The sequence below is a fragment of the Phycicoccus sp. DTK01 genome, from assembly GCF_017312765.1.
Taxonomy (GTDB): Bacteria; Actinomycetota; Actinomycetes; order Actinomycetales; family Dermatophilaceae; genus Phycicoccus; species Phycicoccus jejuensis.
Genome location: NZ_BOPU01000005.1, coordinates 1 through 54,811 on the forward strand (window position 1 = coordinate 1; position 54,811 = coordinate 54,811).

Below are 54,811 nucleotides of genomic sequence, written 5' to 3' on the forward strand. Positions count from 1 at the left end.
ATCATCCAGCCACCAGCGCTCGAGTGTCAGCGATGTCCTGTCACATCACCTGTCAGGCATGTCCTGGCACACCACACTGCGGCGAGACCGGCGTTCTTCACACACGTTCGTGGGATGACCGGGGCGTGGATCAGGGGTCGCCGAGGCCGGCGTCCCGGGCCACGAGCGCGGCCTGGACCCGGTTCGTCACGTGCAGGGCCTCGAGGATCCGGCTGACGTGCGCCTTGACCGTCGCCTCGCGCATCCCGAGCTCGTCGGCGACCTCGGCGTTCGTCGCGCCGCGGCCGACGAGGGCGAGGACCTGCGTCTCGCGGGGCGTGAGGCGCCGGACGCGGGCCTGCGCCTCGAGAGCCTGCGGGCCGCCACCGGTGTGGAAGCGGTCGATGACGGTGCGGGCGGCCGAGGGGTGGAGGATCGCCGACCCGGCCGCCACGACGTGCACGGCCCGGAGGATCTCGCGCGGCTCGGTGTCCTTGAGGAGGAACCCGTCGGCGCCGGCGGCCAGCGCCCGGTAGACGTACTCGTCGACGTCGAACGTCGTGAGGACGACGACGCGCGGGGGGTGCGGCAGCGCGCGCAGCCGGGCGGTCGCCGCGATGCCGTTCATCACCGGCATCCGCACGTCGACGAGGGCGACGTCGACGCGCCGGGTACTCGCCGCGTCGAGGGCCTGCTGCCCGTCGGCGGCCTGGGCGACGACCTCGAGGTCGGGGTCGGTCTCGAGGAGGTCGACGAGGCCCATCCGGACGAGGGCGTCGTCGTCGACGACCATGACGCGGATCACCGGGTCGGCTCCCCCGCCGGCGCGGCGCTGCGATGCACCGGGGTGGGGAGGGTGACGCCGAGGACCCACTCCCTGTCGTGCGCGCCGACCTCGAGCGTGCCCCCGACGGCGTGCACGCGCTCGCGCAGGCCCACGATGCCGTAGCCGGGATCGGTTGCCCCAGAGCCCGACCCGGCGCTCAGCGGGCTGCGGACGGTCGCGCTGGTCAGCGGCGGCCCGTAGGTCACCTCCACCACGCCGGCCGCCCCGTCGGCGTGCTTGCGGACGTTGGTCAGCCCCTCGCGGACGACGCGGTGGACGGCGAGCCGGTGCGCGGCGGGGACGAGCGCCGCCTCTCCCGTGACGACGAGCCGGACCTCCTGCCCGGCCGCGCGGGCGGCGCCGACGAGCTCGTCGAGGTCGCCGGTGGTCGGCGGCTGGATGTCGGTCGGGTCGGGCTCCCGCAGGACCGTGAGCACGGAGCGGAGGTCGTCGAGCGCCTCCGTCGACGCGGTGCGCAGCAGGGCGGCCCGCTCGGCGACCTTGGGCGGCAACGAGTCCGAGGTCGCCTCCAGCACACCGGTGTGCAGCGCGATGAGGCTGAGCCGGTGTGCGAGCACGTCGTGCATCTCGGCGGCGATGCGGGCGCGCTCGGAGGCCCGGGCCTGCTCCTCGCGCAGGCTGCGCTCGACGTCGCGCTGGGCGACCTGCTCCTCGAGGGCGGTGATGAGCCGGCGCCGGCTGCCCGACCACAGCCCGACGACGACACCGAGCACGAGGAAGAGCGGGGAGCCGAACTGCTGCGGGACCCAGAGTGTCGCCGGGCCGCCGACGAGCGCGCTCAGCGTCAACGCGGCCACGCCGAGGGCGACGGCCCAGGCCACGCGGCGGCGTGAGGCGAGGTCGACGACGGCGATGACGAGCAGGAAGAGGAACGGCCACCCGAACCATCCCGCCGCCGCAGCGGCCACGACCGGTGGGGCCCACCACGGGACGCCGGGCACGAGCAGCGCGGCGGTGGTCGCGACGGCGGCCGCCGACCCGGCGGTGGCGAAGCTCCCGCCGGAGACGGCCGCGGTGTTGATCAGGGCCGTCCACCCGGCGACGAGGACGAGCCCGCCGCGCACGAGCGCGGTGGGGAGGCGTCGACGCGGTGGCTGCACCCGACGAGCGTAGGCGCGCCCCGGCGGGCTCGGGACCCGACGTTCGTCGGGGGTGCGCGTCGCCGAAGGATGGGTCCGCGCCGCCGACGGCCTTCCTAGCGTCGGGACATGACCTCTTCCTCCCCCACCCGGGTCCCGGTGACGCACCGGGGCGCCGCACCGGCCGAGCTGCGCCTCTTCCTCCGTGAGGGGCTGCGCGACCCCGCCGCGGTGGGGGCCGTCGCCCCGAGCAGCCCGGCGCTCGTCCGCGCCCTCGTCGCTGCGGCGGTGGCGTCGACGCGCCCCGTGCGGGTGCTCGAGGTCGGGGCCGGCACGGGGCGCGCGACGCGGGCGCTGGCGGACGGGCTGGCGCCCGGGAGCCGGCTCGACGTCGTCGAGTCCAACCCGCGCTTCGCGGAGCACCTCCGACGCCTGGCGTCCGGCCGCTCGTCCGACGTCGACGTGCGGGTGGTCTGCGGCCGCGTGGAGGACCTGCGTCCGGCCGAGCCGTACGACCACATCGTCTCGGCGCTGCCGTTCACCAACTTCGACCCCGCGGACGTCGAGCGCATCCTCGGGCTCTACACCAGGTGGCTGCGGCCGACGGGCACGCTGTCCTACTTCGCCTACCGGGGCACCGCGACGCTCCGCCGCGCCACCGCGTCGCCGGCGGAGGCACGACGCCACCGGGCGGTCCAGCGGGTGCTCGAGGCGCACCACCGCACCCGCCGCACCTCGTCGACCACGGTGTGGCGCAACCTTCCTCCGGCGGTCGTCCGGCGCGTCGAGGAGCCGGCCGTCATGCCGTCCCCCGTCGCGTGGCCCGGGAGCACGTCGTGATGGATCGGCTGCTCGAGGTCGTCCGTGACCTGCCGCCGACCGCGGTGCACCTCGTCGTCGTCCTCGTCGTGGCCGGTGAGTCGGCGCTGCTCGTCGGGACCGTCCTGCCCACGCTCTCGCTCGTCCTCGCCGCGGGGGCGCTCGCGGCGGCGGGGGTGCTGCACGTGGGGATCCTCGTGCCGAGCCTCGTGCTGGCCGTCGTGGTCGGCGATCAGGTCGGCCTCGCGACCGGTCGCGTCCTCGGGCCGCGGCTGCGCGCCTCTCGCCTCGGCCGACGAGCCGGACCCGCGGTCTGGGACCGGGCCGAGGCGGTGCTCGCCCGGCACGGGGCGCTCGCCGTCCTCGTCGCCCGCTTCGTGCCGGTGGCCCGGACGCTCGTGCCGCACCTGGCCGGCGCGGCCGGGGTGCCTCGGGCGCGGGTGGCCGCGGCCAGCGCGGTCGCCGGGTCGCTCTGGGCCGGTGCGGAGGTCACGGCCGGCTACCTGGCCGGCCGGGCGGCGGGCGGATGGCGACCCACCCTCCCCGGGTGGGCGGTCGCGCTGGTCGTCCTCGTCGTGCTCGCGACGGCCGCCGGTCTCGTGGCGCTGCGCCGCCGGGGCGGTGAGGGCGACGGGTCAGGTGGTCGGGCCCGGCGCGGCCGGGGCGCGCAGGCCGCCGACGACCCACGCGACGAGCATGTCGACCGCCGCCGGGGCGAGTGGCCCCGCGGCCGGCGCGAGGCCCCCGGTGGCGACCGCACCCACGGCGCCGAGCACCGCCGCGTGGCGCAGCGCCAGCTCGTCCCGACCGAGGTGGGGTAGCGCCGCCGCGAGCCGGTCGACGAGGTGGGTGTCGACGAGCTCCCGGACCGAGTCGAGGTTCTCGAGCAGCCCGGGTGAGCGCTCGACCATCCCCCGCTGGACGATCCCCCAGAGCCGCGCCTCGCGCGACTCCTGCGCCGCCGGGTCGAGGGCGGGGGCGAGCCAGACGCGGACGAGGTCCTCGAGCGGGGCCTGCGCGGGCAGCGCGGCGAGGCGCCCCCGCTGGACCTCCGAGACCTCGCGCAGCGCGTCGCCGTAGACCTGCGCGACGAGCGCGTCCTTGCTGCCGAAGTGGTACCCGACGGCGGCGACGTTGGCGCCGGCCCGGTCGGTGATGTCGCGCAGCGTCGTCGCCGCCTGCCCCTGCTCGAGCAGGAGGTCCTCGGTGGCGGCCCGGAGCCGGGCGGCGGTCGACGAGCTCACGGGATCCATCATGCCAGCGCTTGCGCTCGTTTCAAACATCTGCTTCAATCAAATGCTTGAAAGCGCTGGTGCAGCCGAGGAGGAGCCATGACGACGGTGCTGGGACGGATCGGACGAGGGGCCGCACGCCACCCGTGGCGGGTGCTCGTGGGCCTCGTGCTCGCGCTCATGGTCGTCGGCGGGGTCGCCGGCGGCCTCGGGGCCGGGTTCACCGACGAGGTGCGCCTCGGCGACACCGACTCGCAGCAGGCGTCCGACCTGCTGACCGACCGGTTCCCCGCCGCGGCGGGCGACACCGCGACCCTCGTCTTCCACGTCGACGGGCGGCTCGACCCGGCACCGGGCGGCCCGGTCGGGAGCGTCGTCACCGCGGTGGCCGAGCAGCCCGACGTCGAGTCCGTGACCCCGGTGCAGGTGTCGGCGGACGGACGCACCGGGTACACGACCGTCCTCTACGACGCGAAGGCGGCCGACCTGACCGTGGGCCACCTCGAGCGCCTGGAGTCGGCCGTGGCCCCGCTGGCCGACGAGGGGGTCGAGGCGAGCATGCGCGGCCCGGTCGTCGACCGCTGGCGCGAGCGACCGGTGCCGCTCGGCGAGGTGATCGGCCTCGTCGCCGCCGTCGTCCTCGTGACCCTGCTCTTCCGCTCCCTCGTCGCCACCCTCGTGACGGTCGGCTCGGCGCTGCTCGGCCTCGCCCTCGGCAACACGGTGCTCGCGGCCCTCTCGGGGGTCGTCGACATCCCGACGGTCGCCCCGACCATCGCGATCATGCTCGGCCTCGGCGCCGGGGTGGACTACGCCCTCTTCCTCGTGGCGCGCTTCCGGGCCCGGCTCCGGGCGGGTGACGACGTCGTCACCGCCGCGGCGCGGGCGAACAGCACCACCGGCACGGCCGTCGTCACCGCCGGCGCCATCGTCGTGGTCTCGATCTGCGGCCTGGCGGTCACCGGCATCACGATGATCGGCCGGATGGGGCTGGCGGCCGCCGTCGTCGTCGCGGTCGCCGCCCTGACCACCGTCACGGTGGTCCCCGCCGCCCTGCGGCTCGCGGGTCGGCGGGTCCTGCCCCGGGCGGAGCGCGCGCTCGCCCCCGTCGCCGGCGCGGCCGGGCCGGCCGACGCCACCGTCGCGGAGGAGTCCGAGGGGCGCCGCGCCCGCGCCCTCGCGGGGTGGGTGGCGGCCAGGCCCTGGCCCGTCGCCCTCGTCTCGACCGCGCTCCTCCTCGCCCTCGGGGCACCGGCCCTCGGGCTGCAGCTCGGCCAGCCGGACGACTCCAACCGGCCGGCCGGTGACACGATGCGCGTCGCCTACGACCGCCTCGCCGTGGGCTTCGGGCCCGGCTTCAACGGACCGCTGCTCGTCGCCCTCGACCTGCGGGACGCCGCCGACCCGGCCGCCGCGACCCGGGCCGTCGGCGAACGGCTCGCCGCCACCCCGGGGGTCGCCGCGGTCGCCCCCGCGCAGACGGACCCCTCCGGTGACACGGCCGTCGTCACCGTCGTCCCCACGACCGCGCCGCAGGACGAGGCGACGAGCGAGCTCGTCGGCACGCTGCGACACGACGTCCTCCCCGCCGCGCTGGAGGGCACCGGCGCGGTCGCGCACGTCGGCGGGCAGACGGCGACGTTCGACGACCTCGCGACCAAGGTGTCCGACAGCCTCGTCCTGCTCGTCGTCGTGGTCGTCGCGCTCTCGCTCGTGCTGCTGACGCTCGCGTTCCGCTCGCTCGTCCTGCCGCTCGTCAGCGCCGTGCTCAACCTGCTCTCGATCGGCGCGGCCTACGGCGTCGTGACGCTCGCCTTCCAGACCTCCGTCGGCGCGAGCCTCCTCGGGGTCGCCGAGCAGCCGGTCGTCTCGTTCGTCCCCATGCTGATGTTCGCCATCCTCTTCGGGCTGAGCATGGACTACAACGTCTTCCTGCTCTCCGCGGTGCGCGAGGAGCGCGCGGCCGGCACCCCGGCGCGACGGGCGGTGCCCCTCGGCGTCGGGCGCACGGCGAGCCTCATCACGACGGCCGGCGCCATCATGACCCTCGTCTTCCTCGGGTTCACGTTCACGAGCGAGACCGAGGTCCGGATGATCGGCCTCGGGCTCGCGACAGCCGTGCTCGTCGACGTCACCGTCGTCCGGCTCCTCCTCGCTCCGGCCGTCCTCGAGCTGCTCGGTGAGCGGGCCTGGTGGCTGCCCCGGGTGCTCGAGCGGCGGCTGGCCCGGGTCCCGGTGCCGACGCACTGACCCCGGGCGTCAGAGCTCGGTGCGCAGGACGGCGTCGACGGCCGCCGTCACGAGGGCGCGGCGCACCGCGGGGTCGGCGCCCGAGAAGCCGGACAGCCCGACGACGTCACCGGTCACGACGAGCCCGACGGCCAGCGAGCTGAGGAGCACGGCCCGCGCGGCCGGGTGGCTGACCCCGAGGTCCCCGAGCAGCGTGTGGAAGTGGGCCTCGTAGAACTCCCGGATGCGGGCGGCGGCGGCCGGGTCGCTCGAGGCCGCCCGCACCACCCCGGTCAGGGTCGCCCGCACCTCGGGGTCCCCGGCGAGCAGGGTGCGCGCGAGCACGTCCGCCCACTCCTGCGGCGGGACGCGGCGCAGGGCGAGCGAGGCATCGGCGACCGGGCCCGGCAGCTCCATGACGTGGGCGAACAGCTCGGCCTTCGTGCCGAAGTAGTGGCCGACGAGGGCGGGGTGGACCTCGGCGCGGGCGGCGATCGCGCGGATGGTCGCCCGGTCGAACCCGTGGTCGCGGAACTCGCCGCGGGCGGCGTCGACGATGGCGGCCCGACGGTCCGGGCCGCCCGCGGGCGGGCGCCCGGCGCTGCGCGTCTCCGATCCCATGGACAGCGAGCCTACCGAGCGCTACCTTTATTAGACGCTCGTCTAAATAGGAGGACCCATGAGCAGCCCGGTTCGCACCCGCGCGGTGCTCCTCGTCGTCTCGCTCGCGCTGATGACCGTCGTCTCGGCGGTCAGCGGCCTCAACACGGCGCTGCCCGAGATCGCGGTCGCGACCGGCGCCGACCAGACCGAGCTGACGTGGATCCTCGACAGCTACACGGTCGTCTTCGCCGGGCTGCTCCTCCTCGCGGGCGCGGTCGGCGACCGGTACGGCCGCCGGCTCCTGCTCGCCGCGGGCCTGGCCGTGTTCGCCGTGACGAGCGCGGCCGGGCTCTTCGTCGACACCCCGACGGCGCTCATCGTCATCCGGGCGCTCAGCGGGATCGGGGCGGCGGCCATCATGCCGTCGACGCTCTCGGTCATCACGACGTCCTTCCCGCCCGCGGAGCGCGGCAAGGCGGTCGGCGTGTGGGTCGGGGTCGCCGGGGGCGGCGCCGTGCTCGGCCTGCTGGCCACCGCCGTCCTGCTCGAGTTCTTCGACTGGAGCTCGTTCTTCGCGCTCAACCTCGTGCTCGCCCTCGTCGCGCTGGCCGGCGTCCTGCGCTGGGTGCCGGAGTCGCGTGAGCCCGCCCAGCGGCTCGACTGGACCGGCGGCCTGCTGAGCCTCGTCGGCGTCGGCGCGCTGGTGCTCGGGATCATCGAGGGCGCGGCCCGCGGATGGGACGACCCGGTCAGCGTGGGCGGCTTCGTCGTCGCCGGGGTGGCCCTCGTCGCCTTCGTCCTGCGCGAGCTGCGCACCGACCAGCCCCTGCTCGACCCGCGCGTCTTCCGGGACCGCGGGCTGACGGCGGGGTCGCTCTCCATCACCGTCCAGTTCTTCGCCCAGTTCGGGTTCATCTACGTCGGCATCCAGTACCTGCAGTACGTCGCCGGGTTCTCGCCACTCGAGGCCGCCCTGCGCCTGCTGCCGATGGCCGTCGTCGTCATCCCGGCCTCGCGCCTGGCCGGCAGCCTGAGCCGGCGCCACTCGCAGAAGCTCCTCGGCACCATCGGCCTCGTCCTCCTCGCCACCGGGCTGCTCCTCCTCGCGCGACAGGACGCGGAGTTCGACGTGTGGCGGTTCTGGGGCGCCCTGTGCGTCTACGGGCTGGGGATGGCCTTCGCCGCCACGCCCGCCACGACGGCGATCACCTCGGCGATGCCGGACGACAAGCAGGGCGTCGCCTCGGCCGTCAACGACGTCTCGCGCGAGGTCGGCAGCGCCATCGGCATCGCGGTGCTGGGGGCCGCCCTCACGACGGTCTACCGGGACGAGGTCGCGGCGACGACCGGCGCGCTGCCCGCGCAGCTGTCGCGCGCCGTCGAGAGCGGGCTCGCGTTCACCCGGATGTCGCCGCCCCCGGGGGCGGAGGCCGTGTGGCCGCGGCTGGTGTCGGCGGCCGAGGAGGCGTTCGTCGCCGGGATGTCGCAGGCGCTGACGGTGGCCGCCGTCGTCGTGGCCGTGACGGCGCTGGTCGTGGCGGTCATGGCGCCGCGACACCGGGAGGCCGGCTCGGCCGGGCGCGCCCTGCCGGAGAGTCGGCCGGCGCCGGCGCCCCACGAACGCGTGTGAGATCGCCGGTGATGACCGGCGCGTTCACACGCGTTCGCGGGAGAGGGTGGGCTCGGGCCGGCGTCAGTGGCCGGCGGTCAGCTTGCCGCTGAGGCGCTCGTGGCGGGCGGCGCTCACGGCGTCCAGGCCGCGGAAGGTGACGCTCTTGCCGCGGGCGGCGTACTTGGTCTCCACGGCGTCGAGGGTCGCGACGGTCGAGGCGTCCCAGACGTGCGCGCGGCTGAGGTCGACGACGACGTGCTGCGGGTCGCCGGCGTAGTCGAACTGGCCGACGAGGTCGTTGCTCGAGGCGAAGAACAGCTCGCCCTCGACGGCGTAGACGCGGGTGTCGGGGTCGGGGTGCTCGACGTCGACGACCCGCACGAGGTGGGCGACCCGGCGGGCGAACAGCGCCATCGCCACGAGCACCCCGACGACGACGCCGATCGCGAGGTTGTGCGTCGCGACGACGACCGCGACGGTGACGACCATGACCGCGGTCTCGCTGCGCGGCATCCGCCGCAGGGTCGAGGGCTTGATGCTGTGCCAGTCCAGCGTGCCGACGGAGACCATGACCATGACGGCGACGAGCGCGGCCATCGGGATGATGCCGACGAGGTCGCCGAGCCCGACGACGAGGACGAGGAGGAAGGCGCCGGCGAGGAAGGTCGAGATGCGCGTGCGGGCGCCCGACGCCTTGACGTTGATCATCGTCTGGCCGATCATCGCGCAGCCGCCCATGCCCCCGAAGAAACCGGTGACGACGTTGGCGACGCCCTGGCCCCACGACTCGCGGGTCTTGTCCGAGCGGGTGTCGGTGACGTCGTCGACGAGCGTCGCGGTCATCAGCGACTCCATGAGGCCGACGAGCGCCATGCCCAGCGCGTACGGCCCGACGATGCGCAGCGTCTCGAGCGTGAGCGGCACGTCCGGCAGGACGAACGAGGGCAGGCTGTCGGGCAGCCGGCCCTCGTCGCCGACGGTGGGGACCGCGACCGCGAACCCGACCGTGACCGCCGTGAGGCCGACGATGGCGACGAGCGGCGCAGGGACGACCGTGGTCAGCCGCGGCAGCACGACCATGACGACGAGCCCGGCCGCCACGAGCGGGTAGACCGCCCACGGCACCCCGAGCAGGTGCGGCACCTGCGACATGAAGATGAGGATGGCCAGCGCGTTGACGAAGCCGACCATCACCGAGCGCGGGACGAAGCGCATGAGGCGGGCGACGCCGAGCAGCCCGAGGACGACCTGGATCACGCCGCCGAGGACGACGGTCGCGAGCAGGTACTCCATCCCGTGCTCGCGCACGACCGGGGCGATGACCAGCGCGACCGCGCCGGTGGCCGCCGAGATCATCGCCGGGCGGCCGCCGAGGAAGGCGATGGAGACGGCCATCGTGAACGAGGCGAAGAGGCCGACCCGGGGGTCGACGCCGGCGATGATCGAGAAGGCGATGGCCTCGGGGATGAGGGCGAGGGCGACGACGAGGCCGGCGAGCACCTCGGTGCGCAGGCGGCGGGGCGAGCGCAGGGCGGCGCGGACGGAGGTCACGTCGTCGGCCTCGGGGCGCGGTGGGGCGATGGCGGTGTCGGACACGGTGAGTGGGCTCCGGGGGTCGGCCCGCGGGTCGGCGGGCGGGGCTCCCGGGCGTCGTCGACCGGGGTGGTCTGGTGTGGGGCGGTCCCGCTGGGCGGGTGGGGTCAGGCGAGGGGCTGCTGCAGCTCGCGCGCGAAGCGCTCCGCGCTGTCGACGCGGCGGCGCAGGTCGGCGAGCTTCTCGTCGGCGAGGGCGTGGTAGGCCGCCAGCTGCTCGACGACGCCGGCCCGGGTGCGCTCGGACAGGCGGGGCGAGGCGAGGCGCTCGCGCAGCGCGATGATGTCGGCCATCTCCTCGAGGGAGAAGCCGAGCGGCTTCATCTGCATGATGAGCAGGAGGCGGCGCACGGCCGGCTCGCCATAGAGGCGGAAGCCGCCGGGGCTGCGGCGCGACTCGGGCAGCAGCCCGACCTCCTCGTAGTGCCGGATCGTCTTCAGGCTGAGCCCGGTCCGCTCTGCGACGTCGCCGATCTGGAGGTCGGTGGCGGTCTCGGGGGCAGGCATGCGCGGTCTTCCGGTGGGTGGTCAGGACGCGGCAACCCTACCCTCACGTGAGGGTAGGGATGAAATTGCGTTGGCGCCCCTCACCTGCCGCGAACGCGTGTTGACTCGCCGGGGGGCACCGGCGAGTCAACACGCGTTCGCGAGGGGGAGGCGGGCGGGGCGGCACGCGCGAGGACCCGCCGGGATGGTTCCCCGGCGGGTCCTCGGTGCTGGTGTGTCGCGGCGTCAGTGGGTGCGGCGGCGGTTCGCGACCTTGCGCTTGGCGAGCGGCACGCCCACCTTGGCGAGCGCCTGCCAGGCGACCCAGCCGAGGGCGGTGTACGCGGACTTCTTGGTGCTGGCCATGAGGGCCTCCTCGTGGTCGGGCAGGACCGGATCGGTCCCTGTTCACCCCCTGAGTCGCGCGGGCGCGGCCGAACCGCACGGCACGAAGGGTGTGAGGCAGGTCACTCCGGGTCGACGAACGCCTCCATCGGGCCGGCCGGGTCGAGGGCGGTGACGATGCGCCGGGAGGCCTCGCCGAGCGTGGTCAGCTGCCGCGCGGTCAGGGGGTCGAGGACGAGCCGACGGACCTCCTCGACGTGCAGGGGCGCCGCGCGGCGGACGACCTCGAGCCCGGCGTCGGTCAGCACCCCGTAGGTCGAGCGGCCGTCGTCGGGGTCCGTCTCGCGGCGCGCCCAGCCGCGATCCTCGAAGCGGCGGACGGTGTTCGACAGCCGCGACAGCGAGCTGCCGGTGAAGCGCGCGACGTCCTTGAGGTGCAGCCGCCGCCCGGGCGCCATCGACAGCCCCGACAGGACGAGGTACTCGAAGTAGCCGAGGCCCGCGACGGCCTGCATCCGGCTCTCGAGGGCGCTCGGCAGGCGCATCGTCATCTGCGAGACGAGGATCCAGGCGCGCTGCTCGTCGGCGTCCAGCCACCGGGGTGCGTCGTCGGGCATTTGGGTCACGTTACTTCACGCCTCAAGTGATTGACGTCCGCGGCGGGAATGCCGGATGCTGGTCATGAGTTCACGCATGAACTGAAACTACCCCACTGGAGGTCCCCGTGAACATCGTGCTCTGGGTCGTCGCCGTCGTGCTCGCCCTCGCGTTCCTCGCCGCCGGCGCCATGAAGCTCTCCCGCCCGAAGGCGGCGCTCGCCGAGTCGGGCCTCGGCTGGGTCGAAGACTTCTCGGCCGGCGCCGTCAAGGGCATCGGCGTCGTCGAGGTGCTCGGCGCCCTCGGCCTCGTCCTGCCCGCCGTCACCGGCATCGCGCCGGTCCTCGTGCCGCTGGCGGCGACGGGGCTCGCGCTGACGATGGTCGGCGCGGCCGTCGTCCACGCCCGTCGCGGCGAGACACAGATGATCGCCGTCAACGTCGTGCTGCTGCTCCTCGCGGCGTTCGTCGCCTGGGGCCGGTTCGGCTCGTACGCGTTCTGAGCCCGGCGCCGGCTCGCCCGGGGTGGTCGCTCAGGCGGCCACGGGGGCGGGCGGCGCGGGCTCCATCGCCGGGTCGCCCGCCGCGGCGAGGGCCCGGTGGCGGTCGTACGCCCATCCGGGGCCGCGCAGCAGGAACGACCACCGGTCACGCCAGGTCTGCGACGCCGCGACGTCGCGGGCGATGTCGCGCCACTCGTGGGTCGCGATGACCGCCGGGTCGTAGGTGTCGATGTTCTTCGTCAGCCCGTAGACGACGGGCTCGTCCTCCTCCTCGAACGTGCCGAACAGCTTGTCCCACACGATGAGGATGCTGCCGTGGTTGCGGTCGAGGTAGCGCGAGTTGGACCCGTGGTGGACCCGGTGGTGCGAGGGCGTGTTGAGGACCTTCTCGAGCCACCCGATGGAGCGGACCGCCTCGGTGTGGATCCAGAACTGGTAGATGAGGTTGAGCGCGCGGGCGTTCTCGATGACGCTCGGCCGCACCCCGGCGAGCGCGAGCAGGCCGTAGGGGACGCTCATCGTCACGCCCTCGGCGACGGGCTGCCGCAGCGCTGTCGAGAGGTTGTAGCGCTCGCTGCTGTGGTGCACGACGTGCATCGCCCAGAGCCAGCGGCTCTCGTGGTTGAAGCGGTGGTTCCAGTAGTAGATCGCGTCCCAGCCGAGCAGCGCGACCGTGTTGGCGAGCAGGCCGGTGCCGAGGTCGCGGCCGGTGCGGGCGAAGAGCTTCTCGCCGCTCGTCTGCGCCGACCAGGTCGTCGCCACCGTCAGCGCCGTCGACGCGACCGCGGCCACGGCCATCCCGCCGGTGACGCGGCGCAGGGCGGGGACGGCCTCGGGGTCGGCGTCCGCAGTGGTGGTGCTCCGGCGGACCTGCCGGGCCTCCTCGGGGATGCTGCCCGCCGGCGGCAGGCCGCCCTCGACCCGGTGCCGGCGCACGACGTCGAGGACGGTGGTGGCGGCGCTCGCGGCGACGGCGGTGCCCATCAGCCAGCGGGCGCCGCGGCCCTTCCCCGGCGTCACGGGGTCGAGGAGGCGCTTCGCGACGAACGGGGCGAGGAGGCTGCCGACGCCCATCGTCAGGCTCGCGACCGTGTCGGCGAGCTCGTAGTCGCCGGCGCGCGTCGTCCCGGCCGGGGCGGGGTGGCGCTTCTGCCACCAGTACTCGGCGGCCATCGCACCGACGAAGGCGGGGATGGCGAGGACGGTGAGGTCGGGCCGCTTCACCCGGCCACCGTACCGACCGGTAACCCGGTTGTCAGGAGGAGCGGACGAGGGCTTCACCACGCTCAGGACGCGTCCTCGACCGCCACCCACCGGTCGGCCACGAGGACCTCGCCCGGACGGTCCGGGCCGGCGGTCGCGGTGGTGACGTCGACCGCCTCCCCCGGCGCGAGCAGCACGGGCGGTCCCTCGACCGCGTCCGGTACGCCGTCGGGCAGGGCGGAGACGCCGGGAACGAGCAGGCAGGGTGTGACGGCGGTCAGGTGGGCCCGCACCGACGGAGGGAGCGGCCGACCGGAGCCGGCGTCCGGGCGACCGCTCGTCACGGCGAGCTCCTCGGGCCGGCAGCGGGGCGCGACCTCCGGACGCACGGGGTCCTCCCCGCTCCCGGCTCCGTAGCCCCGGCGCTCCCACGGCGAGAGCGTGACCTCGGCGCCGGGGTCGACGGTCGGAACGCCGGTCCCCGCGGAGGGCGCGAGCCGGACCGGGAGGGGGTCGGGCCCGGCCGGCCCGAGGACCGAGAGCCGCTGGGCGGCGGCCCCGTCGATGCCCTGGACCGGTCGCCACGTGACGAGGGCGGAGGCCGACTCCCGGGGCGCGAGGACGACCTCGCCACGCGACGGGGTGGTGCGCAGGGGCACGTCCGCGCCGTCGCGGGTGAGCACCAGCCCGGTCGGTGCGGCGAGGCGGCACGCGAGGGGGCCGGTGTTGACCACGAGGAGGGGCACGGCGTCCACGCCCGTGAGGCGCTGCGGCGGGCCGAGGGCGAGGTCGAGGTCGTCGTCGGCGCAGGGGTCGGCCTCGCCCCGGGACGTGGGTCGCAGCGACGCGCCCGGACTCCCTCGCCGTGGTGGCGAACCGGTGACGAGCTGCCCCGCGTCCGGAGGGTCGAGGTCCAGGTGCGGCGCCGGGTCGTCGCCGACGGGCTGCACGGGCTCGGGGGTGACGCCGTCGGGGCACCCGACCGGTTCCGCGGCGAAGGCCGTGCGGGAACGGTCGACGGACAGGCGGGCGCAGACGACGTGCCACACGCCGCCGTCGTCGACGAACGGCCCGCCTCCCGCGGTGCGGTGCCACACGACGACCGGGACCGCCCCGTCGGCGGCCCGTCCGCCCTCGCGCTCGCCGTAGGTCGCGTACTCGACCTGTCCCACGCCGCTGTCCGTGCGCTCCGGGTCGACGACGGTGGGCCGCGCCTCCCGGACGAGCGCCTCGACCTGCGCGCTGCTGCGGACCTCGAGCCCGGCGAGCGCACGGTCGAGCCCGTGCGTCAGGGTGTCGAGCGCGAGCCCGTCGATCGTGTGCGACACCGCTGCCGAGCACCCGGAGGTCGTCAGCAACGCGGCGACGACACCCGCGACCCACACCCCTCGCCCCCCGGTCATGACCTCATCGTGCAGGACCTCCGCGACGAGGGTGTGACGCGAGCCGGCGGACGGTGCGGAGATCTCGTGGAGACCGCGCCGTCCCCTCGGCACGGACGGCCGGTCGGGCAGACGGCCTCGGGCAAGGTGCCCGTCGGCGTCGCTCAGCGCGTGGTCCGCTCCTCGCTGACCCCCGGACCCGGCCGAGGACGTCGGGGCCGCAGGGCGGCGTGCAGGGCGACCCCCAGCAGGGCGAGGACGACGGCCAGCGCGGCCGCTCCCAAGGGCGGGGAGACCACGGTCGCGGCGGCCAGGGGGATGGACGCGACGGAGCCCACCCCGACGGTGACGAAGACGGCGCGGTGCAGCAGCCACCAGGCTCCGCGCTCGCGGTCGACGAGCCGCCGGCCCGCGTCCACGAGTCCACCGAGGACGAGGGCCGCCCCGGTCATCGCGAGCAGGGTCGGCGGACCCAGGGCGGCCCAGGCCTCCTGCTGGTGCTGCCCGAGGTCCTCCCGGGTGCAGGTGCCCGCCGCGAGGCAGGAGGGCTCGGCGAGGAAGAAGCCCCAGTAGACGTCGGCCCGCCACCCCACGGAGAGCATCGACACCAGGCCGCCGACGAGCACCAGCCACCCGACGACGGCCGTGTCGCGCGGCGGTGCCCCCACCTCGTCCTCCCCCGGAACCATGCCCCCATCCTCACCGCCGGGTCGGTGCGTCCGTGGGTGCACCGGGCGCAGGACGGGTGGAGATCGTGTGGAGAACGACGCCACGGTCACCGACTCCCCCGTGGGGGCCGCCGACCCAACACACTGGGGGGATGACGCACCACGACGAGACCCCGACCCGGCGCGAGAAGACCGGCCGCGCCCTGCGCGCGCTGGGCAAGGTGGCCCTCGGCGCCGCTCTGGTCGGGGCCGGCACCGCGCACCTCACGAGCAAGCGTGAGGAGTTCCAGGCCCAGGTGCCCGAGTGGATGCCCTTCGACCCGGACGACGTCGTCGTGTGGTCGGGCTACGCCGAGATCGCCCTCGGGGCGGCGACGCTCCTCACGTGGCGCCAGCCGTCGCGGGCGCGGATGGGGCGGGTCGGCGCGCTGTTCTTCCTCGGGGTCTTCCCGGGCAACGTCGCGCAGTGGCTCGAGCGCAAGGACGGCTTCGGCCTCGACACCGACGAGAAGCGCCTGGCCCGGCTCGCCTTCCAGCCGGCGCTCATGGCGTGGGCGCTCTACGCCGGCGACTCCCGCCGCCAGAAGCGCCTCGCCCGGGGCTGAGCCCGCGGCCCTCACGGGCCGACCGGGCGGGGTCGGTGGGCGGAGGCAGACTGGGGGCGTGCGCGCGCGTCCGGTGATCCTCCACCTGGACCTCGACGCGTTCTTCACGGCCGTCGAGCAGCTCCACAAGCCGTCGCTGCGCGGCAAGCCGGTCGTCGTCGGCGGGGTCCGCGGTCGCGGCGTCGTGTCGACCGCGTCGTACGAGGCGCGCGTCTTCGGCATCCGCTCGGCGATGCCGACCGCCGAGGCCCGCCGCCGCTGCCCGAACGCCGCCTTCCTCAGCCCCCGCTTCGAGGCCTACCGCGACGCCTCGCACGCCGTGATGGACCTCGTCCGCGAGCTGACGCCCCTCGTCGAGCAGGTGTCCATCGACGAGGCCTACCTCGACCTCACCCCGCAGCACCCGCAGGCCGACGTCGGGCTGGTCGGCGAGCTGGTCGAGGGGCTGCGCGCCCGGATCCACGCCCGGACCGGGCTCACCGCGTCGGTGGGCGCCGGCACGAGCAAGCTCGTCGCGAAGATCCACTCCGACCTCGCCAAGCCCGACGGCCGGATCGTCGTGCCGCCCGGCGAGGAGGCTGAGCGCCTGGCCCCGATGGCGGTGCGCGCCATCCCCGGGGTCGGCCCGGCGACGGCGGCGCGGCTGACGGCGCACGGCATCGCGACCGTGGGCCGGCTCGCCGCGCTCGACCTCGACGAGGTCGTCGCGCTGCTCGGCAAGGCGCACGGCACGCAGCTGCACGCGTTCGCGCGCGGCGAGGACGACCGCGAGGTCGTCACCGAGCGCGCGGCGAAGTCGGTGTCGGCGGAGTCGACGTTCGAGACCGACGTGACCGACCGGGTCCGGCTGGCCGAGCACGTGCGCCGGCTGACCGACCGCGTCGGCGAGCGGCTGCGCGCCGACGGGCTCTCGGGGCGGACCGTGGTCCTCAAGGCGCGACGCCACGACTTCAGCACGCTGACCCGCTCGACGACCCTCGACCAGCCGACCGACGCCGACGCGGTGGTCCTGCGGCAGGCGCTGCGCCTGCTCGACGGCCTCGACGTCGCGGACGGCCTGCGGCTGCTCGGCGTCGGCGTCTCGGGCCTCTCGCTCTACACGCAGCCGGACCTGCTCGACGGACTCCTCGACGACCGGCCGGGCCCGGTGCGCACGGGCACGGTCGAGGACGACGACGAGTTCGTCCGGCCGGACGCCGGCGGGGGCGCGCTGCCGGTCGAGGAGCCGGCGGGCCCGGGGGACGAGGCGCCGGCCGCGGACCAGCCGGCGCCGCGCTCGCCGTGGCGCCCGGGCCAGGACGTCGAGCACGTCGAGCACGGGCGGGGCTGGGTGCAGGGCAGCGGGGTCGGGCGGGTGACCGTCCGCTTCGAGGGTCCGAACACCGAGGTCGGCCGCATCCGGACCTTCGCCGAGGACGACGCCGACCTCACGCCGGCCGACCCGCCGGTCTGGCAGCCCGAGGACGAGTCCGACGAGGCCGCGGGCTCCTGACCCGCGGCGCGCGCCATGGCGTGAGAGGTGGGGCGATCACCCCACGTCCGGCGCCAGGAACGGCACCACCGCCGGAGCCCGGACTCACGCCACCGGTCGCTCGGCGGCGCGTCAAACGATGACGTCGTCGATGGTCACCTCGACGGGCACGCCCTCCGGCGGCAGCGCGTCCGCGCCGAGCGTGTCGACGACCGCGCGCGCGACCGTCGACCGCACGGCGCTCGCGGCATCGGCGAGGACGGCGCCGTAGGTGGCGGTGACGTGGACGGCCACCGAGGTGCAGCGGTCCTCCTCGAGGCCGACGCGGATCTGGGTGGGCGTCACGCCGACGAGCGCGGACACGGCCTCGCGCAGGACACCGACGAGCACCCACTCGCGCACGACGAGGACGTCGTCGTCCGGGGTGGGCGAGGGGAAGGTGGCGTGCACCGGGCGCGAGCGCCGCGTCGTGGCGCGCACCGTCGAGCGGACCCGCGCCGAGACGTCGATGAACGCCTCGGGGTCCTCGGAGGCCAGCAGGCGCGCGGACCGGGCGAGGAGGGCCTCCTCGTCGGTGCTCAGCGGCCGCTCCGCCGCCGGGTCCGGTCCCGTCATGCCCGCCACTCTTTCATCCCCTCCGCGAGCGCGCGTCGTGCGCGGAACAGCTGACCCCGCACGCTGTCCGCGGTCGTGTGGAGCACCTCGGCCACCTCGGCCTGGCTCAGGCCCTCGACCTCGACGAGGACCCACACCGAGCGCTGCTTCTCGGGGAGGGCGCGCAGCGCGGCCTCGAGGGCCTCGCGCAGCTCGAGGTCGGACGCGGCCTGCACGGGGTCGGCGTCGTCCGGGCGGTCGAGGACCTCGTCGGTGACCGGCACGGCCTTGCGACGCCGGCGCGAGCTCTGCACCTTGTGGACGAGGATGCCGAAGAGCCAGGTCCGCAGGGCCGAGCGGCCGTCGAACCGGTCGAGCGACTGCCACGCCGCGACGAGGGCGTCCTGGACGAGGTCCTCGGCCTCGCCGCGGTCCGGGGTGGCGCGCAGGGCGTAGCGGGTGAGCGCGGGGCCGTGCCGGGCCACGATCGTCTCGAACGCCCGCCGGTCGCCGAGCGCGCCGGCGCGGGCGAGCGCGAGGTCCTCGTCACGGGAGGCGGAGGGTGACGACGAGGTCACCGCACCCTGCAGGGTGGCGCTCACGCGGCTCGGCACCTCCGTCTCGGCCGGCCACGTCGGCCGTCTCACCTGCGACAACGCTGCTCCACGACGACGGCGTTACCCGGCCGGAGAAGATGTGACGCGGGTCACACGCGATCTCGCGTGCGGTTCCGGGCCCCCACCGCGACTGACGGGGTGAACGACAACGGACCACCCACAAGGAGCTGACGTCATGACCGACACCACCGCCACCCCGCAGTCCGGCAGCACCGCCTCCGGGAGCTTCTCCACCAAGGACCTCGGGCAGGACGCGAAGGAGAAGGCCAAGGACGTCGCCACCATGGCCCAGGACAAGACCCAGGGCACCGGCTCGGACCTCGAGACCTCGCACGGCCGCACCGTCATCGCCGACACCGTCGTCCTCAAGATCGCCGGCATCGCCACCCGTGAGGTCTCCGGCGTCGCCGACCTCGGCCGCGGCGCCGCCCGCGCCGTCGGGGCCATCCGCGAGCGCATCTCCGGCGTCGGCGTCGACAACACGCAGGGCGTCACCGCGGAGGTCGGCGAGAAGCAGGCGGCCGTCGACATCGACATCGTCGCCGAGTACGGCGTCGCCATCTCCGACCTCGCCGAGGCCATCCGCAGCAACGTCATCTCGGCGGTCGAGCGGATGACCGGGCTCGAGGTCACCGAGGTCAACATCACCGTCCACGACGTGGCGCTCGACGACGACGCCGACGAGACCAGCGAGCGCGTGCAGTGACCGAGCGCGACGAGCTCGTCGACGGCATCGCCACCGCGGTGCGCGCCGTCCCCGGCGTCGTCGACCTCCACGCCGGCGCGCTGGGCGAGGCCGTGACGCTCCTGCCGGGGCGCCGGGTCGCCGGGCTGCGCATCGCGGACGACCACGTCGAGGTCCACCTCGCCGTCGAGCACGGCTCAGCGGTCCGCACGGTCGCCGACGACGTCCGCAAGGCCGTCTCCGCGGTCCGGCCGGGCCCGGTCACCGTCGTCGTCGAGGACGTCGTCGAGGACGCCCCCGACGACCCGCCCACCGCCCCGGCCCCCGAGAACACCCCCGACCCCCTCCCCGAACGGAGCTCCTGATGAACACTCCCGTCATCGGCCTCATCGCCGGTCTCCTCCTCGCCCTCGCGGCGACCACCGGAGGCTTCGGCGGCTTCCTCCTCGCGATCGTCCTCGGCGGCGCCGGCTTCCTGCTGGGCGCGCAGCGCGACGGCTCGGTCGACCTCGGGGCCCTCGTCCCGAACCGGAACCGTGGCTGACGGGCTCGCCCCGGCCGCCACGCGTGGACGCACCGTCATCGACGACCGGGTCTACGAGCGGACGGCCCGGGCCGCGACCCTCGCCGCACCCGACGTGGTCGAGCACCGCGGCGCCGGCGCGCTCGTCGGGCGCTCCCTCCCCCGCGTGGAGGTCCGCCGCAGCGACGACCACGTCCGCGTCCGGCTGGAGGTCGCGCTCGCGTGGCCCACGCCGCTCGACGCCGCGACCGCGGCGGTGCGCACCACCGTCGCCGAGACCCTCGCCCGCGTGACCGGGTCCACCGTCGACGCGGTCGACGTCACCGTCACCCACCTCGAGCCCCAGGACAGGAGGCACCGATGAGCACCACCGAGACCCTGCCGGTCTCCCGGACGGAGCCGGCCCGGACCTCCCGCGACGCGCAGGTCACCACGCCCGCCGTCGACGCCCCGGCCGGGGCGCCCCCGGCCACCGCGACCGGTGTCGTCATCGCCCTCGTCCTCGTGGCGCTCGGCGTCGTCGCCGTCCGCGACGCGCTCGTCGCCCTCGGGTGGGTGCCCGGCACCTCGTGGCTCGAGCCCACCGCGAGCTGGCTCGCCGACGGTGTCGGCAAGGACGTCTGGGTGCTCGTCGTCGCCGTGCTCGTGGCGCTGCTCGGCCTCTGGCTCGTCCTGCGGGCCTTCGGTCGCCGCCCGCGCACCGCGGTCTCGCTCGGTGACGGCACGAACGCGTGGCTCGAGCCGCGCGACGTCGCCCGGGTCGCCGACATCGCGGCCTCCGACGTCGACGGCGTCGTCACCGTCCGTTCCCGCGCCGCCAAGCGGTCCGTCAAGCTCCGGGTCACCGTCGTCGACACCGCCCGCGACGGCGCGAAGGGCGCCGTCCAGGACGCCGTCCGTGACGCCCTCGAGGGGCTCGACCCCTCGCCGCGCGTGTCCGTCAAGGTCTCGACCCTGGGAGGCAAGCGATGACCCGCTCCGCGATGCGGCTCGACCGCACCCTGACCCTCGTCGTCGGGCTGCTCCTCCTCGCCGGTGGCGTCGCCCTCGGCCTCTGGTGGGCGGGCGTGCTCGGCTCGGCCGACACCCTGGCCGTCCCCGCCGCCGGCTCGTGGGCCGCCGCCTCCTGGTGGACCTGGCTCGTCGCCGTCGTCGGTGTCCTGCTCGTCGTCGCCGGCCTGTCGTGGCTCTCGGCGCACCTCCAGCGCGTCGGCATCCGGGCCATCTCGCTGCCCGGCAGCGGTGAGGACGGGCGCCTGCGCCTGCGCCTCGGCGCCCTCGCCGACGTCGTCGCCGCCGCCGCGGAGTCCCGGCTGGCCACCGAGTCGGCCTCCGGCTCCGTGGGCTCCGGCACCGACGCCGGGGTCGTCGAGGTCACCGTCACGGCCCGCCACGACGCCTCGCTGACCGAGCTGCGCCGCGACCTCGCGGCCGTCGACGCCGAGGTGGCCACCGCCACCGGTGGTGCCGTCCCGGTCCGCTACCGCGTCAAGGTGCACCGGCCGCCGCGCAACGCGGCCACCACCTGACCCCTCCGGGTCACCCGAACCACCCGTCCGACCCATCCACCACCACAGAGAGGAACACCACCATGGGTATCGCTGACAAGGCCAAGAACGCCGCTCAGGACCTCACCGGCAAGGCCAAGGAGGTCATCGGCGACGCGACGAACAACGAGCGTCTCGAGGCCGAGGGCAAGGCCGACCAGGCCGAGGCCAAGGCCAAGAAGGCCGGCGAGAACATCAAGGACACCCTGTCCTGATCCTCGCCGCACCACACGGGAGGGCCCGTCACCGCAGGGGGTGACGGGCCCTCTCCGCGTGCGAGGCCACGTGGTCGGCGACGAGCCCGGGCCACGCCATGATCCCGTAGGGCGTGCGGGCGACGACGAGCCGGCTGTCGTCGACGAGCTCGTGCAGGAGGGCTGCCGTGCTCAGCGGATGCCCCGGGTCGTCGCTCCACGCGAGGACCAGGGTGGGCACGTCGATGCCGGTCAGGGCCTCGGCGGGCGGCAGGTCGGTGGAGGCCGCGCCGCGCAGGACGCTCGGCAGCAGGTGCTCGGGGACGGCCGGCTCGGTGAGCGGTGCGTCGGCGAGGGCGGGCGGTGGCCCCGCCGTGGCCGCCCGGGCGACGAACGCGGCCAGGCCCTCGCGCTCGACGAGCTCGGCGCTCGCGAGGTAGGCGGACGCCTGGGCGCGCCGGGTGGTCCAGGCCGTCGGGGGCACGGCGAGGGTGAGGCTCGCGAAGCGGCCCGGGTCGCGCAGGGCGGCGTGCAGCAGCGTCGCCGCGCCCATCGACGGCCCGAGGCCGTGCACCGTCTCGCCGGGGGCGACGTGGTCCAGGAGCGCGAGGAGGTCCTCGGCGAGGTGGTGCCACGCGTAGGACGCAGGGTGCCGGTCGCCCGTCGAGCGGCCGTGTCCGCGTGCGTCGTAGCGCAGCACCCGGTGGTGGCGCAGGGCGCGGGCGAGGTCGAGGCCCATCCGCTCGTCCCGCTCGCGGCACGAGGTGAGGCCGTGCAGCTGCACGACGAGCGGGCCGTCGTCACCGACGACGTCGTGGTCGAGCGTCGCGCCGTCGAGCTCGAACGTGGGCACAGCGCCTCCAGGGCGGTCCGTCGTCGGGGATGCGCCTAGAGTACGGCGGCATGCGCCTGACCAACGTCGCGCAGATGGCCCTCCCCGACGGGCGCGTCCGCAGCCTCGGCGTGGTCGTGCCGCCCTCGCGCGGACGGGCGCTGCCGGTCTCGTTCGACCAGGGGCGGCACGTCGGCGAGGGTGACCGGCCCGGGTCGTGGATGGCGGTCGCCGTCCGGCTGCCCTCGGCCGTGGACCCGGACGCCCTCGCGGAGGCCTGGTGCGCCGTCGTCCGGCGGCACGGCACGTTGCGGACCGTGTTCTCGCAGAGCCCGTCCGGAGAGGTCGAGCTGCACGAGGTCGACGTCTCGCCGGGGTCGTGGGTCGAGCACCCGCTGGACGGGCGGCCGGCGCGCGAGGTGCTGCGCGAGGTCCTCGACGCGACCTGTCGCTCGTACTCGGTTCCGGCGCACCGCATCTGCCTCGTGGAGCCGCCGGATGGCTCGCGCCCGTCGCTCGTCGTCGCGGCCGAGCACGCCCACGTCGACATGTGGAGCCTCGTCGTGCTGGTCCGCGACCTGCTGGCCTGTCTCGACGACGTGGTCGCCGGTCGCCCCGTGGGCGCGGCGCTGCCCGAGGTGCCGGCCTTCGCCGAGCACACCGCAGCGCTCGCCGCCCGGCCCCCCGCGCCGGGTGAGGTGCGCCGCCGGTGGGCCGACGTGCTCGAGGCCGAGGGCGGGGTGATGCCCCTCTTCCCCCTCCCCCTCGGCGACGTCTCGAGCGCGCGCCCGGAGGTCGTCGAGGTGCGTGACGTGCTCGACGCCGAGGAGGTCGAGCGGCTGACCGTCCGGGCCCGGGCGGACGGGGTGCGGCTGGTCGCGATGGCGACGTCGGCCCTCACCCGCGCCTCGCGCGCCCTCGCCGGCCGCCCGCTGCGGGCGGTCTTCCCCGTCCACAGCCGCTACGAGCCGCGCTGGCACGACGCGTGCGGGTGGTTCATCACCAACGCGGTGCTCGAGTCCTTCGACCCCGAGCCGGCCGCGTGCGCCACGGCGGTGCGCGAGGCGCTCTCGCTCGGGTCCTGGCCGCTCGCCCCCATCCTCGCGCCGTGGGGCGGGATGCCGCAGGCGCCGGGGATGTTCGCCGTCTCGTGGCTCGACACCCGCCGGCTGCCGGTGGAGCTCGACCCGGCCCTGGAGCTGCAGTACGTCTCGGCGCGGATCCGCACCGACGGCGTGATGGTGTGGTTCGTCCTCAACGGGTCGGGCCTGCACCTGCGCTGCCGCTACCCGGACACGCCGGAGGCGCGCGAGCACGTCGGCCGGTGGCTCGACGCCGTCGAGGAGGGGCTGCGCGCCGACGTCGGTGGGCCGGTGGCCTAGGTCGTCGTCCCCGTCGACCCCGTCGGCCGGGGCAGGGTCGTGCCGAGCAGGGTGACGCCCTCGTCGCCGCCGAGCGGCTGCAGCCCCAGGCGGCGGTAGAAGGCGATGGCCCCGGGGTTGCGGGGGTCGACGCCGAGGTGCAGCCCGGCGATCCCGTCGGCGGCGAGCTCGTCGAGCACCGCCTCGAGGAGCCGGCGCCCCCATCCACCGCCCTGGAGCCGGGGCAGCAGGTCGACGTGCAGGTGGGCCGGGTGCGTCGCGAGCAGCGCGGGGTCGGTGCGCGGGCCGGCGTGGATGCGCTCGACGACCGCGGCGTCCGCCGGGGTCGTGCCGCTGCCGCGGGGGTGGCGCGCGCGCAGGGCCGGCCACCACTGGTTCTCGAGCCAGTCCTCGAAGGCGGCGGTGTCGGCGGTCGCGACGCAGTAGCCGGCGACCCCGAGCTCGTCCTCGACGACGAGCGCGAGGCATCCGGGGCCGTGGAGGTAGGGCTGCGCCCACACCTCGCCGAGCACGTCGGGGTCGGCGTGCAGGGCGGTGGCGTCGCGGCCCGCCGCACCGGTGCGCAGGCAGACGCGGCGCAGGTCGGCGGCGTCGGCCGGGGTGGCGCGACGCATCCGCGGGGCGGGGGGCGGGGTCGGCGGCGTCACCCGTCCACGGTAGGTCGCCCGCGCACCGCCCCGCCCCACCGCCCGGGGTCGAGGGCGCACGCGGTAGCCCCGGCGACCACTTGCGGACTCGACTCGGGAGGGAGAGGAGCGCAGGGGGGAGTCGAGGGCGCAGGTGGCAGCCCTGGCGACCACTTGCGCACTCGACCCGGAAGAGGTCGCCCAGCGGACTCTTAGGTAAGCCTCACCTTGGTGTGGTTAGGTGTACCTCACCACGGGAGGTCCGTGGGTCCGAGCGCGAGGAGCAGCGGTGATCATCTGCCAGTGCCGCGTCGTCAGCGACACCGCCGTGCACGCCGCGGTCGAGGCGGGCGCCACGACCCTCGCCGAGGTCTGCCGGACGACCGGCGCGGGCACCGACTGCGGCGGCTGCGTCTTCACGGTCAAGGCCCTCGTCTGCGAGCATGACGTGCTCACGGCCCGCACGATGGACGACCTGCAGCACCTGACCGTCGGCCGGGCCACGACCCCCGACCAGGAGGACCTCCGTGCAGCCAGTTGACCGCCGGGTCGTCGACCTCTTCAACGAGGCGCTGACCTTCGAGCTCACCGTCACCAACACCTACTTCCTCCACGCGCGGATGCTCGACAACTGGGGGTTCACCAAGCTCGGCAAGGTCTTCTACGACCTGTCCATCGACGAGATGAAGGACGCCGACGCCCTCATCAACCGGATCCTCTTCTTCGAGGGGCACCCCAACGTCCAGAAGCTCGGGGCCATCCGGGTCGGCGAGACCGCCGAGGAGATGCTGCGCCTCGCGCACGCCTCCGAGCTCGAGGCCATCGCGCAGTTCAACGCGGCGGCCAAGGAGTGCCACGCCCTCGGCGACCACGGCTCGGCCTCGATCTTCGAGGAGATGGTGCGCGACGAGGAGCGGCACGCCGACTTCTTCGAGTCGCAGCTCGAGGCGATCGAGCGGATCAGCATCCAGCAGTACCTCGCCCAGCACATGGAGGCGGGCACCGGGCCGACGCCCGAGTGACCCCACCCCGTCGCTCGTCCTCCCACTGATTGCGAGCTCCGCCGCTCGACACGCGTCGGACCGGCGTGTCGAGCGGGTCAACTGGCAAGAAGTCGGGGGGTCAGGCGGGGGTGTCCATCCGGTCGGGATGGGTGAGCAGCTCGACGACGATGGACTGCAGACGGCCGGCGTGCGCGCCGTCGACGACCCGGTGGTCGGCCGTCGCGACGAGCACGGCGACCGGCCTGACCTCGACCCGACCCTCGACCGCCACCGGGCGCTGGCGCACCGCCCCGATGGACAGGTAGACCGGCGTGCGGGCGAAGGGGGCCGGCGCGAGGTAGGCCTCGTCGAGCCCGAGCGGTCCGACGTTGGAGACGAAGCCGGTGCCGAGCGGCCGCCCGGGCTGGCCGAACGCGGGCAGACCCAGCCCCCCGACCAGCAGGCTCGCCGTGGCCATGACCGGCCGCATGACGAACCACGGGGCGATGCGCACGAGGCCGTTGGTGCGGCGGTGGTGGCGGTCCTGCCGACCCCGGACCGCGGCCACGGCGTCGTGCACGCGGGTCGCGATCTCGACGGGGGTCAGCCGGTCCGCCTGCTCGACGCGCACCGGAGCGAGGTCGACGCCCTCCTCGATGTCGACGGCGAAGGCGATCGTGCAGTCCTCGATGGGGTGCAGCCGCCCGAGCACGACGCGCGCCCGGGCTTCCGGGACGGCCCGCAGTCCCCGCGCCAGCGCGGCGCCGACGAGGTGGGTCAGGGTGACCCGCGCGCCGGTGCTCGCGCGCAGGCGCGAGAGGTGGGCCAGCGCGGCGCTCACGTCGACCTCGACGCGGGCCTGGATGCGTCCCTCGACCGGCGGGCGCCACGTGGCGACGGCGATCTTGCGGCGGACCGAGCGGTGGCTCATCCGTGGATCCCGGTGAGCGCGAGCCGGACCGCGAGGCCCGGAGCGGCGGCGAGCGCGGCGAAGGGCGCTGCGCGCCGGGGCAGCCGGACGTGCGGCCGTCCGGCCTCGACGGCGTCGAGCAGCGCCTCGGCGGTCACGGAGGGGTCGAGGTCCCGCAGCACGCGCAACCGCCGGGCCCGGGCGAACGCCGCCTCGGCCGGAGCATGTCGACGGGCCCGGTCCATCATCGAGGAGTCGACCGGCCCGAGCTCGGCGACGGTGCTGCCGATGCCCGAGCCGCGCAGCTCCAGCCGCAGGCCGGCGGCCGCCCGGGTGAGACCCGCCTTGGTCGCGCCGTAGGGCCCGAGGCCGGGGAAGGTCGCGACCCCGGCGAGCGAGGAGACCCAGAGGAGGTGGCCGCGGCGGCGGGCGCGCATCCCGGGGAGGGCCAGGCGGGTCAGCTCGAGCGGGGCGCGCAGGTTGAGGGCGATCGCGGCGGCGAGGGACGAGGCGTCGAGGTCGTCGAGGCGGCCGACGAGCTCGACCGCGGCGTTGTGCACGAGGACGTCGGGCGGGCCGTGGGCCGAGTGGGCGGCGGCGAGCAGCTCGGCGGGGCCGCCGGGGGTCGCGAGGTCGACGGGTACGGGGTGGGCGCCGGTGCGCGACGCGAGGTCGCCCAGGGCGTCGCGGCTGCGCGCGGTGACGGTGACGCGGGCGCCGCGCGCGGCGAGGCCGTCGGCCAGGCGGGTACCGATCGTCCCGGTGGCCCCGGTCAGGAGGACGTGGGCCCCGTGGAGTCGCATCTGCCCAGTCTCCGTGACGTGGAGGGGGTCACCGGCGCGGCACCCGCCCGGCGGTGGTCGGTGTGCAACGTGGCGGCGCGGGGCCGCGGCGCGTCAGTCGCGCCGCGCCAGCGTGAGCGCGAAGTCCCCGGCGTCGTCGGTCCACGTCCGCTCGACGCTGAACCCGGCCTCGCCGAGCTCCGCGGCGATGCCCTCGGGCCGGAACTTCGTCGAGATCTCGACACAGATCTCCTCGCCGGTGGCGAGCTCGACGACGAGGTCCGCGCCGGGCACGGTGACGACCTGCGGCTCCTCGGCGCGCAGCCGCATGTCGATGCGCTCCATCCGCGGGTCCCAGAAGGGGACGTAGCTGAAGGCGCCGGGGTCGAAGCCGGCCCCGAGCTCGCGGTTGACGACGAGCAGGCAGTTGCGGATGAACCGCTCGGTGACGCCGGCGGAGTCATCGTAGGCGGCGACGAGGCGGTCGGCGTCCTTGACGAGGTCGGTGCCGAGGAGCAGCCACTCGCCGGTGTCGAGGGAGTCGGCGAGCGCGCCGAGGAAGGCGGCCCGCTCCTCGAGGTAGAAGTTGCCGATCGTGCTGCCGAGGAAGGCGACCATCCGGCGGTCGCCGCGGGGCAGCTGGCCGAGGTGGAGGGTGAAGTCGCCGACGACGGCCTCGACGGCCATCCCGGGGTAGCGGACGCTGAGCATCGACGCCGCCTCGCGCAGCGTGCCGTCGGACACGTCGACCGGCACGAAGCGCGCGAGCGGGCCGTGCGAGCGGTCCTCGGAGCGGAAGGCGTCGAGGAGCGTGCGGGTCTTGTCGCTCGTGCCGCTGCCGAGCTCGACGAGGGTCGAGGCGTCGCACACCTGCGCGATCTCGGCCGCGTGCGCGGTGAGGATGGCCCGCTCCGCCTCGGTCGGGTAGTACTCCGGCAGCCGGGTGATCTCGTCGAAGAGGTCGGCGCCGACCGGGTCGTACAGCCACTTCGGGGGAAGCCGCCGTGGGCGGCCGCCGAGCCCGCGGCGCACGTCGTCGACGAGCGAGCCGGAGGCCCAGTCGGGGTCGAGGAGGACCTGGACCCGGGGCTCGACGACGCCGCTCACGCGTCGGCCCCCGTCGCCGCGTCGGCCGGTCGGGCCTGCGGCGCACCGCCGTCGGCCAGCCGCACCCCGGACAGGGCCCAGCGCGAGCCGTGCGGGAAGAAGTTGCGGTAGGTGAGCCGGGCGTGCGCCGGCGGGGTGAGGGCGCAGCCGCCGCGCAGGACCATCTGGTTCGACATGAACTTCCCGTTGTACTCGCCGATGGCTCCCGCCGGGGGGTGGAAGCCGGGGTAGGGGTGATACGCGGACGAGGTCCACTCCCAGCAGTCGCCGTAGACCTGGCGCAGCCGGTGCTCGCCGCCCCGCTCCGGCGCCGCTGCCGGGTGGTAGTGCCGCAGGTCGGCGAGGTTTCCGCCGGAGTGCGCGGCGTCGGCCTGGCCGTCGACGACGACGGCGTGCTCCCACTCCGCCTCGCTCGGCAGCCGCTTGCCGGCCCACGCCGCGTACGCGTCGGCCTCGTAGAAGCTGACGTGGCTGACCGGCAGGCCGGGGTTGACCGGCCAGGTGCCGTGGAGGGTGTGCTCGAGCCAGACGCCGTCGTGCTCGGTCCAGTACAGGGGCGCCCGCCATCCCTCCGCCCGGACCCGGGCGAGGCCGTCGGAGAGCCACAGCTCGGGGCGCTGGTAGCCGCCGTCGGCCATGAACTCGAGCCACTCACCGTTGGTCACGAGGCGGTCGGCGAGCCGGTAGGGCTCGAGCCACTGCCGGTGGCGGGGCAGCTCGTTGTCGAAGGAGAAGCCGCCGCCCTCGTGGCCGATCTCGACGAGACCGCCCTCGACGTCGACCCAGCCGAGCGCGTCCGGCTCGCTGGGCGCCGGCCTTGTGCCGCCGTAGACGGGCTCGAGCGGGTTGCGCGAGAGGACGTGCTTGATGTCCATGAGCAGCAGCTCCTGGTGCTGCTGCTCGTGGTGGAAGCCGAGCTCGATGGTCGGCGCGAGCTTCTCGAGGGAGCCCTCGTCGAGGCGCTCGACGAGGTCGCGCATGCGCTCGTCGACGTTGCCGCGGTAGACCCCCACGTCCGCGGCGCCCGGGCGGGTGATGAACCCGCGGTCGGCGCGCGAGTACCGCGGGCCGATGCCCTCGTAGTAGCTGTTGAAGAGGAACCAGTAGCGGTCCTGGAAGGGCGCGAAGTCCTGCTCGTGCTCGCTGAGCACGAAGGTCTCGAAGAACCACGTCACGTGGGCGCGGTGCCACTTCGTGGGTGACACGTCCGGCATCGACTGGACCGTCTGGTCCTCGGGCGACAGCGGGGAGGCGAGGGTCTCGGTGTGCGAGCGGACCTCGTGGTAGCGGGTGGTCAGGGTGCTGGCGTCCCACGTCGAGGTGGACATGGCGGCGCTCCTCTCGGTCGGGGCCGGTCGGGCGTGACGTCCATCCTTACCCAGCCCGCCGACGGTGGACACCCCCCGTGCGCACCGGTCATCGGGACGACGGCCGCCGTCCACCCGGATGACAGGTGTCATGCCGGGTCGGTGGCCGGTGGCACTGCCCCGGCCGACGGGCCGACGGCCAGGCTGGGGCGACCCGTGAGAGAGGACCGCCCGATGACGACGACGCGGCAGCGCCCGGCCGCTGCGGTGCTCGCCGGCCGCCCGCACCGCGGCATCCGGCACCTCCTGCACCCGCAGGTGCTCGGCGTGGTCATCGGCGGCGCCGGGGCCAGCGCGTTCGTGCACGTCAACCGCGGTCTCCTGCCCGCGCCCTGGCCGACGGTGGCCCTGCTCGCCTGGACGGCGGCCCTGCTCGTCTGCGCCTGGGCCGTGCTGCTGCGGCCGCGGCGGCTGCGCGACGTCGGACCCCCGAGGCCGGGCGCCGGGGTCGTCTACACCGCGTCGGTCGCGGGGATGCTGGCCGCCTTCGCCGTCGGCCGCCGCGTCCTCGTCGCGGTCGACCGGCCGGAGCTGATGCCCGCCGTCGTCGTCGTGGCCGTCGGTCTGCACTTCGTGCCCTTCGCCCGCGCGTTCGGGGCGCCGGTCTTCGGCACGCTCGGCTGGGTGCTCGCGGCGATCGGGGTCGTCGGGCTGCTGCTCGGCGTCGTCGCGGGGGCCGTCCCCGTGGCCGCTGCGGCGGTGGTCACGGGCGTCGTCATGCTCCTCCTCATGGCGCTCGACGCCGTGCGCCCGGAGCCGGTGGGCCGGCCGACCTGAGCGTCCGGGTGGCGCGTCGGAGGGGGCGCGCCGCCCGGACGGTCACCGGATGCCGGTGCGCGCGAACCCTTCGACGAAGTAGCGCTGGGCGACGAGGAAGAGCGCGACCATCGGGGCGACCGTGATGATCGCGAAGGCCATCGTGCCGCCGTAGTCGGACCCGAGCTGCCCCTGGAGGTAGAGCAGCCCGATGGGCAGCGTGTAGAGGGCGTTGTCCTGCAACGCGACCAGCGGCCACGCGAGGTCGTTCCACGACGACAGCAGCGTCATGAAGAAGAGGACCGCGAGCAGCGGCCGGCTGAGCGGCAGCACGATCGAGCGGAAGATCCGCAGGTGGCCGGCGCCGTCGACCCGGGCGGCGTCGACCAGCTCGCGCGGGATGGCGAGGACGAACTGCCGCGCGAGGAAGGCGCCGAAGCCGCTGGCCGCCGTCGGCAGGATGACCGCCCAGTAGCTGCCGAACAGGCCCATGGAGGTGACGATCCGGAACAGCGGCACCATGATCACCTGCAGCGGGATCATCACCGTCGCCACCGTGAGCAGGAAGAGCGCGGTCGACCCGGGGAAGCGCAGCTGCGCGAACGCGTACCCCGCGAGCATGCTCACCGTCACCGAGAGCAGCGCCACGGTGAGCGAGATCGCGACGGAGTTGCCGACCCACGCGGCGACGGGGAAGGCATCGAGGACCCGCCGGAAGTTGTCGAGCGTCAGCTCCCGCGGGACCAGGCGCAGCGTGCCGCCGAGCAGCTCCGAGCGGGAGGTCAGCGCGACGACGACCATCCAGTAGAGCGGGAACAGCGTGACGAGCGAGACGACGACGGCAGCGGCGAGGCGCGCGGGCATCCACCGGTCGCGGCGACGACGCCGGGCGGCGCGGACGGGGGCGGCGGTGCTCATCCGACGAGGTCCTTGGTGCGGCTCGTGCGCCAGCGCAGCCAGGTGAACGCGAGGCTGACGACGAGGAGGAAGACGCCGATCGTCGCGGCGTACCCCTGGTCACGCGTGACGAAGCCGTTGTCGTACGCGTAGGTGACGAGCACGGTGGTCGCGTTGCGCGGGCCGCCGCCGGTGAGGACGAAGACGATGTCGAACACCTGGAACGAGTAGATGACGTTCATGACGACGAGGAAGAACGACGACGGCCCGAGCATCGGGACGACGACGTACCGGAACCGCTGCCACGGCCCGGCGCCGTCGAGCGTGGCCGCCTCGAGCATCTCGCGGCCGATGCCCTGGAGGCCGGCCAGGTAGATGAGCATGTTGAACCCGGTTCTCCACCAGAGGGTCACGAGCACGACGGTGACGAACGCCGCCGTCCCGCCCGACTGCCAGTCGACCCCGGGGAGACCGAGGGCGCGCAGGACGGCGTTGGCGAACCCGCTGTTCTGGTCGAAGACGAGGACGCCGACCAGTGCGGTCGCGACGCCGCTGACGGCCATCGGGAGGATGAGCACGGACCGGAAGAGGCCGCGCGCCGGGAGCACCGAGTTGAGGAGCACGGCCGCCCCCAGCCCGAGGGCCATCGACCCCGGCGTCACGACGAGGGTGAAGAGGACGGTGTTGAGCGTCGCCCGCCAGAAGACCGGGTCGGTGAACAGCCGCGCGTAGTTGTCGAGGCCGACCCACACCCCGTCGCCGAACCCGTTGGTGCGCTGCAGGCTGAGGGCTGCGGCGCCGGCCAGCGGGACGAAGACGAAGGTGCCCAGCAGCACGAGGCCGGGCGCGAGGAAGCCGTAGGCGGCGAGCGCCTCCTTGACGGCGCCGCGCCGGGGCCCCCGCCGGCCCCGGCGCGGTGGGTCCGGTGCCTGGACGCCGGGCGGAGCGGTGGCCGCGGTCGCGGCGGGGACGGTGCTCACCGCGCGACGGCGGCGCCGATGCCGTCGGCGAGGTTGCGCACGGTCGTCGCGGCGTCCTGGTCGCCGACGAACGCCTCCTCGAGCTGGTCCTTGAGGACGGTGATGATCGCCGACATCGACGGCGAGGCGACCTGCCCCGAGTCCCGCGGCAGCACGGCGCCGGCCTGGGCGACGAAGACGGGCGAGAGCTCGGGTCGGACCTTGAACTCGATGCCCTCCTGCACGAGGTCGGCGCGCGTGGGCAGCAGCGACGCGCCGGCGCAGAAGTCGGCCATCGGCTGCTTCTGCGTCACGTGGTCGAGGAACTTCGCCACGAGCGCGGGGTCCTTGGCGGCCTTCGTCGCGACGAGGGCATTGCCGCCGAAGTCGCCGGCGGAGCGCACGTCCTTCGGCGGGAACGTGACGCCCCACTCGAAGCCGGCGGTGGTCGTGGCGTCCGGGACGAGGAAGGCACCGCCGAAGTTCATCGCCGTCGTGCCCGAGTACCAGAGGTCCGCGGCGTAGGTCGAGGACTTCACGGAGCTGTTCTGCGGCACCAGGTTCTGCCGGAAGAAGCCCTGCGTGAACTCGACCGCGGCCCGGCCGGCGTCGGAGTCGATGGCCGCCGCCGTCAGGTCCTCGGTGAGGAAGCGGCCGTCGGCCTCGAAGAGCCAGCTGAGCCAGCGCGTCACGCCGTTGCCCTGCCAGTTGTACGCGAAGGGCCACTTGTCGTCGGGGAGCTTCTCGCGCAGGCGCTTCGCGACGTCCTCGAACTCCTGCCAGGTCCACGCGTCCTCGATGCGCGTCGGGACGTCGGTGACGCCGGCCGACTCCATGAGGGCCTTGTTGTAGAGGATGACCGAGGTGTCGGTGTGGTGCGGGACACCGTAGGGCTTGCCGCCGTTCTGCACCGCGGCCCACGCCTGCGGGGTGAACCGGTCGGAGAAGCCGCTGTCGAGGTGGCTGCTCAGGTCGAGCAGCTGCCCGCGCCCGGCGTAGCTGCCGAAGGTGTAGTACGGCACGCGGAAGACGTCCGGGGGGTTGCCGGCCTGCAGCTGGGCGTCGATCGTCGTGAACATCTGCTCGTACGGCACCGAGTTCAGCGTGACCTTGACGCCGCTGTTCGCCTGCTCGAAGGAAGAGATGGCGGCGCGGAGGCCGGCGAGCTCGGCGTCGGTGCCCCACGTCGTGAACGTGACGGTGCCGGAGGAGGCGGATGCGCCGCTGTCACGGCCGGAGGTGGAGAAGCCACCGCACGCGCTGAGCGCGAGGGGTGCCGAGGCGGCACCGGCGGCGGCGAGGAGCTGGCGACGGGTCAGGGGCATGCGGACTCCGGGGAGTGGTGCGGGCGGGATCGCCTGCGGCACGCTTCTCGACCACGGACCCGGGCGACGCTAGCCCCCGTCGTCGCAGCCGCGAGCACGCGTGCGTGATCCGCGTCACCGCTGTCGAAGGTCGGTTCGCCCTCAGCGAGCAGCCCCGCCCGTCACAGGTCGCGCAGCAGCGCCTCGATCCGAGCCGCCCTCGTCGCCGGGCGCACGGCGTCCTCGACGGGCTGCAGCAGGCGGCGGCGACGGGGGGCGGGCACCGCCTCGAAGGCGTCGGCGAGACCCGCGTCGGCGAGAGCACTCGCGACGTCCTCGGGGACCGGCACGACATCGGGGTCGGCCGGTCGCAGTCGGCACTCGATCAGGTCGCCTGGTCGCACCCCGAGCCGGGCGAGGAGGGGGCGCCCGGCGTAGGCGAACGCGTCGGGCAGGACGTCGGCCCGGTTGACCCCGAGGTTCACCGCCACCCCGTCGACGGTCCCCTCGACCCGGCGGGTGCCCCACGCCCGGGCGGCGTCGGCGAGGCGCGTGTGGGCGTCCGTCGTGGGGTCAGAGCCAGCCGCGGCGCTCGGCGAGCGCGAAGGCCTCGGTGCGCGAGCGGGCGTCGAGCTTGTCCATCGCGTGGCTCAGGTAGTTGCGCACCGTCCCTCGGGAGAGGAACAGGGCGCTCGCGATGTCGTCGGTGCTGCGGCCCTCCCCCACGAGGCGCAGGATGTCGACCTCGCGCGCCGTGAGCGGCGAGGTCCCGCGGCGCAGGGCCTCGGCGGCGAGGTCGGGGTCGATGGCGGTGCCTCCGGCGGCGACGGTGCGGATGGCCTCGACGAGCCGGCGGCCCGTGGCGGACTTGAGGAGGTAGCCGTTGGCGCCGGCGGCCAGCGCGCGGTGGAGGTGCCCGGGACCCTCGAGGGCCGTGAGCAGGAGCACCGCGCACCCGGTGAGGCCCTCGGCGGCCTCGATGCCGCTCATCCCCGGCATGTCGACGTCGAGGACGGCGACGTCCGGCGCGAGCCGCTCGACGGCGGCCGCGACCTCGTCGCCTCTGCCGACCCGGCCGACCACCTCGAACCCGGGCTCGGTCGACAGCAGCGCCTCGAACGCCTCCGCGACGAGGTCGACGTCCTCGGCGATGAGGATGCGCAGCGTCCCCTGCCCCGCCGGCGCGCTCACGGGAGAGACCGCACGAGGTCGGCGTCGTCGGACCCGTCGCCGAGGAGCGTCGGCATCCGGCAGATGACCCGGAACCGGCCCCCGGGGACGTGCCCCGCCTCGAGCGAGCCGCCGACGGCCTCCGCACGGGCCGCGAGGTCGGCCAGGCCCGTACCGCGCGGTCGGTCCGACTCCGCCGCACCGTCGTTGACGACGACGAGGACGTCGGCCGTCGCCTCGCGGCGCAGGCCGATCTCGACCCACGAGGGACGCGCGTGCTTGAGCAGGTTCGTCACGGCCTCGCGCAGGACGCGTGGCCCGAGCCGGTCGGTGCCCTCCCGGGAGGCGGCGGCCGGGTCGACGTCGGTCGTGGCGCGGATGCCGAGCCGCTCGAAGAGGTCGAGGGCCGCCGCGAGCTCGTCGTCGAAGCCGGTGACCGTCTGCCCGCGGGTCAGGGCGCGCAGGCGGGACTGGCCGTCGGTGACCATCCGCGCGACCTCGTCGAGCTGCTCGCCGCACCGCTGCGGGTCGCGGTCGAGCAGCCGGATGGCCGTCTGCACGCGCAGCCCGACCGCGACGAGGCTGCGGCCGAGGATGTCGTGCAGGTCGCGGGAGATGCGGTGCCGCTCCTCGTCGACGCGCAGCCTGGCCACTGTCTCGCGGGCCCGGGCGAGCTCACCCACCGTGACCGCGAGGCGCGTCATCACGTAGAGCAGGAGGCCGACCGCCACGAGGACGACGAGGAGGAAGAAGGCGAGGTAGGGGTTGACGCCCTGCTGGAGCATGAAGGCCGTGATGCCGAGCGCGTAGGCCCCGCCGGCCAGCACGAGACGACGACCCGTGAGCCGCAGGCCGACGAGCGCGAGGACGAGCGCGGCGTTGAGCCACGCCGCCGCGAGGAACGCGCCGGTGGCGCAGACCACGGTGGCCACGACGAGCACCGGGGGGACGGGGCGGTCGCGCAGGGTCCGCCGCTGGACGACGAGGAAGAGGGCGGCGCCCGCCAGCCCGGACACGACGCCTGCCGCGCGCTGCGCGGGCCCCAGCTCGTCCGACACCTGGGTGAGCATCGAGAGCGTGCCCTGGACGAGGATGACGAGGACGATCGCCCACGAGGCGACGACGGCGATCCGGGCGTCGCCCGCGCTCGTGTCCCTCACCGTGCCCCCGTCGGTCCGTGCGTCCTCCCGTGGGACGACGCCGCGACTGTAACAGCGGGCTCAGCCGCGGCGCTCCGCGGCGGAGGGCTCCAGGCGGACGACGTCGTCGACGAGCGCCACGACGTCGGCGTCGAGGTGGTCGGTCGACGCGACGACGAGCACGGTCCGTCCTTCCACGTCGACGAGGTCGCGCAGGGCCTCGAGGACACGACGGCGCCCCTCGGGGTCGAGGCCGGCGGCGGGCAGGTCGAGGACGACGAGGTCGGGTGCCGCGGCGAGCGCGAGCGCGAGCCCGACGAGGGTCCGGTCGGCGGCGTCGAGGACGGCGAGCGGCCGGTCGAGCAGCGGCCCGAGGCCGAGGTGGACCCCGAGCCGGATCGCCGCGAGGCCGCCCTGGCCCAGCACCTCGACGGTGGGGCGACCGGTCGTCGGCGGCGTGCGGGCGGCGAGCGCCGTCCACGAGGTCGTCGCGAGGCGCCGGCGCGTGCGACCCTGCCCGGTGACGAGGTCGCCGTCGCGGCCGGGCAGGTCGCCGACGAGCACGCGGGCGAGCGTCCGGGCTGGCGCGGCGGGTGTCGCGACGGTGAGGGTGCCCGCCCGCAGCTCGAGGTCGAGCCCGTGCAGGCGCGAGCCGTCGGGGCCCGGGTCGACGCTCAGGTCGTGCACCTCGAGCGTGACGACGCGGGCGAGGGGCAGCTCGGGCCGGACCCGTGGACCGCGCAGCGATGGTGCGGTGCGTGTGGTCGATGCGCTCACGGCGTCCTCCCCGACGGTCCCGACAGCGCCCGCGCGCCGCCCCCGGGGCCATCCTGCTCCGGACCGCGCGCGCCGGCCAGTGCGTCGCGTCAGGCGCCGGTGGTGACGGCTGTCATCGAGCGGTCCCTCGGGGAGCGGGCGCTCAGGCCGCCGGCGGGAGGGTGAGGACGTCGACGCCGTCCTCGGTGACCACCACGGTGTGCTCGCTGTGCGCGGTGCGGCAGCCGGTCTCGCTGCGCAGCGTCCAGCCGTCGGGGTCGGTGACGAGGCGGTGGGTGTCGGCCATGACCCACGGCTCGATGGCCAGCATCAGGCCCGGGCGCAGGGTGTAGCCCCGGCCCGGCCGGCCGGTGTTCGCGACGTGCGGGTCCTGGTGCATCGTCGAGCCGATGCCGTGGCCGCCGAACTGGGTGTTGACGGAGTAGCCGGCGCCCTCGAGCACCGCGCCGATGGCGTGCGAGACGTCGCCCAGCTTCGCCCCGGGCCCGGCGACCGAGATCGCCGAGGCGAGCGCGCGCTCGGTGACGGCGATGAGCGCCTCGTCCTCGGGGGCCGGCGTGCCCACGACGAAGCTCACCGCGGAGTCGGCCGCGACCCCGCCGAGCACGACGGCGAGGTCGAGGGTCAGCAGGTCGCCGTCGGCGAGGGCGCGGTCGTGCGGCAGGCCGTGGAGGACGGCGTCGTTGACCGACGTGCAGATGTAGTGACCGAACGGGCCGCGGCCGAAGGATGGCTCGTAGTCGACGTAGCAGGAGGTCGCCCCGGCGTCCTCGATCATCGCCTTGGTCCAGGCGTCGATCTCGAGGAGGTTGGTGCCGACGGTCGCCCGCTCCCGCATCGTCGCCAGGATGGCGCCGACGAGCGCGCCGGTGGCCCGGGCGCGCTCGACCTGCCGGTCGTCGAGGATCTCGATCATCGGGGCGGCCTTTCGGTGGGGGTCGGGTCCAGTCTCACAGGGCCGGACGCCGCGGTCGCCCGCACGCCCCGAGGGGTGTGCGGGCGACCGAGGGACGGTGCGGTGCAGTGCGCGTCGGTCAGGCGGCGACGAGCGCCGGGTCCCCGACGGGGTCGCTCGCGCGGTCGCCGTCGTAGACGCTCTCGTCGAGGATGCCCTCGCGCTTGGCGACGATCGTCGGCACGAGCGCCTGCCCGGCGACGTTGGTCATCGTCCGCATCATGTCGAGCACGGGGTCGATGGCCAGCAGCAGGCCGACGCCCTCAAGGGGGAGGCCGAGCGTCGAGAGGGTGAGCGTGAGCATGACGACGGCGCCGGTGAGGCCCGCGGTGGCCGCCGAGCCGACGACGGACACGAACGCGATGAGCAGGTAGTCGGTGACGGACAGGTCGACCCCGAAGAACTGCGCGACGAAGATCGCGGCGAGGGCCGGGTAGATCGCGGCGCAGCCGTCCATCTTCGTCGTCGCGCCGAGCGGCACGGCGAACGAGGCGTACTCGCGAGGCACCCCGAGGTTGCGGGTCGTCACGTACTGCGTGACGGGCATGGTGCCGACCGAGCTGCGCGAGACGAAGGCCAGCTGGAGGGCCGGCCAGGCGCCGGAGAAGAACTTGCGCGGCGAGAGGCCGTGCAGGCGCAGGACCACCGGGTAGACGACGAGCAGGACGATGGCGCAGCCGACGTAGACGTCGATCGTGAACACGGCGAGCGGCGCGAGGAGGTCCCAGCCGTAGGAGGCGACGGCGTTGCCGATGAGGCCGAGCGTGCCGAGCGGCGAGAGGCGGATGATCCACCACAGCACCGTCTGGACGACGGCGAGGAAGCTCTCGGAGAACGCGACGAAGGGCTCCGCCTTCTTGCCGGTCTTGAGGACGGCGACGCCGATGAGCAGCGCGACGACGACGATCTGCAGGACGTTGAAGCCGAGGCTGACCGAGCCGTCGTCACCCGTGCTGCCCTCCAGGCCGAGGATGTTCGAGGGGACGATGCCCTGGAGGAAGTCGGTCCACGAGCCGGTGGTGCCGGGCGCCGAGGCGGCGGAACGGTCGACGCTCGTGCGCAGGCCGGGGTCGGTGAGCAGGCCGATCGTGATGCCGATGACGACGGCGACCGCGGCGGTGATGGCGAACCAGAGCAGCGTCTGGCCGGCGAGCCGCGCCGCGTTCGTCACCTCGCGCAGCCGGGCGACGCTGACGACGATCGCGAGGAAGACGAGCGGGACGACGATCGTGCGCAGCAGGCTGACGAAGCTGCTGCCGATGACGTCGAGGGTCGTCGCGAGCCCGTCGACCGACCAGGTTCGCGCGACCCAGCCGAGCAGCGCGCCGACGACGAGGCCGGCGATGATCTGCGCCCAGAACGGGAACCGGGGGCGGCGGTGCGCGCGGGTCGGTGGGGCGTCGTCCGGGTGGCGGGCGTCGGTGGCGGTCGAGGAAGCCACGGGGTTCCTTCCGAGGGTGGTCAGCAGGGGGACGGGCGCAGCGGCGCGCCGGAGGTGCTGGTGCACGGGGGTGGTGGTCGCACCCGAGGGGCGTCAACACGACCTCGCCGCGAGGGATTCCCCCGCCCTCCCGGGAACGCGTGTGAAATCGCCGGGGGTCACCGGCGAGTTCACACACGTTCGCGGTGAGGAGGGGGAGCGTGGGGAAGGGAGGTGGGGTCAGGTGAGGGGGGCGAAGCGGGTGACGACGAGCACGGGCTCGCCGGCCTCGTCGGTGGCGGCGAGGTCGAGCTCGGCGCCGATGCGCCAGTCGTGGTCGCCGTCCTCGTCGTCGAGCACCTGCTCGACGACCCACGTGCCGTCGCCCTCCTCGACCCGGAACAGCTGGGGACCTCGGGCGGCCGGGCCGGTGGAGACCTCGCCGTACTCCGCGAGGTACTCGGCCGCGGCCTCCTGCCACTGCTCGACGGTCAGGCCGCCGTCGAGCGCGGCGAGCGCCTCGTAGCGGCGCAGGGCCAGCAGCTCGACCCGCCGGAACATGCTCTGGCGCACCATGACCCGCAGCGCGCGCGGGTTGTCGGAGAGCGCCCGGCCCTCGGTCGACGGACGCACCTCGGTGCCCGGCTCGTCGCCGTCGGGGTGCGCCAGCGACTCCCACTCGTCGAGGAGGCTGGAGTCGGTGTGGCGCACGACCTCGCCGAGCCACTCGACGAGGTCGTCGAGCTCCTCGGTGCGCGCCGAGTGCGGCACGGTCGAGCGCAGCGCCCGGTACGCGTCGGTCAGGTAGCGCAGGACGATGCCCTCGGCTCGCGCCAGCTTGTGGTGGGCGACGAACTCCCCGAACGACATCGCGCGCTCGAACATCTCGCGGACGACCGACTTCGGCGACAGGTCGCGCGGGTCGACCCACGGGTGGCTCTGGCGGTAGGTGCGCAGCGACAGCTCGAGCATCTCGGCGAGCGGCTTGGGCCAGGTGACGTCCTCGAGGGCGTCCATCCGCTCCTCGTACTCCATCCCGTCGGCCTTCATCGCGGCGACGGCCTCGCCGCGAGCCTCGAACTGCTGGGCCTGGAGCACCTGGCGCGGGTCGTCGAGGGTGGCCTCGATGACGCTGACGACGTCGAGGGCGTAGCCGGGCGCCTCGGGGTCGAGGAGCTCGAGCGCGGCGAGCGCGAACGCCGAGAGGGGCTGGTTGAGGGCGAACCCGTCGTGCAGGTCGAGCGCGACCTGGAACGGCCCCTCGTCGTAGCGGCGCCCCTCGCGGCGCAGGAAGCGCTCAAGGGGGGTGACCTCGCGCGGTGCCTCCGGCGTCGACTCCTCCGGCTCGCTCGCGGTGGTGTCGTCGGTCGCGGCCGGAGCGAGGCCGGCGGCGGCCAGCGCCTCGCCGAGCGCGCCCATCCCCCCGGCGTCGAGCGGCTGCGGGGCCGGCTCGGGGGTGGCGGCGGGAGCCGCGTCGGGCTCGCCGGCCACGGCATCCGGCTCGGGCGGCAGCCACACGTCGACGCGCGAGCCGTCGTCGGGCTCGACGACCCCGGCCCGCACGAGCGAGCCGAGCACCTGCACCGCGCGCTCGACGAGCCGCTCGCGCCGCTCCTCGCTCTCGTGGTTGTCGAGGACGAGGGTGTGCAGGGCGTCCTGCTGGCCCTCCCACTGGTCGAGGACGTTGAGGACCATCGCGTGCGTGACGCGCATCTTGGGCTGGAGCGGCTCGGGCGCGGCGGTCACGAGCTTGTCGAACGAGGCCTCGGTCCAGGTCAGCACGCCCTCCGGCGGCTTCTTGCGGACGATGCGGCGCTCCTTCTTCGGGTCGCCGCCGGCCTTCGCGAGCGCCTTGCTGTTCTCGATGACGTGCTCGGGCGCCTGGACGACGACGTACCCGACGGTGTCGAAGCCGGCCCGCCCCGCACGTCCGGCGATCTGGTGGAACTCGCGCGCCCGCAGGAGGCGCTGCTTGCGGCCGTCGTACTTGGTCAGCGACGTGAGCAGCACCGTGCGGATCGGCACGTTGATGCCGACGCCGAGGGTGTCGGTGCCGCAGATGACGGCGAGCAGCCCGCCCTGCGCGAGGGTCTCGACGAGGCGCCGGTACTTCGGGAGCATCCCCGCGTGGTGGACCCCGATGCCGTGGAGGACGAGCCGGCGCAGCGTCTGGCCGAAGCCCTTCCCGAACCGGAAGCCGCCGACGGCCTCCTTGATCGCGGCCTTGCGGGCCGACGAGACGATGTCGACCGAGGCGAGGGCCTGCGCCTGCTCGACCGCGCCGGCCTGGGTGAAGGACACGACGTAGACCGGAGCCTTGTCGTCGCGCAGGAGCAGCGCGAGCGCGTCGTGGACGGGCATGAGGGACCACTCGTACTCGAGCGGCACGGGGCGCTGGACCCCGGTGACGGTGACGACCTCGCGCTCCGTGCGGCGCTGGAGGTCGCGCTCGAGCTCGGTGGTGTCGCCGAGCGTCGCCGACATGAGGAGCATCTGGGTGTCGGGCAGGAGGAGCAGCGGCACCTGCCAGGCCCAGCCGCGGTCCGGCTCGCCGTAGAAGTGGAACTCGTCCATGACGACGAGACCGACGTCCGAGGCGTCGCGCTCGCGCAGGGCGTGGTTGGCGAGGACCTCGGCCGTCGCGCAGATGATCGGGGCACCGGGGTTGACCGCGGCGTCGCCGGTGAGCATCCCGACGTTCTCGGCACCGAAGGTCTCGACGAGCGCGAAGAACTTCTCGGAGACGAGGGCCTTGATCGGCGCGGTGTACCAGGAGCGGCGGCCGGTGGCGAGGGCCAGGGCGTGGGCCGCGACGGCGACGAGGGACTTGCCGGAGCCGGTCGGCGTCGCGAGGACGACGTGCGCGTCCTCGGCGAGGGCGAGGACCGCCTCCTCCTGCGCCGGGTAGAGCGCGAAGCCGCGCTCGCCGGCCCACTCGACGAACACGTCGAGCGCGGCATCGGCACCGAGATCGCCCAGCGGGCCGTCGGCGGAGAGGCGGTCGGTGAGCGTCATCGTCCTCGATCCTCCCACCTCCGACGCGCCTCCCCGTCGGCGCCCGCGGCTACCGTGACGAGGGACGAACGGAGCACCGATGACCGACGAGATCTTCTCCGCGTACCTGGGCCGCCGCAAGACGGCCTCGGACGCCTTCCTGGCCGGCGACGTCGGCCCGCTGCACGAGGTGTCGACCCACTGCGACCCCGCGACGATCCTCGGCCCGGGCGGCACGGTCGTCACCGGTGCCGACGCGGTCAACACGGCCAACGCCGACGGATCCGCACACATGGCCGGGGCCGAGCGCAACGACCTCGAGACGCTGCACTCCGGCGAGGAGGGGGACCTCGCCTGGTGGGTCGGCGTCCAGCGGTCGGTCGTGTCCGTCACCGGGCAGGACGCGGCCGTCCCGATGGACCTGCGCGTCACCGAGCTCTACCGGCGCGAGGACGGCTCCTGGAAGCTCTTCCACCGGCACGCCGACCCGCTGAAGGACTCCTGACCCCCGGCGCCGGCCGGACGCCTCAGCGCCGGCGCGGGGCCTGCGAGGCGCCGACGTGCTCGGTCATCCAGTCGACGAGGGGCCGGACGGTCCGCCAGTCGGCGCGCACGCGGTCGAGCACCGCGTCGGTCGCGAGCCAGTCCGGGGCGCCGTGCTGGCGCGACACCACGAGGTGCTTGTGCCGCATGAGGTCCAGGCGCGGATGGTCGGCCGGGACGCCGCGCGGCCGGGTGGCGACGGCCTCGCCGCCGGTCTCCCAGCCCTGGCCGACGAGCCGGTCGACGACCGCCTCCAGCGCCTGTCCGGTCGCCGGGGCGTCGACGGCCGCGCGGTAGCGGGCGGTCTGGTCCGGACCCGTCGGGTAGAAGCCGCCGCCGGTCATCAGGCCGGCCGCCGACACCTGCACGTACCAGCCGACCCCCGGCACGGTGGCCGCCAGCGCGCCCTGGTGGTCCTTGTAGGGGGACTTGTCGTGGCTGAAGCGCACGTCGCGCTGCGGACGGTAGAGGTGCGCCGCCCCGAACTCGTCGGTCAGCGCCTCGGTGAGCCACTCCATCGGCTCGCGCACCGACTCCTCCCACCGGGCCCGCTGCGCCTGCCACCACGTCCGCGTGTTCTCGGCCGCGAGCTCCTCGAAGAAGTCGAGGGCGTCGAGGGGGATGCCCTCTGCGCTCGCGCCGCCGTGCTCGTCCATGCTGTCGAGCCTAGGGACCGCCGGCCCCGCTGTCGTCCCCTCGCGGCGAGGATGGGGCGATGCCCGAAGGCCACACGATCCACGCGCTCGCCGGGCGGGTGCAGGACGCCTTCGCCGGCACGCCGGTGCGGTTCTCCTCGCCCCAGGGCCGGTTCGCGGAGTCGGCCGCCGCCCTGGACGGCGCCTGCGTCGAGTCGGCCGAGGCCCACGGCAAGCACCTGGCCATCCACGTCGAGGGCGAGCAGGTCGTCCACGTGCACCTCGGGCTGTTCGGGCGCTTCGGGGTGCGGCAGCACCTGCGCGTCGACCGCGGCGAGCCGCCGACCGACCTGCCGGTGGCCGGCCAGGTCCGGATGCGGATGGTCAACCGCACCCACGTCGGCGACCTGCGCGGCCCGATCGTCTGCGAGCTGGTGACCCCCGCCGAGTGGCGCGAGGTGCGCGCCGGCCTCGGGGCAGACCCGCTGCGCGACGACCGGCTGCCCGACGCCGTGCGCGAGCGGCTCGGGCGGACCCGGCGGGCCATCGGGGCGGTGCTCATGGACCAGTCGCTCGTCGCCGGCGTCGGCAACGTCTACCGGGCCGAGCTGCTGCACCGCCACGAGCTCGACCCGCACACGCCGGCGCGCGACGTGCCCGCCGGTGTGGTGACGGCCATCTGGGACGACCTCGTGCGGCTCATGCCGCTCGGGGTGCGCGCCGGCCGGATCCTCGTGTCCGACAGCGATGTCGAGCGGGCCGAGGCGCTCGTCGCGAAGGGCGGCACCGGGCGCGTCCGGCCGCACTACGCCGTCTACCGGCGCCACGGCAAGCCGTGCCCGCGCTGCGGCGAGACGGTCGTCAAGGAGGCGATGGCCGGACGCAACCTCTTCCGCTGCCCGGGCTGCCAGCGCTGACGCCGCCGGCTCCCGGGCGGGTGGCCGTCAGTCGACGTGCGTGACGGTGACCCGGCCGTCCTCGACGTGCCAGCGCTGGTCGAGGCGGACCGTGTCGAGCAGCCGCCGGTCGTGCGTGACGAGCAGCAGCGCCCCGTCGTAGGCCTCGAGCGCCTCCTCGAGCTGCTCGATCGCCGGCAGGTCGAGGTGGTTGGTCGGCTCGTCGAGCACGAGGACGTTGACGCCGCGCGCCTGGAGCAGCGCCATCGCGGCCCGGGTGCGCTCGCCGGGTGAGAGGCGCCCGACGAGGCTCGCGACCTGGTCGGCGCGCAGCCCGAACTTCGCGAGCAGCGTGCGGACCTCGGCCGAGGTCATCTCGGGGACGGCCGCCTCGAAGGCGTCGGCGAGCGGCCGGTCCTCCGCGAGCCCGGTCCGCGCCTGGTCGATGCCCCCGAGCGCGACCGAGGCTCCGAGGCTGGCCCGGCCGGTGTCCGGGGCCAGCCGCCCGGTGAGCAGGCCGAGCAGCGTCGTCTTGCCGGCACCGTTCGGGCCCGTGACGCCGATGCGCTCGCGCGCCGCCACCTGGACCGACACCGGGCCGAAGCCGAAGTCCCCCAGCCGGACCGCGGCGTCGTCGAGGGTCGCGACGACGGAGCTCGACCGCGGCGCGCTCGCGATGCTGAACTGCAGCCGCCACTCCTTGCGGGGCTCGACGACCTCGTCGAGCCGGGCGATGCGCGACTCCATCTGGCGCACCTTGCGGGCCTGCTTCTCGGAGGACTCGGTCTGCGCCCGGCGGCGGATCTTGTCGTTGTCGGGGCTCTTGCGCATCGCGTTGCGGACGCCCTGTGAGCTCCACTCGCGCTGCGTCCGGGCCCGTCCCTCGAGGTCGGCCTTCGTCGCGGCGAACTCCTCGTAGGCCTCGCGGGCGTGCCGGCGCGCGACCGCTCGCTCCTCGAGGTAGGCGTCGTAGCCACCGTCGTACACCGCCACGGCGTTCTGCGCGACGTCGAGCTCGACGACGCGGGTCACGACCCGGGAGAGGAACTCGCGGTCGTGCGAGACGAGGACGACCCCGGCGCGCAGGCCACCGACGAAGTCCTCGAGCCGCTGCAGGCCGGCGAGGTCGAGGTCGTTCGTCGGCTCGTCGAGGAGGACGACGTCGAAGCGGCTGAGCAGGAGGGCGGCCAGCGCGGCGCGGGCGGCCTGGCCGCCGGACAGGGCCGTCATCGGGGTGCCGGTCGGCAGGTCGAGGCCGAGGTCGGCGAGGACCGGGGCGAGGCGCTCCTCGAGGTCCGGGGCGCCGGTCGCCTGCCAGTGGTCGAGGGCGTGCGCGAACTCGTCGCCGGCCGAGGCGGGGGCGTCGTCGGCCGCCATCGCCGCGGCCGCGTCCTCCATCCGGGTGGTCGCGGCGGCGGCACCGGTCCGCCGGGCGACGTACCCGGCGACGGTCTCGCCCGGGACGCGCTCGTGCTCCTGCGGCAGCCAGCCGACGAACGCGTCGGCCGGGGCGGTGCTGACGGACCCGCCGAGTGGTGCCAGGTCACCCGCGAGGATGCGCAGCAGCGTCGACTTGCCGGCGCCGTTCGCGCCGACCACCCCGACGACGTTGCCCGGCGCGACGGTGAGGTCGAGGGACTCGAAAAGGGTCCGGTGCGCGTACCCGCCGGCGAGGCCCTTGGCCACGAGGTCCGCGCTCATGCGCCGATCGTAGGCGGCGGCCCCTGGCGTTCTCCGGGCGACCTGCGCGGGTCCGCGTGCGGTGGCACCCGGGGAACCGCAGGTCGCGCGGAGCAGGGACGGACGCGCACGCCGGGTGTCCGGACCCCGGTTGGCCGGGACGCGTCCCGAGGGTGTCCACTGGAGGGATGCGAGCCATCCACCTCTTCGGGGCCGGCGACGTCCGCGTCGTCGACGCACCCGACCCCGCCCTGCGCCGTCCCACCGACGCGGTCGTCCGCGTCGTCCGGTCCTGCATCTGCGGCAGCGACCTGCACCCCTTCCACAACGCCGAGCGCGACGAGGCCGGCCACCCCATCGGCCACGAGTTCGTCGGCGTCGTCGAGGAGGTCGGGTCCGAGGTCGCCACCGTGCGCCCCGGTGACTTCGTCATCGCCCCCTTCGTCGTCTCGTGCGGCGTCTGCGAGTTCTGCCGCGCCGGGCTGCAGACGTCGTGCGTCCGCGGCGGCTGGTGGGGCGACACCGAGGGCAGCGGCTCGTCCGGAGGTCAGGGCGAGGCCGTCCTCGTGCCGCTGGCCGACGGCACCCTCGTACCGGTGCCCGGCATCACCGCCGACACCGACGAGCGGATGCTCGCCTCGCTGCTGACGCTCTCGGACGTCTACGGCACCGGGTGGCACGCCGCGCTGACCGGCGGGGTCTCGCAGGGCAGCACGGTCACGGTCATCGGAGACGGCGCGGTCGGGCTGCTCGCCGTCCTCGCCGCCCGACAGCAGGGCGCCGAGCGCATCGTCCTCATGGGCCGGCACGCGACCCGCACCGACCTCGGGCGCGACTTCGGCGCCACCGACGTCGTCGCCGCCCGCGGCGAGGAGGGCATCGAGGAAGTGCGCGACCTCACCGACGGCGGCAGCCAGGTCGTCCTCGAGTGCGTCGGGATGATGCCCGCCTACGAGCAGGCCCTCGGCGTCGTCCGGCCCGGCGGCACCATCAGCCGGGTCGGCGTGCCGCAGTACACCGACGGGCCGGTCGGTCGGGTCCTGTTCAGCCGCAACGTGACCCTGACCGGTGGCGTCGCGCCGACCCGCGCGTACATCGACGAGCTGCTGCCCGGCGTCCTCGACGGCAGCGTCGACCCCGGCCGCGTCTTCGACACCGTTCTGCCCCTCGAGCAGGGCCCCGAGGGCTACGCCGCGATGGACGAGCGGCGCGCCCTCAAGGTGATGCTCCGCCCCTGACCGCCGCGCGCCACCCTCCGGGCGTCGAGTGCGGAAGTGGCTGCCCCGGCAACCACTTCCGCACTCGACCCCGGAGAGGCGGGGTGGTGTGGGAGCGCGGCGTGCAGGGATGCGCGGTCAGGAGGGCTCGGGGAGCTTGCCGCTGCGGGCGACGTCCGGGTCGGTGCACGACGACAGGTCGAAGCAGCACGGCCGGCGCTTGCCGTGGTCGATCTTGTCGATGCTCACACCGACCCGCTTGGCGCGCGTCTCGGCGCTGCGCGTGGCGCCGACCCAGCGCACCCACTCCCAGCGGGCCATCGGCGTGATGTCCTCCCAGACGTCGCGGATGTGCTGCGGCGCCTCGTCGAGCGCGCCGGCGAGGTCGGCCGGGACCTCGGGCTCGGGCCACGCCTCGGCGACGGCCAGCTCGAGCTCGACCGGCGCGTCACCGGCGGTGTCGGGCAGCCGGACCCAGTGGCCACGCCGCCCGTCGGGCTCGACCACCGTCTCGAACGCCTCGCCGTCGAGCGTCCCCGTCACCGCCACCTGACCGCGTGACGGCAGCGCGCGGCTGGCGTCCTCCGTGAGGCGCACGAGCCGGGTCGTGCCGACCGTCTCGGGCGTGCCGGTGAAGCGGACCGTCGTCGTGCCGGCGCTCGTCGTCATGCGCTCATCCTCGCGGCTCGAGGACCTCCACGGCCAGCACCGTCGGCAGGTGACGGGCCACCTCGTCCCAGCTGTCGCCCTCGTCGCGGCTCGCGAACACCGACCCGCTGTTGGTGCCGAAGTACACGCCGGCGGGCTCCTGCCGGTCGCCGCTCATCGCCTGGCGGAGCACCGTGAAGAAGCACGACTCCTGCGGCAGGCCGTCGCGGCGGGCCTCCCAGGACCGGCCGCCGTCGCGCGAACGCCAAACGGCCGCAGCCGCATCGGGCGGGAAGCGGCCCTCCATGTCGCCGTTGAGCGGCAGAGTCCACACGGTGTCGGCGTCGCGCGGGTGCGCCCAGAGCGGGAAGCCGAAGGTCGACGGCAGGCCCTCGGTGGCGGCCCGCCAGGTCGCGCCGTCGTCGTCGGAGCGCCAGACGCCGTAGTGGTTCTGCTGGTAGAGCACGCCGTCGGTGGCCGCGTGCTCGAGGTGGTGGACGCAGAGGCCGACCTGCCCGTCCGACGGCCCGGCCGGGTGGTCGGCGGGCTCGTCGTGCGCGGCGTCGGCGAGGTCGTTGCGCCGCTCCCACGTGACGCCGCCGTCGATCGTCGCGAACACGCCCGCCGACGAGATGCCGACCCAGATCCGTTCCGGGTCACGGGGGTCCGCGACGATCGAGTGCAGCACGAGGCCGGCGCCGCCGGGGTTCCAGTCGGGGCGCGAGGGGTGGTCGCTCAGGCCCTTGACCTCGTACCAGGTGCGGCCGTCGTCGTCGCTCGCGAGGAGGACCGCGGGCTTGGTGCCGGCGTAGAGGCGCTCCCCGACGCGGGCGAGCGACCAGACCTGCGAGAAGCCGTCACCGAAGGGGGCCGGCTCCTCGGTCCACCCGATCATCTGCGCGAAGCCGGGGTCGTTCGCGGCCCAGGCGTCCATCTGGCCCGTCGTCAGCTTGGTCAGCTCCCAGGTGTGACCGGCGTCCTGGGAGCGCCAGACCCCGGCGCCGGACCAGTCACCACCGCCGCCGGCCCACATCGTGCCGGTCGCCGGGTCGCCGACGACGTGGTTGATCGGCCAGCCGTCGCAGTACGGTCCGCGGACGCTCCAGCCGCCGCGGTCGGCGTCGCCGTCGAGGACGAAGGCGCCCTTGCTCGTCCCCACGAGGAGGTGGATGGGTGCGTCAGGCACGGTCGGCTCCTTCCGCCGGGGTCCCGCCCCGGAGGGTGGTGGGGCGGTGCCGACCAGTGTCCCGAGGACACGGGAGGGCGGCAAGGGTGCGGGCCGGACGGGATCGGTGAGCGCTCATGGAGGGTCCGACCGGCGCCGGCGGCGGAACTCATCGGTCGCGAACCCCGCACGTGCGGGCTTTTCGCGGTCCGGGAGGGGCGGGGGCGGCGATGACCCGGCACGTGCGGGCTTTTCGTGGTCGGGGGGCGGTGGGGGCGACGACAACCCGGCACGTGCGGGCTTTTCGTGGTCGGTGGGCGGTGGGGGCGACGACAACCCGGCACGTGCGGGCTTTTCGTGGACACAGCGGGGCACAGGGTCGACGACTCGGGCGCTCGCGGCCCGATCGCGTGCCCGGGCGGGTGATGATCGAGGGGTGCCCCGGGCCACCGACGTCCCGGGGCACGCCGAGCGACGGGAGCGCACCGCATGGACCTGGACCTGACCGACGACGAGCGCGACATCCGGCAGTGGGTGCGGACCTTCGTCGAGAAGGAGGTGATGCCGCTCGAGCAGGACGTCCTCGCCCGCGAGCGGCGCCACGAGCGCGGCCTGCCGGCCGAGGAGCTCGCCCGGCTCCAGGCCACGGCGCGGGAGTCCGGCTTCTTCGGCGTCCTCACCCCCGAGGAGCACGGCGGGATGGGCCTGTCGGCGGTCATGGCCGCCCTCGTCGAGGTCGAGCTGGGCCGCTCCTTCGTGCCCTTCCGGTTCGCCGGCGACGCCGACAACATCCTCTTCCACGCCTCGCCCGAGCAGCAGGAGGCCTACCTGCGCCCGACGATCGAGGGCACGCGCCGCAGCTGCTTCGCCATCACCGAGCCGGGCGCCGGCTCCGACGCGCGCGCCATCCGGACCAAGGCCGAGCGCGACGGCGACGACTGGGTGATCACCGGCGAGAAGACCTTCATCACCGGCGGGCACGAGGCCGACTTCGTCATGGTCTTCGCGGTGACCGACGCCGAGGCCCACCGCGAGGGCCGCACCGGCGAGTCGGTGACCTGCTTCCTCGTCGACCGCGAGCGCGGCTGGACCTCGCACCCCATCGACACGATGGGCGAGTGGGGCCCGGCGGCGCTGACCTTCGACGGGGTGCGCGTGCCGTCGTCGTCGGTGCTCGGCGAGGTCGGCAAGGGGTTCGCGCTCGCGATGCAGTGGATCGGCAAGGGCCGCTACCTGCTGCCGGCGAGGGCGCTCGGCGGGTGCGAGCGGATGGTCGAGATGGGGATGGAGTGGGCACGCAACCGCGTCACCTTCGGGCAGCCGATCGCCGAGCGGCAGGCCATCCAGTGGATGATCGCCGACTCGGCGGTCGACATCGAGGCGCTGCGCTGGCTCGTGCTGTCGGCGGCGTGGCAGGTGGATGCGGGGCGCGACAGCCGGCAGGCGCAGTCGATGGCCAAGCTCTTCGGGGGCGTGCGCGCCAACGAGATCGTCGACCGGATGCTCCAGGTCCACGGCGGGATGGGGTACACCCGCGAGCTGCCGCTCGAGCGCTGGTACCGCGAGCTGCGGCTGCTGCGCATCTACGAGGGCACCGACGAGATCCAGCGGCGGACCATCGCCCGCAACCTCCTCAAGGGGCACGCGAGCGTCCGCGGCCACCTCGGCTGACGCCCCTCCCACCCGCACCACGCGTATCGGGTGACCCGATACGACCGCGCCTCACCCCGGAACCGTTCCGGGGTGAGGCGCAGCGTTGTCGGGTCACCCGATACGCGTGGGGCCTGCGAGGGCGGTCAGGAGGCGGAGAGGCGCTCCAGCTCGTCGGCGGTCAGGCGCAGCTCGGCGGCCCGGACCGAGTCGGTGATGGACTCCGGCCGCGAGGCGCCGGGGATGGGGATGACGACGTCGGCGAGCGCGAGCTCCCACGCTAGCGCGACCTGGTGCGGGGACACCCCGTGCTCGCGGGCGACCTCGGCGAACGCGCCGTGGTCGTCGCCGAGCCCGGAGGCCTTCTTGATGCCGCCGAGCGGGCTCCACGGCAGGAACGCGATGCCGAGCTCCGCGCAGTGCCGCAGCTCCTCGAGCGAGGAGCGGAACGCCGGCGAGAACTGGTTCTGCACCGACACGAGCCGCCCGCCGAGCACCTCCTGAGCCTCGTCGATCTGCGCGACGGACGCGTTCGAGATGCCCGCCATCCGGATGACGCCCTCGTCGAGGAGGTCGCGGAGCGCGCCGACGGACTCGGCGTACGGCACCTCCGGGTCGGGACGGTGGAACTGGTAGAGCCCGATCGCGTCGACGCCGAGGCGCTGCGCCGAGGCCTTCGCCGCCTCCTTGAGGTACTCCGGCCGGCCGTCCTGCGTCCACGAGCCGTCGCCGGGGCGCAGGTGCCCGCCCTTGGTCGCGACGAGGATGCTCGCGGCGTCGCCGCTCCACGAGCCGAGCGCCTTCGCGATGAGCGATTCGTTGTGACCGACCTCGCCGGCGTCGCGGTGGTAGGCGTCGGCGGTGTCGACGAGGGTCACGCCGGCGTCGAGCGCCGCGTGGATGGTGCGCACCGAGCGCTCCACCTCCGGGCGGCCCTCGATCGACATCGGCATGCCGCCGAGGCCGATCGCACCGACCTGCAGGTCTCCGAGTGCACGCTGCTCCATGTCACCAGCTCCTTCGGTTCGGGGTGGGTGCGCACCGGTCCGGCGCGCACCACGTCACCTCGGGGCCAAGGCGGTCAGCGGTGCCGATGTTCCCGCCGCGGAATTCGGGCTCTCAGCCGTGGAGCAGGCGCAGCAGCCGCGCGACCTCGGCGGCCAGCGCCTCGCGCCCGGGTCCGACGTACTTCCGGGGGTCCACGACCCAGGGGTCGGCGGCGAGGACGTCGCGCACGGCGGCGGTGAAGAGCGCGTTGAGGTGGGTCGAGATGTTGACCTTCGTCATCCCGGCGCGCACGACGGCGGCCAGGCCCGCGTCGTCGAGGCCCGAGGAGCCGTGGAGGACCAGCGGCACGGGGACGGCGGCCGCGATGCGCGCGACGAGGTCGGTGTCGACGGCGGCGTCGCGGGTCGTCATCGCGTGCGAGGTGCCGACGGCGACGGCGAGCGAGTCGACGCCCGTGGCCTCGACGAACGCCGCGGCCTTGGCGGGGTCGGTGCGGACGCCGGGCGCGTGCACCCCGTCCTTGCCGCCGACCTCGCCGAGCTCGGCCTCGACCCGCACACCCGCGGCGTGGCAGTGCTCGACGACCGCGCGGGTCGTCGCCACGTTGTCGTCCCAGGGCAGCCGGGAGCCGTCGAACATCACGCTGCCGACACCGAGCGCGACGGCCTCGTGGACGAGGTCGACGTCCTCGGCGTGGTCGAGGTGCACGACGACCGGCACCGCGGCGCGGCGGGCCAGCGAGAGCGACGCGAGCGTCACCGGCTCGAGCGCCCCGTGGAAGGCCGCGGTGTTCTGGCTGACCTGGAGGACGACCGGCAGGCCGGCCTCCTCGGCTCCGCGGACGATGCCCTCGGCGTGCTCGAGCAGGACGACGTTGAACGCGCCGATGCCGTGGCCGCCGGCGCGGGCCTGCGCGACGGCGTCGGTCATCCGAGCACGACCGAGCGGGTCAGCGAGCGCGGGTGGTCGGGGTCGAGCCCGCGCCGCTCGGCGAGGGCGACGGCGAACCGCTGGGCCACGACGAGCGCGGCCATCGGGTCGAGGTCGTGGTGCACGAACCGGGCTCCGGTGGAGGCGACCTCGTCGGCCAGGCCGTCCGGCACCTCGCCGAACGCCCAGACGAGGCGGCCGGGCTGCGCGATGGAGACCGGGCCGTGCCGGTAGTCCATCGCGGGGTAGGACTCGGCCCAGAACTGCGCGGCCTCGCGGGTCTTGAGGGCGGCCTCGGAGGCCAGCCCGACCGTCCAGCCTCTGCCGAGGAAGGTGCACTGGTCGACGTCGAGGAGACCGTCGACCTCGAGCTCGAGCGCCGCGCGGCAGTCCTCGGTGGCGGCGGCCAGGTCCTCGCCGAGGTGCGCGCGCAGGAGGGCCAGGGCGCTCGTCGCGAACCGGGTCTGGACGACCGACTCCTCGTCGGCGAAGGGCATCCCGACGACCTGGTCGGCGGCGTCGGCGGCCGGGGAGTCCTCGACGGCGGTGAGGAGCGTCGCGGGCGTCCCGTCGAGCGCGGCGAGGAGGTCGACGACCTCGGTCGTCGTGCCCGAGCGAGAGATGGCGACGACGCGGTCGTACCGGCGCCCGGTGGGGAACTCGCTGCCCGCGAAGGCGTCGGTCTCGCCGTGCCCGGACCGCTCGCGCAGCGCCGCGTAGGCCATCGCGACGAACCAGCTCGTGCCGCACCCGACGACCGCGACGCGCTCGCCCTCGCGGGGCAGGCGGTGGGCGACCGTGCCGGCGAGCGTGGCCGCCTCCGTCCAGCAGTCCGGCTGCGAGGCGATCTCGGTGGCGACGTGCGTGGTGGGCATGCGGTGTCCTTCGGCCGGGCGAGGCGGACGAGCGGTTGTGCGCGAACGCCTCCTCATTCGATCAGAACCGCTCACACCAGCACAAGCCGACCGAGCGACCGCGCGACCGCGCGACGTCCCGATTCCGCGTCCCGGACCCTGACTTGGCCCACGTATTGCCCATCCGCCACCTCGGAAGGGCTCGAGAGGGCTCCGGGAGGTGGCGGATGGGCAATCAGTCGGGTCGGGGGGCGTCGGGGGGAGGGCTCACGGGCCGGAATAAGAGCTCCCGGACGCGGGAGGGAGGGGTCAGCCGCCGTTGCTCTTGCGGTTGGCCCAGCGCTCGCCGGCGTCGCCGCCCCAGGCGTCCCACGCGACCCGTCCGGGGCTGGGGTAGCCGTCCGACCCGCGCCGGAAGCCCTCGGCGTCCTTGTCGCCGGCGTGGCGCGAGAAGTAGTCGCGCATCCGCTTGAGGACGTCGGCGCTCACGTCGTCGCCGTCGGCGAGCTGGTGCGCCCGCTTGCGCCCGGTGTCGGTGAAGCCCTTGCCGGCCTTGCCGTCCTCGATCCACCCGACCGCGCGCTTCGCCGCCTTCCGGACGTCCTGCGGCGGGACGGGGCTCACGAGTGCTTCTTCAGGGCCGACTCCTTGTGCGCCGCCGTCGCGCCGGTCTTGTCGGACTCGACGATGTAGTACGGGTCGTCGTCGGTCGGCTTGAACTTCTGCCCGTCGTGCTGGAAGTCGGAGGTCTTCTTCTCCTTGACCTTGCCGTGCGTCTCCCCCTGGGAGGTCCCCCACGAGACCTTGTCGCCCTTGCTGTACGCCATCTGCCGCTCCGTCCGCTCGCGTGTCGTCGTGCTCTCGGTCCCTCGACCGTAGCCATCGCCATCGACGCATGGACCGGCGCTGACCTGCTGTTTCGCACCTTCGACAGGCGCGCCGCCCCGACGGCGGGGGGACGGCGACCCGGTCTTCGGTGGTCGTCACGAGGCGTTCGCCGACCGTTCACGGATCCGCACCTCGCCCCGGTGGCCGAGGTCGGACCCCGGTGTTAGGTTCGCCGCGCGACGGGAGCCGAGGGGTCGTTGACAGGCCGCCCCCCTCCCGCCCTGACCCAGGAGGATGCATGACCCGGACGCCCCTGCGGCGGCTGCTGACGGGGGTCGCCACGAGCGCCCTCGCGCTCGCCGCCCCGGTCGCCCTGACGCCCACCACGGCGTCGGCCGCCACATCGGACCTCTTCTTCTCGGAGTACGTCGAGGGATCGAGCAACAACAAGGCGGTGGAGGTCTTCAACGGCACCGGCGCCCCGGTCGACCTCGCCGCCGGCCGGTACTCGGTCCAGGTGTTCGCCAACGGATCGTCGTCCGGCAGCGCGCCCATCGCGCTCACCGGCACGGTCGCCGCGGACGACGTGTTCGTCCTCGCGAACACCTCGGCGAACGCGGTGCTCAAGCCCCTCGCCGACCAGCTGTCGGGCAGCGCCAACTGGAACGGCAACGACGCCGTCGTGCTGCGCAAGGGCGACGCCGTCCTCGACGTCATCGGGCAGGTCGGCACCGACCCCGGTGCGGCCGGTTGGGGCTCCGGGGACACGACGACCTTCGACCACACGCTGCGCCGGATGGCCTCCGTCTGCGCCGGCGACACCGACGGCAGCGACGCGTTCGACCCGGCCACGCAGTGGGACGGGTTCGCCCGCGACACCTTCGACGGCCTCGGCGCCCACGCGGTGACCGGCTGCGACGGCGGCCCGGTCGAGGACGAGGCCCCCTCCGTCCTCTCGACGACCCCGGCCGACGGCGGCACGGTGA

59 protein-coding genes and 1 pseudogene (1 of these 60 cut by a window edge) are annotated in these 54,811 nt (G+C 74.8%); 23 read left to right on the forward strand and 37 right to left on the reverse strand.

Annotated elements, in window-relative coordinates; genetic code table 11:
* Positions 1-130: 130 nt before the first annotated feature.
* On the reverse strand, positions 131-784 hold the full coding sequence (locus tag J3473_RS11845) for a response regulator transcription factor (protein WP_242525835.1): 654 nt from the start codon (positions 782-784) through the stop codon (positions 131-133).
* Positions 781-1,926 (reverse strand): sensor histidine kinase, encoded by a 1,146-nt coding sequence (locus J3473_RS11850; protein ID WP_207023653.1) that lies wholly within the window; start codon positions 1,924-1,926, stop codon positions 781-783. Before J3473_RS11850 ends, J3473_RS11845 begins: the two co-directional genes overlap by 4 nt.
* Before the next feature lie 108 nt (positions 1,927-2,034).
* On the opposite strand from J3473_RS11850, the gene J3473_RS11855 reads away from it, so the two are divergent.
* Together J3473_RS11855 and J3473_RS19795 are read left to right on the forward strand one after the other, a co-directional pair.
* The gene (locus J3473_RS11855) at positions 2,035-2,745 is read left to right on the forward strand and encodes a class I SAM-dependent methyltransferase (RefSeq protein ID WP_207023656.1); all 711 of its coding nucleotides are present in this window, start codon (positions 2,035-2,037) and stop codon (positions 2,743-2,745) included.
* Positions 2,745-3,218, forward strand: a pseudogene (locus J3473_RS19795) (DedA family protein); the annotation flags it as partial. The gene J3473_RS11855 and the pseudogene J3473_RS19795, both read left to right, overlap by 1 nt.
* Positions 3,219-3,359: 141 nt before the next feature.
* Here the strand turns inward: J3473_RS19795 and J3473_RS19800 are convergent.
* Positions 3,360-3,968, reverse strand: coding sequence for a TetR/AcrR family transcriptional regulator (locus J3473_RS19800; RefSeq protein ID WP_368857117.1), 609 nt, complete (start codon positions 3,966-3,968; stop codon positions 3,360-3,362).
* 87 nt (positions 3,969-4,055) lie between these two features.
* On the opposite strand from J3473_RS19800, the gene J3473_RS11865 reads away from it, so the two are divergent.
* A complete protein-coding gene (locus tag J3473_RS11865; RefSeq protein WP_207023660.1) occupies positions 4,056-6,206 on the forward strand; it encodes an MMPL family transporter in 2,151 nt (716 codons plus the stop codon).
* 9 nt (positions 6,207-6,215) lie between these two features.
* On the opposite strand, the gene J3473_RS11870 is transcribed toward J3473_RS11865, so the two are convergent.
* Positions 6,216-6,806, reverse strand: coding sequence for a TetR/AcrR family transcriptional regulator (locus J3473_RS11870; protein ID WP_207023662.1), 591 nt, complete (start codon positions 6,804-6,806; stop codon positions 6,216-6,218).
* A 58-nt stretch (positions 6,807-6,864) separates the two neighbouring features.
* Here J3473_RS11870 and J3473_RS11875 point away from each other — a divergent pair, with 58 nt between their 5' ends.
* Entirely contained in the window at positions 6,865-8,418 is a 1,554-nt protein-coding gene (locus J3473_RS11875; protein ID WP_207023664.1) for an MFS transporter, read from the forward strand.
* 63 nt (positions 8,419-8,481) lie between these two features.
* On the opposite strand, the gene J3473_RS11880 is transcribed toward J3473_RS11875, so the two are convergent.
* The 3 genes from J3473_RS11880 to J3473_RS11890 form a co-directional block, all read right to left on the reverse strand.
* A complete protein-coding gene (locus J3473_RS11880; RefSeq protein ID WP_207023666.1) occupies positions 8,482-9,996 on the reverse strand; it encodes a SulP family inorganic anion transporter in 1,515 nt (504 codons plus the stop codon).
* A 104-nt stretch (positions 9,997-10,100) separates the two neighbouring features.
* Positions 10,101-10,499, reverse strand: a complete 399-nt coding sequence (locus J3473_RS11885; protein WP_207023669.1) for a MerR family DNA-binding transcriptional regulator — start codon at positions 10,497-10,499, stop codon at positions 10,101-10,103.
* 446 nt (positions 10,500-10,945) lie between these two features.
* Positions 10,946-11,440 carry a MarR family winged helix-turn-helix transcriptional regulator gene (locus J3473_RS11890; protein ID WP_207023672.1) on the reverse strand — a complete coding sequence of 165 codons (495 nt, stop codon included), beginning with the start codon at positions 11,438-11,440 and terminating at the stop codon, positions 10,946-10,948.
* 107 nt (positions 11,441-11,547) lie between these two features.
* On the opposite strand from J3473_RS11890, the gene J3473_RS11895 reads away from it, so the two are divergent.
* On the forward strand, positions 11,548-11,922 hold the full coding sequence (locus J3473_RS11895; RefSeq protein ID WP_207023675.1) for a DoxX family protein: 375 nt from the start codon (positions 11,548-11,550) through the stop codon (positions 11,920-11,922).
* A gap of 30 nt (positions 11,923-11,952) precedes the next feature.
* On the opposite strand, the gene J3473_RS11900 is transcribed toward J3473_RS11895, so the two are convergent.
* From J3473_RS11900 to J3473_RS11910, 3 genes are all read right to left on the reverse strand, one after another.
* Positions 11,953-13,146: a sterol desaturase family protein gene (locus J3473_RS11900; RefSeq protein WP_207023678.1), complete on the reverse strand. Its 1,194-nt coding sequence runs from the start codon at positions 13,144-13,146 to the stop codon at positions 11,953-11,955.
* Between the two features lie 62 nt (positions 13,147-13,208).
* Entirely contained in the window at positions 13,209-14,528 is a 1,320-nt protein-coding gene (locus J3473_RS11905) for a DUF4232 domain-containing protein (protein ID WP_207023680.1), read from the reverse strand.
* A 143-nt stretch (positions 14,529-14,671) separates the two neighbouring features.
* Positions 14,672-15,196: a hypothetical protein gene (locus tag J3473_RS11910; RefSeq protein ID WP_207023682.1), complete on the reverse strand. Its 525-nt coding sequence runs from the start codon at positions 15,194-15,196 to the stop codon at positions 14,672-14,674.
* Between the two features lie 131 nt (positions 15,197-15,327).
* Here J3473_RS11910 and J3473_RS11915 point away from each other — a divergent pair, with 131 nt between their 5' ends.
* Positions 15,328-15,780: a membrane protein gene (locus tag J3473_RS11915; RefSeq protein ID WP_030527255.1), complete on the forward strand. Its 453-nt coding sequence runs from the start codon at positions 15,328-15,330 to the stop codon at positions 15,778-15,780.
* A 58-nt stretch (positions 15,781-15,838) separates the two neighbouring features.
* The gene (locus tag J3473_RS11920) at positions 15,839-17,272 is read left to right on the forward strand and encodes a DNA polymerase IV (protein WP_207023684.1); all 1,434 of its coding nucleotides are present in this window, start codon (positions 15,839-15,841) and stop codon (positions 17,270-17,272) included.
* 111 nt (positions 17,273-17,383) lie between these two features.
* Here the strand turns inward: J3473_RS11920 and J3473_RS11925 are convergent, their stop codons facing one another.
* Positions 17,384-17,866, reverse strand: a complete 483-nt coding sequence (locus J3473_RS11925; RefSeq protein ID WP_207023686.1) for a hypothetical protein — start codon at positions 17,864-17,866, stop codon at positions 17,384-17,386.
* Positions 17,863-18,447 carry an RNA polymerase sigma factor gene (locus J3473_RS11930; RefSeq protein ID WP_207023688.1) on the reverse strand — a complete coding sequence of 195 codons (585 nt, stop codon included), beginning with the start codon at positions 18,445-18,447 and terminating at the stop codon, positions 17,863-17,865. The genes J3473_RS11925 and J3473_RS11930 overlap by 4 nt, the downstream gene beginning before the upstream one ends.
* Positions 18,448-18,637: 190 nt before the next feature.
* Between J3473_RS11930 and J3473_RS11935 the strand changes: the two genes are divergently transcribed.
* The 7 genes from J3473_RS11935 to J3473_RS11965 all read left to right on the forward strand — a co-directional run bounded on the left by J3473_RS11935 (position 18,638) and on the right by J3473_RS11965 (position 21,432).
* A complete protein-coding gene (locus J3473_RS11935; RefSeq protein WP_242525836.1) occupies positions 18,638-19,168 on the forward strand; it encodes an Asp23/Gls24 family envelope stress response protein in 531 nt (176 codons plus the stop codon).
* Entirely contained in the window at positions 19,165-19,512 is a 348-nt protein-coding gene (locus tag J3473_RS11940) for a hypothetical protein (protein WP_207023690.1), read from the forward strand. The genes J3473_RS11935 and J3473_RS11940 overlap by 4 nt, the downstream gene beginning before the upstream one ends.
* Positions 19,512-19,691 (forward strand): DUF2273 domain-containing protein, encoded by a 180-nt coding sequence (locus J3473_RS11945; protein WP_173027130.1) that lies wholly within the window; start codon positions 19,512-19,514, stop codon positions 19,689-19,691. The genes J3473_RS11940 and J3473_RS11945 overlap by 1 nt, the downstream gene beginning before the upstream one ends.
* Positions 19,684-20,034 carry an Asp23/Gls24 family envelope stress response protein gene (locus J3473_RS11950; protein WP_207023692.1) on the forward strand — a complete coding sequence of 117 codons (351 nt, stop codon included), beginning with the start codon at positions 19,684-19,686 and terminating at the stop codon, positions 20,032-20,034. The genes J3473_RS11945 and J3473_RS11950 overlap by 8 nt, the downstream gene beginning before the upstream one ends.
* Positions 20,031-20,642: a DUF6286 domain-containing protein gene (locus J3473_RS11955; protein WP_207023694.1), complete on the forward strand. Its 612-nt coding sequence runs from the start codon at positions 20,031-20,033 to the stop codon at positions 20,640-20,642. The genes J3473_RS11950 and J3473_RS11955 overlap by 4 nt, the downstream gene beginning before the upstream one ends.
* Positions 20,639-21,199, forward strand: a complete 561-nt coding sequence (locus J3473_RS11960) for a hypothetical protein (RefSeq protein WP_207023696.1) — start codon at positions 20,639-20,641, stop codon at positions 21,197-21,199. The genes J3473_RS11955 and J3473_RS11960 overlap by 4 nt, the downstream gene beginning before the upstream one ends.
* 62 nt (positions 21,200-21,261) lie before the next feature.
* On the forward strand, positions 21,262-21,432 hold the full coding sequence (locus J3473_RS11965; RefSeq protein ID WP_207023698.1) for a CsbD family protein: 171 nt from the start codon (positions 21,262-21,264) through the stop codon (positions 21,430-21,432).
* A gap of 28 nt (positions 21,433-21,460) precedes the next feature.
* On the opposite strand, the gene J3473_RS11970 is transcribed toward J3473_RS11965, so the two are convergent.
* A complete protein-coding gene (locus tag J3473_RS11970) occupies positions 21,461-22,264 on the reverse strand; it encodes an alpha/beta fold hydrolase (RefSeq protein ID WP_207023700.1) in 804 nt (267 codons plus the stop codon).
* 50 nt (positions 22,265-22,314) lie between these two features.
* On the opposite strand from J3473_RS11970, the gene J3473_RS11975 reads away from it, so the two are divergent.
* Positions 22,315-23,625, forward strand: a complete 1,311-nt coding sequence (locus tag J3473_RS11975) for a condensation domain-containing protein (RefSeq protein ID WP_207023703.1) — start codon at positions 22,315-22,317, stop codon at positions 23,623-23,625.
* Here J3473_RS11975 and J3473_RS11980 read toward each other — a convergent pair.
* Positions 23,622-24,272 (reverse strand): GNAT family N-acetyltransferase, encoded by a 651-nt coding sequence (locus tag J3473_RS11980; RefSeq protein ID WP_242525837.1) that lies wholly within the window; start codon positions 24,270-24,272, stop codon positions 23,622-23,624. The genes J3473_RS11975 and J3473_RS11980 overlap by 4 nt on opposite strands.
* Positions 24,273-24,540: 268 nt before the next feature.
* On the opposite strand from J3473_RS11980, the gene J3473_RS11985 reads away from it, so the two are divergent.
* Both J3473_RS11985 and bfr read left to right on the forward strand, forming a co-directional pair.
* The gene (locus J3473_RS11985; protein WP_051750264.1) at positions 24,541-24,792 is read left to right on the forward strand and encodes a bacterioferritin-associated ferredoxin; all 252 of its coding nucleotides are present in this window, start codon (positions 24,541-24,543) and stop codon (positions 24,790-24,792) included.
* A complete protein-coding gene (gene bfr, locus J3473_RS11990) occupies positions 24,779-25,273 on the forward strand; it encodes a bacterioferritin (protein ID WP_030527246.1) in 495 nt (164 codons plus the stop codon). The genes J3473_RS11985 and bfr overlap by 14 nt, the downstream gene beginning before the upstream one ends.
* A gap of 100 nt (positions 25,274-25,373) precedes the next feature.
* On the opposite strand, the gene J3473_RS11995 is transcribed toward bfr, so the two are convergent.
* From J3473_RS11995 to egtB, 4 genes are all read right to left on the reverse strand, one after another.
* On the reverse strand, positions 25,374-26,165 hold the full coding sequence (locus tag J3473_RS11995; RefSeq protein WP_207023705.1) for a 2-oxo acid dehydrogenase subunit E2: 792 nt from the start codon (positions 26,163-26,165) through the stop codon (positions 25,374-25,376).
* Complete coding sequence (locus tag J3473_RS12000; RefSeq protein ID WP_207023707.1) at positions 26,162-26,947, reverse strand: SDR family oxidoreductase; 786 nt, start codon at positions 26,945-26,947, stop codon at positions 26,162-26,164. The genes J3473_RS11995 and J3473_RS12000 overlap by 4 nt, the downstream gene beginning before the upstream one ends.
* A gap of 93 nt (positions 26,948-27,040) precedes the next feature.
* Complete coding sequence (gene egtD, locus J3473_RS12005; protein WP_207023709.1) at positions 27,041-28,033, reverse strand: L-histidine N(alpha)-methyltransferase; 993 nt, start codon at positions 28,031-28,033, stop codon at positions 27,041-27,043.
* Positions 28,030-29,361 (reverse strand): ergothioneine biosynthesis protein EgtB, encoded by a 1,332-nt coding sequence (egtB, locus tag J3473_RS12010; protein ID WP_207023713.1) that lies wholly within the window; start codon positions 29,359-29,361, stop codon positions 28,030-28,032. The genes egtD and egtB overlap by 4 nt, the downstream gene beginning before the upstream one ends.
* A gap of 213 nt (positions 29,362-29,574) precedes the next feature.
* Here egtB and J3473_RS12015 point away from each other — a divergent pair, with 213 nt between their 5' ends.
* Positions 29,575-30,177: a hypothetical protein gene (locus J3473_RS12015; protein WP_207023714.1), complete on the forward strand. Its 603-nt coding sequence runs from the start codon at positions 29,575-29,577 to the stop codon at positions 30,175-30,177.
* Positions 30,178-30,219: 42 nt separating this feature from the next.
* Here J3473_RS12015 and J3473_RS12020 read toward each other — a convergent pair whose 3' ends face one another.
* From J3473_RS12020 to J3473_RS12065, 10 genes are all read right to left on the reverse strand, one after another.
* A complete protein-coding gene (locus J3473_RS12020) occupies positions 30,220-31,074 on the reverse strand; it encodes a carbohydrate ABC transporter permease (RefSeq protein WP_242525838.1) in 855 nt (284 codons plus the stop codon).
* On the reverse strand, positions 31,071-32,033 hold the full coding sequence (locus tag J3473_RS12025; RefSeq protein WP_207023716.1) for a carbohydrate ABC transporter permease: 963 nt from the start codon (positions 32,031-32,033) through the stop codon (positions 31,071-31,073). The genes J3473_RS12020 and J3473_RS12025 overlap by 4 nt, the downstream gene beginning before the upstream one ends.
* Complete coding sequence (locus tag J3473_RS12030; RefSeq protein ID WP_207023718.1) at positions 32,030-33,337, reverse strand: sugar ABC transporter substrate-binding protein; 1,308 nt, start codon at positions 33,335-33,337, stop codon at positions 32,030-32,032. Before J3473_RS12030 ends, J3473_RS12025 begins: the two co-directional genes overlap by 4 nt.
* Positions 33,338-33,498: 161 nt before the next feature.
* The gene (locus tag J3473_RS12035; RefSeq protein ID WP_207023720.1) at positions 33,499-33,807 is read right to left on the reverse strand and encodes a YdeI/OmpD-associated family protein; all 309 of its coding nucleotides are present in this window, start codon (positions 33,805-33,807) and stop codon (positions 33,499-33,501) included.
* An 82-nt stretch (positions 33,808-33,889) separates the two neighbouring features.
* Entirely contained in the window at positions 33,890-34,507 is a 618-nt protein-coding gene (locus J3473_RS12040) for a response regulator transcription factor (RefSeq protein ID WP_242525839.1), read from the reverse strand.
* The gene (locus J3473_RS12045; protein ID WP_207023722.1) at positions 34,504-35,646 is read right to left on the reverse strand and encodes a sensor histidine kinase; all 1,143 of its coding nucleotides are present in this window, start codon (positions 35,644-35,646) and stop codon (positions 34,504-34,506) included. The genes J3473_RS12040 and J3473_RS12045 overlap by 4 nt, the downstream gene beginning before the upstream one ends.
* Positions 35,647-35,706: 60 nt before the next feature.
* Complete coding sequence (locus tag J3473_RS12050) at positions 35,707-36,402, reverse strand: hypothetical protein (RefSeq protein ID WP_207023724.1); 696 nt, start codon at positions 36,400-36,402, stop codon at positions 35,707-35,709.
* 142 nt (positions 36,403-36,544) lie between these two features.
* A complete protein-coding gene (map, locus tag J3473_RS12055) occupies positions 36,545-37,318 on the reverse strand; it encodes a type I methionyl aminopeptidase (protein ID WP_207023726.1) in 774 nt (257 codons plus the stop codon).
* Between the two features lie 118 nt (positions 37,319-37,436).
* Positions 37,437-38,705 (reverse strand): dicarboxylate/amino acid:cation symporter, encoded by a 1,269-nt coding sequence (locus J3473_RS12060; RefSeq protein WP_242525862.1) that lies wholly within the window; start codon positions 38,703-38,705, stop codon positions 37,437-37,439.
* Between the two features lie 312 nt (positions 38,706-39,017).
* Complete coding sequence (locus J3473_RS12065) at positions 39,018-41,792, reverse strand: RNA helicase (RefSeq protein ID WP_207023731.1); 2,775 nt, start codon at positions 41,790-41,792, stop codon at positions 39,018-39,020.
* 79 nt (positions 41,793-41,871) lie between these two features.
* Here J3473_RS12065 and J3473_RS12070 point away from each other — a divergent pair, with 79 nt between their 5' ends.
* Positions 41,872-42,276, forward strand: a complete 405-nt coding sequence (locus J3473_RS12070; RefSeq protein ID WP_207023735.1) for a DUF4440 domain-containing protein — start codon at positions 41,872-41,874, stop codon at positions 42,274-42,276.
* Between the two features lie 22 nt (positions 42,277-42,298).
* Here J3473_RS12070 and J3473_RS12075 read toward each other — a convergent pair whose 3' ends face one another.
* Entirely contained in the window at positions 42,299-42,970 is a 672-nt protein-coding gene (locus tag J3473_RS12075) for a DUF2461 domain-containing protein (RefSeq protein ID WP_207023736.1), read from the reverse strand.
* Positions 42,971-43,029: 59 nt separating this feature from the next.
* On the opposite strand from J3473_RS12075, the gene J3473_RS12080 reads away from it, so the two are divergent.
* Positions 43,030-43,866: an Fpg/Nei family DNA glycosylase gene (locus J3473_RS12080; protein ID WP_207023738.1), complete on the forward strand. Its 837-nt coding sequence runs from the start codon at positions 43,030-43,032 to the stop codon at positions 43,864-43,866.
* Between the two features lie 27 nt (positions 43,867-43,893).
* On the opposite strand, the gene J3473_RS12085 is transcribed toward J3473_RS12080, so the two are convergent.
* Positions 43,894-45,546, reverse strand: a complete 1,653-nt coding sequence (locus J3473_RS12085) for an ABC-F family ATP-binding cassette domain-containing protein (RefSeq protein ID WP_207023740.1) — start codon at positions 45,544-45,546, stop codon at positions 43,894-43,896.
* Positions 45,547-45,713: 167 nt separating this feature from the next.
* Here J3473_RS12085 and J3473_RS12090 point away from each other — a divergent pair, with 167 nt between their 5' ends.
* A complete protein-coding gene (locus J3473_RS12090; protein ID WP_207023742.1) occupies positions 45,714-46,763 on the forward strand; it encodes an alcohol dehydrogenase catalytic domain-containing protein in 1,050 nt (349 codons plus the stop codon).
* 117 nt (positions 46,764-46,880) lie between these two features.
* Here the strand turns inward: J3473_RS12090 and J3473_RS12095 are convergent, their stop codons facing one another.
* Positions 46,881-47,411 (reverse strand): YdeI/OmpD-associated family protein, encoded by a 531-nt coding sequence (locus tag J3473_RS12095; protein WP_207023744.1) that lies wholly within the window; start codon positions 47,409-47,411, stop codon positions 46,881-46,883.
* Positions 47,412-47,415: 4 nt separating this feature from the next.
* On the reverse strand, positions 47,416-48,576 hold the full coding sequence (locus tag J3473_RS12100) for a sialidase family protein (protein WP_242525840.1): 1,161 nt from the start codon (positions 48,574-48,576) through the stop codon (positions 47,416-47,418).
* A 468-nt stretch (positions 48,577-49,044) separates the two neighbouring features.
* On the opposite strand from J3473_RS12100, the gene J3473_RS12105 reads away from it, so the two are divergent.
* Positions 49,045-50,226 carry an acyl-CoA dehydrogenase family protein gene (locus tag J3473_RS12105; RefSeq protein ID WP_207023746.1) on the forward strand — a complete coding sequence of 394 codons (1,182 nt, stop codon included), beginning with the start codon at positions 49,045-49,047 and terminating at the stop codon, positions 50,224-50,226.
* A 125-nt stretch (positions 50,227-50,351) separates the two neighbouring features.
* On the opposite strand, the gene J3473_RS12110 is transcribed toward J3473_RS12105, so the two are convergent.
* The 5 genes from J3473_RS12110 to J3473_RS12130 form a co-directional block, all read right to left on the reverse strand.
* Positions 50,352-51,212, reverse strand: coding sequence for an aldo/keto reductase (locus J3473_RS12110; RefSeq protein WP_207023748.1), 861 nt, complete (start codon positions 51,210-51,212; stop codon positions 50,352-50,354).
* A 112-nt stretch (positions 51,213-51,324) separates the two neighbouring features.
* Positions 51,325-52,143: a class II fructose-bisphosphate aldolase gene (locus J3473_RS12115; RefSeq protein WP_207023751.1), complete on the reverse strand. Its 819-nt coding sequence runs from the start codon at positions 52,141-52,143 to the stop codon at positions 51,325-51,327.
* Positions 52,140-53,018 (reverse strand): SIS domain-containing protein, encoded by an 879-nt coding sequence (locus tag J3473_RS12120; protein WP_207023753.1) that lies wholly within the window; start codon positions 53,016-53,018, stop codon positions 52,140-52,142. Before J3473_RS12120 ends, J3473_RS12115 begins: the two co-directional genes overlap by 4 nt.
* Before the next feature lie 288 nt (positions 53,019-53,306).
* Positions 53,307-53,621, reverse strand: coding sequence for a hypothetical protein (locus J3473_RS12125; protein ID WP_030527201.1), 315 nt, complete (start codon positions 53,619-53,621; stop codon positions 53,307-53,309).
* Positions 53,618-53,824 carry a DUF2945 domain-containing protein gene (locus J3473_RS12130; protein ID WP_030527200.1) on the reverse strand — a complete coding sequence of 69 codons (207 nt, stop codon included), beginning with the start codon at positions 53,822-53,824 and terminating at the stop codon, positions 53,618-53,620. The genes J3473_RS12125 and J3473_RS12130 overlap by 4 nt, the downstream gene beginning before the upstream one ends.
* A 299-nt stretch (positions 53,825-54,123) precedes the next feature.
* On the opposite strand from J3473_RS12130, the gene J3473_RS12135 reads away from it, so the two are divergent.
* Positions 54,124-54,811, forward strand: partial view of an ExeM/NucH family extracellular endonuclease gene (locus J3473_RS12135; RefSeq protein ID WP_207023756.1) — the 5' portion only. Its footprint extends 2,612 nt past the window's final position; only the first 688 of its 3,300 coding nucleotides appear in the window; it begins with the start codon at positions 54,124-54,126; its stop codon lies beyond the right edge, outside the window.

Excerpts from the sequence above, each read along its gene's own strand:
- J3473_RS12115 (WP_207023751.1), bottom strand. The coding sequence starts at position 52,143 with ATGACCGACGCCGTCGCGCAGGCCCGCGCCGGCGGCCACGGCATCGGC.
- map (WP_207023726.1), bottom strand. The coding sequence starts at position 37,318 with ATGATCGAGATCCTCGACGACCGGCAGGTCGAGCGCGCCCGGGCCACC.
- J3473_RS11995 (WP_207023705.1), bottom strand. The coding sequence starts at position 26,165 with ATGAGCCACCGCTCGGTCCGCCGCAAGATCGCCGTCGCCACGTGGCGC.
- J3473_RS11875 (WP_207023664.1), top strand. The coding sequence starts at position 6,865 with ATGAGCAGCCCGGTTCGCACCCGCGCGGTGCTCCTCGTCGTCTCGCTC.
- J3473_RS12020 (WP_242525838.1), bottom strand. The coding sequence starts at position 31,074 with ATGAGCACCGCCGCCCCCGTCCGCGCCGCCCGGCGTCGTCGCCGCGAC.
- J3473_RS11935 (WP_242525836.1), top strand. The coding sequence starts at position 18,638 with ATGACCGACACCACCGCCACCCCGCAGTCCGGCAGCACCGCCTCCGGG.
- J3473_RS12130 (WP_030527200.1), bottom strand. The coding sequence starts at position 53,824 with ATGGCGTACAGCAAGGGCGACAAGGTCTCGTGGGGGACCTCCCAGGGG.
- J3473_RS11910 (WP_207023682.1), bottom strand. The coding sequence starts at position 15,196 with ATGGTTCCGGGGGAGGACGAGGTGGGGGCACCGCCGCGCGACACGGCC.
- J3473_RS11955 (WP_207023694.1), top strand. The coding sequence starts at position 20,031 with ATGAGCACCACCGAGACCCTGCCGGTCTCCCGGACGGAGCCGGCCCGG.
- J3473_RS11865 (WP_207023660.1), top strand. The coding sequence starts at position 4,056 with ATGACGACGGTGCTGGGACGGATCGGACGAGGGGCCGCACGCCACCCG.
- J3473_RS11890 (WP_207023672.1), bottom strand. The coding sequence starts at position 11,440 with ATGCCCGACGACGCACCCCGGTGGCTGGACGCCGACGAGCAGCGCGCC.
- J3473_RS12095 (WP_207023744.1), bottom strand. The coding sequence starts at position 47,411 with ATGACGACGAGCGCCGGCACGACGACGGTCCGCTTCACCGGCACGCCC.
- J3473_RS12075 (WP_207023736.1), bottom strand. The coding sequence starts at position 42,970 with ATGGACGAGCACGGCGGCGCGAGCGCAGAGGGCATCCCCCTCGACGCC.
- J3473_RS11975 (WP_207023703.1), top strand. The coding sequence starts at position 22,315 with ATGCGCCTGACCAACGTCGCGCAGATGGCCCTCCCCGACGGGCGCGTC.
- J3473_RS11965 (WP_207023698.1), top strand. The coding sequence starts at position 21,262 with ATGGGTATCGCTGACAAGGCCAAGAACGCCGCTCAGGACCTCACCGGC.
- J3473_RS11905 (WP_207023680.1), bottom strand. The coding sequence starts at position 14,528 with ATGACCGGGGGGCGAGGGGTGTGGGTCGCGGGTGTCGTCGCCGCGTTG.
- J3473_RS12030 (WP_207023718.1), bottom strand. The coding sequence starts at position 33,337 with ATGCCCCTGACCCGTCGCCAGCTCCTCGCCGCCGCCGGTGCCGCCTCG.
- J3473_RS12070 (WP_207023735.1), top strand. The coding sequence starts at position 41,872 with ATGACCGACGAGATCTTCTCCGCGTACCTGGGCCGCCGCAAGACGGCC.
- J3473_RS11945 (WP_173027130.1), top strand. The coding sequence starts at position 19,512 with ATGAACACTCCCGTCATCGGCCTCATCGCCGGTCTCCTCCTCGCCCTC.
- J3473_RS12110 (WP_207023748.1), bottom strand. The coding sequence starts at position 51,212 with ATGGAGCAGCGTGCACTCGGAGACCTGCAGGTCGGTGCGATCGGCCTC.
- J3473_RS12105 (WP_207023746.1), top strand. The coding sequence starts at position 49,045 with ATGGACCTGGACCTGACCGACGACGAGCGCGACATCCGGCAGTGGGTG.
- J3473_RS11960 (WP_207023696.1), top strand. The coding sequence starts at position 20,639 with ATGACCCGCTCCGCGATGCGGCTCGACCGCACCCTGACCCTCGTCGTC.
- J3473_RS12080 (WP_207023738.1), top strand. The coding sequence starts at position 43,030 with ATGCCCGAAGGCCACACGATCCACGCGCTCGCCGGGCGGGTGCAGGAC.
- J3473_RS11885 (WP_207023669.1), bottom strand. The coding sequence starts at position 10,499 with ATGCCTGCCCCCGAGACCGCCACCGACCTCCAGATCGGCGACGTCGCA.
- J3473_RS12015 (WP_207023714.1), top strand. The coding sequence starts at position 29,575 with ATGACGACGACGCGGCAGCGCCCGGCCGCTGCGGTGCTCGCCGGCCGC.
- J3473_RS12120 (WP_207023753.1), bottom strand. The coding sequence starts at position 53,018 with ATGCCCACCACGCACGTCGCCACCGAGATCGCCTCGCAGCCGGACTGC.
- J3473_RS12065 (WP_207023731.1), bottom strand. The coding sequence starts at position 41,792 with ATGACGCTCACCGACCGCCTCTCCGCCGACGGCCCGCTGGGCGATCTC.
- J3473_RS12090 (WP_207023742.1), top strand. The coding sequence starts at position 45,714 with ATGCGAGCCATCCACCTCTTCGGGGCCGGCGACGTCCGCGTCGTCGAC.
- J3473_RS12000 (WP_207023707.1), bottom strand. The coding sequence starts at position 26,947 with ATGCGACTCCACGGGGCCCACGTCCTCCTGACCGGGGCCACCGGGACG.
- egtB (WP_207023713.1), bottom strand. The coding sequence starts at position 29,361 with ATGTCCACCTCGACGTGGGACGCCAGCACCCTGACCACCCGCTACCAC.
- J3473_RS11925 (WP_207023686.1), bottom strand. The coding sequence starts at position 17,866 with ATGACGGGACCGGACCCGGCGGCGGAGCGGCCGCTGAGCACCGACGAG.
- J3473_RS11915 (WP_030527255.1), top strand. The coding sequence starts at position 15,328 with ATGACGCACCACGACGAGACCCCGACCCGGCGCGAGAAGACCGGCCGC.
- J3473_RS11855 (WP_207023656.1), top strand. The coding sequence starts at position 2,035 with ATGACCTCTTCCTCCCCCACCCGGGTCCCGGTGACGCACCGGGGCGCC.
- J3473_RS12085 (WP_207023740.1), bottom strand. The coding sequence starts at position 45,546 with ATGAGCGCGGACCTCGTGGCCAAGGGCCTCGCCGGCGGGTACGCGCAC.
- J3473_RS11870 (WP_207023662.1), bottom strand. The coding sequence starts at position 6,806 with ATGGGATCGGAGACGCGCAGCGCCGGGCGCCCGCCCGCGGGCGGCCCG.